Here is a 43008-nt window from a genome sequence, read left to right as displayed (position 1 = left end):
GACTTTTACGAAATTCTGGGCGTTCCGAAAAACGCGTCGGACGAGGAAATCAAGAAGGCCTATCGCAAGCTGGCGATGAAGCACCACCCTGACCGCAACCAGGGTGAAACATCCAAGGCGGCCGAGGTCAAGTTCAAGGAGGCCAAAGAGGCCTACGAGATGCTGAGCGACCCGCAGAAGCGCGCGGCCTACGACCAGCACGGCCACGCCGGCGTCGACCCCAACATGCGCGGCGGCCCCGGCGCAGAAGGCTTCGGCGGCTTTGCCGAGGCTTTTGGTGACATCTTCGGCGACGTCTTCGGGGGCGGGCGCCGCGGCCACGGCGGCGGACGTCAGGTGTATCGCGGCTCCGACCTGTCGTACGCGATGGAAGTCACGTTGGAGGAAGCGGCCAACGGCAAGGATGCGCAGATCCGCATCCCCAGCTGGGACGACTGCGAGACCTGCCACGGCACCGGCGCCAAGCCCGGTACCAAGCCCATCACCTGCACCACCTGCCACGGCGCAGGTGCGGTGCAGATGCGCCAGGGCTTCTTCAGCGTGCAGCAGACCTGCCCGCAATGCCAGGGCAAGGGCAAGATCATCCCCGAGCCCTGCACCAGCTGCCACGGCCAGGGCAAGATCAAGAAGCAGAAGACGCTGGAAGTGAAGATCCCCGCCGGCATCGACGACGGCATGCGCATCCGCAGCACCGGCAATGGCGAACCCGGCACCAACGGCGGCCCGCCCGGCGACCTCTACATCGAGATCCGCCTGAAGAAGCACGACATCTTCGAGCGTGACGGCGACGACCTGCACTGCCAGGTGCCGCTGAGCTTCACCACCGCCGCGCTTGGCGGCGAGATCGAGGTGCCGACGCTGGCCGGCAAGGCCGCCATCGACATCCCCGAAGGCACGCAGGCCGGCAAGCAGTTTCGCCTGCGCGGCAAGGGCATCAAGGGTGTGCGCTCCAGCTACCCCGGCGATCTGTACTGCCACGTCTCGATCGAGACCCCGGTCAAGCTCACCGAGCACCAGCGCAAACTGCTGAAGGACCTGGAAGAGTCGCTGAAAAAAGGTGGCGCCAAGCATTCACCCACGGGCAGCAGCTGGACCGACCGGCTCAAGAGCTTCTTCAGCGGCTGATCAGGAAGAAACGCTCATGGGTATCATGAATCCATGAGCGTCAACATCACTTTTCTGGGCGGCGCGGACACCGTCACCGGCTCGCGTTTTCTGGTCCGGCACGACGGGCACAGCCTCCTAGTCGACTGCGGGCTGTTCCAGGGCTACAAGCAGCTGCGCCTGCGCAACTGGCGACCCCTGCCGGTGGTGCCCGGCCAGATCCACGCCGTCATCCTGACCCACGCCCACCTGGACCACAGCGGCTACCTGCCGGTGCTGGTGCGCGAAGGCTTTCACGGACGGGTGCACGCCACCGCCGGCACGCGCGACCTCTGCGGCATCCTTCTGCCCGACAGCGGCCACATCCAGGAAGAAGACGCCGCCTTCGCCAACCGGCACGGCTTTTCGAAACACACACCGGCGCTGCCGCTGTACACACGCCGCGATGCGCTGGACTGCCTGGGCCGGATCCACGCGGAGCCTTTCGGCCAGACCTTCCAGCCCATTCGCGGCTGGAGGGCCACCTTCACGCCCGCCGGCCACATCCTGGGCGCGGCCAGCCTGCTTCTGGAAGTGGCCGGGCACCGCATCCTGTTCTCGGGCGACCTCGGTCGCCCCGATGACCTGCTGATGAACCCGCCGGCCGACCCGCCGGCCGCCGACACGGTGCTGATCGAGTCCACCTACGGCGACCGCCTGCACCCCCAGGAAGACCTGCTGGCCGAATTCGGCCCCGCGCTGCAGCGGCTGGCTGCGCGCGGGGGCGTGGCGGTCGTGCCGGTGTTCGCCGTGGGGCGAGCGCAGGCCGTGCTGCATGCCATCGCGCAGCTCAAGGCCAAAGGCGCCATCCCGCGCGGCCTGCCGGTGTTCCTGGACAGCCCGATGGCCGTCCACACTACAAACCTGTTCAACCAGCACCCGGACGACCACCGGCTGAGCGCGCGCGCGGCGCAGGCCATGGCGCATGCCGCCACCATGATCGAAACGCCGGAGCAATCCAAGGCCCTTGCCAACCGGCACGGGCCCATGGTGATCCTGGCCGCGAGCGGCATGGCCACCGGCGGCCGGGTGCTGCACCATCTGGCGCTGTACGCCGGCAACCGGCGCAACATGGTCATCCTGACCGGCTACCAGAGCCCGGGCACTCGCGGCGCCCGCCTTGCCGCCGGCGAAAGTCCGGTGCGCATCCACGGCAAAGAGGTTGAGGTGGCCGCCGAAGTGGTGCAACTCCAGTCGGCCTCAGCCCACGCCGACGCCAACCAGCTGCTCGACTGGCTACGCAAGATGCGAGGCGCCCCAGACCAGGTCTATGTGGTGCACGGCGACATGGCCGCCTCCGATGCGTTGCGCCAGCGCATTGAGCACGAGCTGAAATGGCGCGCCATCGTGCCCGAGCACGGCGCGACCTGGCCGGTGTGAGGTTGTGAGGGTGTGAAGTGACCCGCCGGGTCCGCAGGCCGGATTGAATTCGGATGCCCCTGCGCACGCCGCCACAACATGCGCTGCCGGCTGGTTAAAACAAGCCCGAAATCCGCCCCTCGTCGTCGATGTCGATACGCGAGGACGCCGGCTCTCTGGGCAGGCCCGGCATGGTCAGGATGTCGCCGCAGATCATCACCACGAATTCCGCCCCCGCGGCAAGGCGGACGTCGCGAATATTCACCATGTGGCCGCTGGGCGCGCCGCGCCGTTTAGGGTCGGTCGAGAACGAATACTGCGTCTTGGCCACACAGACCGGGTAGTGGCCGTAGCCCTCCTGCTGCAGGCGGGCAATCCGGGCCCGCACCGCCGAGTCGGCCGAAATGTCGGATGCGCCATAGATCTGCGTGGCAATCGCCTTCATCTTGTTCCACAGGCTGTCGGCGTCCTCGTAGACAAATCGCATCTGGGCCGTGCCGGACTCGGCCAGCCTGACCACCGCATGCGCCAGTTCCTCGGCACCGGCAGAGCCTTCGGCCCAATGGCGGGCCATCACCACCGGCACGCCCTGGCGCTCCATGTGCCTGCGCAACACCGCGAGTTCGGTCTTGGTGTCACTGGTGAAGTGATTCAACGCCACGACACAGGGCAGACCATGCCGATGGCGGATGTTCTCGATGTGCCGCTCCAGATTGGGCAGGCCCTTCTCCACCGCGGCCGGGTCGGGCGCCGCGAGGTCCTTCAGGTCCACGCCGCCGTGGTACTTGAGCGCGCGCAGCGTCGCCACGATCACCACGGCATCAGGCCGCAGCCCTGACTTGCGGCACTTGATGTCGATGAATTTCTCGGCCCCCAGGTCGGCACCGAAGCCCGCCTCGGTCACCACGTAGTCGCCCAGCTTCAGGGCCGCCTGGGTTGCGATGACGGGGTTGCAGCCATGCGCAATGTTGGCAAACGGTCCGCCGTGAATGATGGCCGGGTTGTTCTCCAGCGTCTGCACCAGGTTCGGCTTGATGGCATCCTTCAGCAGTGCCGCCATGGCCCCCTGGGCCTGCAGGTCGCTGGCGCGAATCGGGTCCAGATCGCGCGTGTAGCCGACGATGATCCGGGCCAGCCGCTCCTTCAGGTCGCGCCGCGAGGTGGCCAGGCAGAAGATCGCCATGACCTCGGACGCGACGACGATGTCGAAGCCGTCCTCGCGCGGAAAGCCATTGCCCGAGCCGCCAAGCGAGATCACGGTGGAGCGCAGCGCACGGTCGTTCATGTCGATGACGCGACGCCACACGATGCGCCGCAGGTCGAAGCCCAACGCATTGCCATGGTGGATGTGGTTGTCGATCAGCGCCGCCAGCAGGTTGTGGGCGAGCGCGATGGCGTTGAAATCACCTGTGAAGTGCAGGTTGATGTCTTCCATCGGGACCACCTGCGCATGGCCGCCGCCCGCGGCTCCACCTTTCATGCCGAACACTGGCCCCAGTGATGGCTCGCGCAGCGCGATCACGCAGCGCTTGCCGATGCGGTTCAGCGCGTCGCCCAGGCCCACCACGGTGGTGGTCTTGCCCTCGCCGGCCGGCGTCGGGCTGATCGCTGTCACGAGCACGAGCTTGCCGCTCGGCCCGCTATGCCGGTCCAGCCAGGCGAGGTCGATCTTGGCCTTGTAGTGCCCGTAAGGCTCCAGCGCCGAAGCGGGAATCCCGAGACGCTCCTGCGCCAAGGGCAAGACGGGTTTGAGCGTTGCCGCCTGGGCGATCTGGATATCGGAAAGAGCCATCCGGGGGTCCGTTGGGTAGCTTGTCGAGGACGCCATTGTCATCCGGCTGGCGCTTGTTGCCTCAGAACAACCGGCCCTGCCCCCCAAGGGCCGCGGGCCGGAACTGGCTCATGTCCAGCACCGTCGGCTGATCGCCGTAGCCCAGGCGGGCGCAGGTTTTCTCGAAGCGCTGGCGCAGCAGGTCGGCCCAGACGCCATGGCCTTTCATGCGCGTGGAAAAGTCGGCCTCGTAGGCGCGTCCGTCGCGCATCTCACGCACCCGGGCCAGCACGCGCTGCGCGCGCTCGGGGGCGTGCAGGGCCAGCCACTGGCGAAACAGCGGCTCCACCTCCCACGGAAGGCGCAGCACGGTGTAGAAAGCGCGGCGCGCGCCGGCCTCCCAGGCGGCTTCGAGCACCTGCTCCATGTCGGTGTTGAGAAACGGAATCTGCGGCGCCACGCTCACGCCCACGGGCACACCCGCATCCGCCAGCGCGCGGATCGTGCGCAGGCGGCGCCAGGGCGCCGCGGCGCGCGGCTCCAGGCGGCGCGAAAGCTGCGCATCCAGCGTGGTGACGGTCACGTACACCGCGGCCAGGCCCATCGCGGCCATGGGGGCAATGAGGTCCAGGTCGCGTTCCACGCCGCTGCCCTTGGTGATCAGCGAAAACGGGTGGCGGGTCTCCTGCAGCACCGCGATCACGGCGCGGGTCAGGCGCAGCTCGCGCTCCGCCGGCTGGTAGCAGTCGGTGGCGGAGCCCAGGTTGAGCCGGCGCGGACGGTAGCGCGGTGCGGCCAGCTCGCACCGAAGTACCTCGGCGAGGTTGCGCTTGGCAATGATCTTCGTCTCGAAGTCCAACCCGGGCGACAGGTTCAGGTAGCTGTGCGTGGGCCGGGCGTAGCAATAGCTGCAGCCATTCTCGCAGCCGCGGTAGGGGTTGATGGAGAAGTCGAAGTCGATGTCGGGTGAGTCGTTGCGGGCGATGGCGGATTTCACGTCTTCGAAGATCACCTGCGTGGGCACGGCGGAAGCGGCGCCATTGTCGGCGTCGGTCGTCGGCCAGTCGTCGTCGAAGGCCTCGCGCACGTCCCTGGCAAATCGGTGCGCCAGCCGCGTGGCAGCACCGCGGCCTTTGATGGCGTTGAGCGGGAGCTTGAACTCGGACATGGCGCGGCTTGAACAACTGTTTATTTATCCAGTGTATCGGGAATTGGTGCCGGGCGCGTGGGTGGGACAATCCGCCGCATGCCGACCGCCCCGTCCTCCCCCCTCCTGCTTTGGGACCTCTTCTGCCAGGTGATCGATAACCACGGCGACCTCGGTGTGTGCTGGCGTCTGGCCGCGCAGCTGGCGGCGCGCGGCCAGCGCGTGCGGCTGTGGGTGGACGATGCCCGTGCCCTGGCCTGGATGGCGCCGGGCGCAGTGGAAGGCCACCTCGCGGGCATTCAGGTGCTGCCGTGGACGCGGCCGTTTCACGCGGGTATGCCACCCGAAGCCATGGCGCAGCTGCCGCGCGCCGACGTGTGGATCGAGGCCTTCGGTTGTGAAATTGCATCTGAATTCATAGCATTCCAACGCCATTCGACGCTGGGAAATGGCCAGAATCGTTCAACAGACCCCGTCTGGATCAACCTGGAGTACCTCTCGGCCGAGCCCTACGTGGAACGCTGCCACGGCCTGCCCTCGCCGGTGATGCACGGCCCTGGACAGGGACTGACGCGCCATTTCTTCTACCCTGGCTTCACGCCGCGCACCGGCGGGCTGCTGCGCGAGAGGGACCTGGCCGCGCGCCAGGCCGCGTTCGACCGGGCCGGCTGGCTGGCCGCGCTCGGCGTGCAGGCTGGCGGCGAGCGCCTGTTGTCGCTGTTCTGCTACGAACCGCCGGCGCTGGCGCCCTGGCTGGCCCATCTGGCGGCCGATGCGACCCCCACCCGGCTGCTGGTGACCCATGGACGGGCTGCGGAGGCGGTCAATTCCATTTTCAAGAACGAAAATGGCCACATCCCATCGTCAATGGGTCATTCTTCGCTATCGATTTCATACCTCCCGGCGCTCACCCAGGTCGACTACGACCACCTGCTGTGGGCCTGCGACCTCAATTTCGTGCGCGGCGAGGACTCGTTGGTGCGCGCCCTGTGGGCGGGCCGGCCCTTGATCTGGCAGATCTACCCGCAGGATGACGGCGCGCACCATGCCAAGCTCGAAGCCTTCCTGGACTGGCTCGATGCACCCGCCTCTTTGCGGCAGTTTCACAGGACCTGGAACGGCATCGCCGACACCGCAGGCGCCCGCTCGCCGAGCACGCCGGAACTGAACGCCTGGGACGCTTGCGCGCGCGCGGCGCGCGAGCGGCTGTTCACGCAGGACGACCTGGCCACCCAGTTGCTGGGCTTTGTTGGAAAAAAACGTTAAAATCCAAGGCTTTGCAGAATTTCGGCGGGCTGGGCCCGACGCCTGCCGCCACCGCCGCATCCGCCGTGTAGATTTTCCTACCGGGGCAGCGACCCAACCCTCTGGAACCACTATGAAAATCGCTCAAGAAATCCGCGCCGGCAACGTGATCATGCACGGCAAGGACCCGATGGTCGTCCTCAAGACCGAATACAGCCGCGGCGGCCGCAACTCCGCCACGGTGCGCATGAAGCTCAAGAGCCTGATCGCCAACTTCGGCACGGAAGTCGTGTTCAAGGCGGACGACAAGATGGACCAGGTCATCCTGGACAAGAAGGAGTGCACCTACTCCTACTTCGCCGACCCGATGTACGTCTGCATGGACGCCGACTACAACCAGTACGAAGTCGAGGCCGAGAACATGGGCGACGCCCTGAACTACCTCGAAGACGGCATGGCCGTGGAAGTGGTGTTCTACGACGGCAAAGCCATCTCGGTCGAACTGCCCACCAGCGTCGAGCGCGAAATCACCTGGACCGAGCCCGCCGTCAAAGGCGACACCTCCGGCAAGGTGCTCAAGCCCGCCAAGATCGCCACTGGTTTCGAAGTGCCGGTGCCGCTGTTCGTCTCTCAGGGCGACAAGATCGAAATCGACACCCGCACCGGCGAATATCGCAAGCGCGTCTGAGCCTGGCGCCGGCCCGCCCCGAAAAAGGCTCCGCAGGGAGCCTTTTTCATTGGCAAGACGCTTGCCCTATGCTCCCCGTCAATCCTTTCCTCTCCGAGACACACGCCATGGAAACCAATCAGGACATCCAAGTCAGCCGCCTGGCCGAGGCCTGGGCCGAACTGCAGGCGCACGCCGCCACCGGCCAGCCGCTGGAGCCCGATGCGTACCGGCTCGCCTTTGCAGACCCCGAATTCCTGCTGCGCCGCGAAACCCGCGGCCTGCGCATCCAGCTGGAGATGCTCAAACCCGACCTGGACCAGGCCGCGGCGGGCATCGAGAACACCATCGTCGTCTTCGGCAGCGCGCGTTTTCCTGCCCCCGACGACGCCGAAGCGGCGCTGACCGCCGCGCTGGCCAGCGGCGACCCGAAGGACCTTGAAAAGGCCCGCCGGGGCCAACGCAATGCCCGCCACTACGCACTGGCGCGCGAATTTGCCCGGCTGGTGGCCACCGACAGCCTGAACCTGCCACCCGAGGAGCGCCTGTACATCTGCACCGGCGGTGGCCCCGGCATCATGGAAGCCGCCACACGCGGCGCGCGCGACGTGGGCGCGCCGTCAGTGGCGCTGAACATCGCGCTGCCGCACGAGCAGTCGGCCAACCCTTACGTCACGCCGCACCTGAGCTTCAAGTTCCACTACTTCGCGATGCGCAAGATGCACTTCATGATGCGCGCCAAGGCGCTGGTGGCCTTCCCCGGTGGCTTCGGCACGCTGGACGAGCTGTTCGAGGTGGTGACCCTGGTACAGACCAAGAAAGCCAAGCCGGTGCCGATCATCCTGTTCGGCTCCGACTACTGGAAGCGGCTGATCAACATGGACGTGCTGGTGGAGGAAGGCGCCATCTCGCCGGAAGACCTGAACCTCTTCCAGTACGTCGACGATCCTCAGGAAGCCTGGGACATCATCCGCGACTTCTACGCGCTGGCAGCGCGGGCGGGATAGGACTTCCTGGCACCAGGGGCTGCGGTTATTGTGGAATTTGAGCCGGAAACATGCGCGAACGCCTTTGCGGGCTACGTTGCCATCCACCGGTTGAGCTCATCTGGCGATGCGAAGCTCAGCGTCTGATTCCGTACGACTGGGCGGCACGGGCAGCAGGGCAGCCAGTTCGAAGTACATGGACCGGGTCACCAGGCGGGCCACGCCACTGGCCAACAGGGCACAGGCCATCAGGCTCAGAACCATGGCGTTTCCGGCCACCATTTCCATCACGATGATGAAGGCGGTGATCGGCCCCTGGGTGGTTGCGGCAAGAAAACCCGCCATGCCCAGCGCAATCAGGGGGATGGCCGCTTCCGGCCCTACACCGGTCAGCAAGGCGACGTCCTGACCGATGCCCGCGCCAATCGCGAGTGAGGGCGCAAACACGCCGGCCGGCACACCGGTCCAGCTGGACAGCCAGGTGGCGCAGAACTTCAGCACCGTATAGACACCCGGCAGGTCCGCATGCCCTTCGAGCAAAGCCCGGGTCGGCGCATAGCCGGCGCCTGCCGTGGCGCCCTGCGTCACGATGCCAATGATGGCCACGCCCAAGGCACAGGCTGCAGCGAAGCGCAGTGGATAGAGGCTGCGCCAGCGACTGAATCGATCCGGAAGCCCCTGCGCGCAAACGATCATCAGACGGGAAAACAACCCGCCGGCCAGGCCCGCAACCAGCGCCACCAGCAAGCCCGGCCCCAGCAAACTCCAGGAGAGCGCCTGCACCCGCAGGCGGCCAAAGTAGGTCTCGTTGCCGAACACGGACACGGCCACAAGGCCGGCCAGCACAATGCTGACGATCACCAGCGAGCTTTGAGACATGCTGCGCCGTCGGGACAGTTGCTCCAGCGCGAAGATGACGCCACCCAGCGGGGTGTTGAAGGCGGCCGCAATTCCCGCTGCAGCCCCAGCCACCATCAGATCGTGTGAGTCCAGACCGGATTGCGGCGACAGCCAGCGCCGGGCATGCCCCATGACACCCGCACCGACCTGGACCGTCGGGCCTTCGCGGCCAATCGACAAACCGGCCAGCAGGCCGCCCGAGACCAGCCCGATCTTGTGCAGGGACAGCCGCAGCGAGACCAGCCAGCTTCGCTGGGCGTGATCAAGGTTGTCGTCGAGCGCGCGCACCACCTGCGGAATGCCCGAACCCATGGCGCCCGGAACAAACCGGCGGGTCCACCACAGCAGCACGACGGTCAGCGCCGGTGTCCACAAAAGCGAAATGTATTTCGCGTAAACGCTCGCTTGCGTCAGCGCGGCAAAGCCATGGGTGGCCGCTTCAGCCAGCAATGTGAAGCCGACCACGATCAATCCGGTCAGCGCCGCATAGGCAAGGACGATGCCCCGATCGATCCAAGGGCGGACGGACGAAAGTTCCGCGCCCAGCTTTCGCCAGAACTCCGGGTCCATGTCGCGCACCGGCCGCCAGGATCGCTGTAAACGCAGCCACGCGGCGCGCATCGTTCTGACGGTATTGCGAGGCGACAGGCGGCCGGATCCTCTTTGGGGTAGCGACATCAAGACGGCTGCGGGTTCATTGTTCGTCGAGAGGGGCTCAAGGGTGGCCTGCTCATCTGAATCCTGCAAGTGTTCGGTTCAGAGCTCGGCCAATGGAATTCCGCCGGCTTCTTCATCGGCTTTCAGCAGGCCGATGAGTTGCCCCAGGTCTTGATCCAGACGCTGCAAGGTTCGCTGTGGCAACTTGCCCAGTGCCATGGGTAGAACGCCTTCAAAGGGACCGGAGACTTGTCCCAGCACGGCCAGACCAGCCGGCAGGATTTCCAGGTGCACGTTGCGCCGGTCACCCGAGGAGCGGCTCAGGCTGATCAGCTCCTTGCGCAGCAAGGTCTTGATGAGGTTGCTGGCGGTGGACTGGTGGATGTCCATGCTCTTCGCGACCCCCCCCATGCCGATGCCCGGGTGGTCCTTGACCACACTCAGCGCCCAGACCTGCGCACCACCCAGGCCGACCTGTTTTTCAACTTGCTGGAAGTGGGTGCGAACAGCGTTGAAAACCACCCGGAAGCGGCGCAGCACCTGCGCCGTGTTGGCGGGATCGACGGGATTTGGGTCAACTGGTTTCATGATGGGATGGATCGAAAAAAAGGAGCCCCGAAGGGCTCCGAACTCGAGTAGCTGACCTCGATCCCCACAACCCGGTCAACCTGATTATTATATTTGCACAAATGCACATGGCGATCAGGTATTACCCTTGATTCACGAAGCGTCGATCCGTGCCAGCAGCACCAGCATGCGCTCCAGCAGCATGGCCATCTCGGCAGGACTGTCGAGAAAGTATCGGGCCCGTGAAGCCGGATGGTCCCGCCCGATGCGCACCGTCAGCCAGTCTGGTGGCGCCGAGACAAACACGGGTTCGTCATTCACGTCGTCGCCGGCGAATATCGCACTGGCGGCGCCGCACCGCGCCACCAGCGCATGCACGGCGTCTGCCTTGTCTGGCGCGTCCGGCGCCATGACGTTGACCACCATTTTTCCTGCAAAGACCTGCACCGACAGGCCCGGCTGCGCGAGGACTTCCAGGATGAGCATGGGCGCGCGCGCCTGCTCGCGCGCCAGGCGGTAGTGCAACGCGATGGACTGCCCTTTGTCTTCAATGCCGACACCCGCTGCCGCCAGGTCAGCGCCGCGCGTGCGCAGCAGGTCACGCACGGGATTCAACGCCCCTGCGCGCGCGGCGGCAGCGCTGGCATCCAGCCCGTCTTCTGCCCCGTGGCTGCCGACAATGAAGCGCGGCTCAAATCCGAGCCGGCCCCGCACATCCGCCACGGCCCGGCCCGTCACGATCGCCACGGGCAATTGTGCCGCCAGGCTCTTGAGTCGCGCCGAAACGGCCTGCGAGATTCGGGCGTCGTCGGGCCGGGCCACGATGGGTGCCAGGGTGCCGTCGAAATCGAAGGCGAGCAGCGGCCGGCGCAGCAGGGTTGCCGCCAGTGCAACTTCTCCCGCCGGCGTGAAAAGATGCTGCATCCCGCCAGGCGCCTTTCTCAGGGGCATCTCAGTCTGCGCCCGAGCGCCGCACCCGCGCCTCGATGCGCGCCCGCAGGCGCCAGCGCCCGGCGTCGGCCAGCATGCGACCTGCCCAGCGGAACACATTGAACTCGCGCACCGTGCTGCGCAGGCTGGCCATGCGTTCGCGCTGCTCCCCCACCGGCATGGTGGCCGCCCGGTGCAGGGCATCGGCGGTCTCTTCCACGTGATAAGGATTCACGATCAACGCTTCTGAGAGTTCACGCGCCGCGCCGGCAAAGCGGCTGAGCAGCAGGACCCCCTGCAGGTCGTCGCGGGCGGCGACGAATTCCTTGCAGACGAGGTTCATGCCGTCATGCAGGCTGGTCACCACGCAGATGTTGGCAGCGCGAAAGAGCTCGAACACGGCGTCGTGCTCATGGTGTTGTGCCAGCAGGTGCACCGGCTGGTAACCGGGCCGGCCAAAGCGCTCGTTGATGCGCTCAGACGTCCGCTGCACACGCTCCTGGAAGCTACGGTACTCGTCCAGCGCGCCCCGGGTCGGCGCGGCCACCTGCACGAACACAAAGCGGCCGATCCACGACGGCCATTTCTCCAGCAGCCGCTCCACCGCGTTCAGTCGCTCCAGAATCCCTTTGGTGTAGTCGAAGCGGTCCACGCCCACCGCCAGACAGACGTCGACCGGCAACTCCAGCCACTCGATCACGCGGCGGCGGCATGCCTCCACTGGCGCCCAGCCCGCCACCTCGGCCTCGTCCGGCCATTCAATCGAGATCGGATAGCTCTCGACCAGGGTTTCCTTTTCCTGGAAGGCGATGGTCGAATGTTCGTGCTCGATCCTCGCCTCCAGGTAGCGGTCCACGGTCTCGATGAAATTCTTGCAGTGGAAACGGGTATGAAACCCGAGGATCGTGCTGCCCAGCATGCCCTGCAGGATTTCGCGGCGCCAAGGGCAGATGCCGAACGACTCCGGGTTGGGCCAGGGAATGTGCCAGAAGGTCAGGATGGTGGCCTGGGGCAACTTCTCGCGGATCATCGCGGGCAGCAGCGCAAAGTGGTAGTCCTGCACCAGCACCACCGGGTCTTCGCCGCGCGCCTCGGCGATCACCGCGTCGGCAAAGCGCTGGTTGACCGCGCGGTAGGCCTCCCAGTCCGACTCCCGGAACACCGGCCGCACATGCGCCACATGGCACAGCGGCCACAGGCCTTCGTTGGCGAAGCCGTAGTAATAGCCCTGCTCTTCCTCCGGCGTCAGCCAGACCCGGCGCAACCAGTAGTCGTCCTGCCCGGGCGGCACCAGCACGCGGTCGCGCGCGTCCACCACGTCCCGGTCGGCGCTGCCGCTGCCATGGGCGATCCAGGTGCCCGAGCACGCCCGCATGACCGGCTCCACGGCGGTGACCAGCCCGCTGGCCGGCCGCTTGACGACCACACCGCTTTCGGAACGCTCGTGGATGTACGGCTCCCGGTTCGACACCACGATGACCTGGTCGCCGCTGAGCTGCGTGCGCAACAGCGCGCGCAGGCGATCCGCCGTCCACTCGGCCTCGGGGCCCTGGGAACGCCGGTATTCGTCCTCGAGGTCGCGCAGCCGGGCGCGCAGGTCAGCGGCAAACGGTGCCAGTTCCGGGGCGGGCATCAAAGGGCTGAGCAGGCCCTCGCCGCGCATGATGGCGCGCGCCCCATTGACCCAGCCGCGCCAGCTGAGCTGGGCGACAACCACCGTGATCACCGCGATGACGAATCCGAGTGCCGCAATCAGGCCGATCAGGTAGCGCCGCGTGTCCTGGCTGCGCCGGTCGATGAAGCTCAGATCGTGCAGCAGCACGAGTCGCCCGAGCAGCACCGGCGGCGCCTGAACCAGCTCTGCCGGCTGCTGTGCCTCGAGGGCGATGATGGCTTCGTCGGGCAGCACGCCGGGCGCTGGATCAACGGCCTGCGGGGCCACGGCCCGATGGCCCATCACATCATGTACACCGACCAGCACCTGCCCGCCGGTCAGCGCCAGGGTCGACTCGGCATGGCGGGACAGCTCCAGAGCCGCCACACAGGACAAACTGGATGGGAATCGGTCGGTCTTCTGCAGCAACTTGCCCTCGGGGCTGCACAGACCAATGGCAAAAAGCCGCTCGTCCTGCGACGTGCGGTCGAACAGGGACTGCAATCGGGCGACCTTGTTCGACAGCAAAGCCTCGGCCAGGGAATCCGAAAGCGCATTGGCTACGAGGGCGCCGCGGCTGTTCAGGTCGCGGCTGAACCAGCGCAGCGTGACCTGGTCCATCAGGGGTGCGGCCAAGTAAGCGGCCGCGATCAGCGTCGCCGCCAGCGGCAGCAGAAACCTCAGTTGCAGGCGGACCGTCTTCAAATTCATGGACGACGCGCCACCCCGAGGTCATGATGTGACGGTTTTGAAAGGTGCATCCGCTTTCCTTGTATATTTGTACAAATGTAACTCAACCCTCATTTTGCGCCTTGACGCTCCATCCCGGAAGGTTTCCTTCATGACCAACGCGCCCCCTCTACCCCGCCAGCCCGCGACACTGGAACTGGCACCCATCGGCAACTGCACGGTGAGCGCGTTGGTGGATCAGAGCGGCAGCATCGTCTGGTGCTGCATGCCGCGCTTCGACAGTTCGCCGGTGTTCGACGCCTTGCTGCAAAGTGCCCAAGGCCTGCCGCTGGATGGCGCCATGACCGTCGAACTGGAAAGTCTGGCCCGGATCGAACAAGCCTACGACCCCGGAACCGCCATCGTGCGCACCCGGTTGTGGGACGACAGCGGCAACGGGATCGAGACGGTGGACTTCGTGCCACGGTTCTTGACCCGTGACCGCGTCTTTCGTCCAGCGCAGCTGGTGCGGCGCGTGCGGCCGCTGGCCGGGCACCCGCGGGTGCGCTTCGTGGTGCGGCCCAATGGGGACTGGGGCGCCACCCTGCCGACACTGACCCGGGGCAGCCACCACCTGCGCTACAACCTGCCGGGGCTCACATTGCGCTTGAATACCAGCGTCCCGCTGACCTACCTGATCGACGGCACCTGGTTCACCCTGCAGGCGCCCGTCAGCCTGCTGCTTGGGCCCGACGAAACGCTGGCCGGAGGCATCGACGAGACGGCGCGCGAGTTCGAGGAGCAGACCGCGCTGTACTGGCGGCATTGGTCGCGCCGCCTGGCGGTGCCACTGGAGTGGCAGGACGCCGTGATCCGCGCGGCCATCACGCTCAAGCTCTGCCAATACGAGGAGACGGGCGCCATCGTCGCGGCCATGACGACCAGCATTCCCGAAGCGCCACACAGCGGGCGCAACTGGGACTACCGCTACTGCTGGCTGCGCGACGCTTTCTTTGTGGTGCGTGCGCTCAACAGCCTGGCCGAGGTCGGGACGATGGAGAGCTATCTGCAATGGCTGTACAACGTGGTGCGCGGGGCCGCAAGCGGGCACGTGCAGCCGCTCTACGGCATCGGGCTGGAACGCTCGCTGCCGGAATCGATCGTTGCGCACGCCAAGGGCTATCGCGGCATGGGCCCGGTGCGCGTGGGCAACCAGGCGCAGGAGCATTTTCAGCATGACGTCTATGGCAGCGTTGTACTCGGTGCCACCCAGGCCTTCCACGACCACCGGCTGCTGGTGCGCGGCGACAGGGCCGACTTTGCCGCCCTCGAGATGATGGGCGAGCAGGCCTGGCGCCTGCACGACCAGCCCGACGCCGGCATCTGGGAACTGCGTACCCGCGCGCGGGTGCACACCTCGTCGGCGCTGATGTGCTGGGCCGCCTGTGACCGGCTGGCTCGCATCGCCGTGGTGCTGGGCCTGCCGGTGCGCGCCAGCCTGTGGCACCAGCGGGCGGAAATCATTCGCGGCAACATCCTGCAGCACGCCTGGAGCCATGAACGCCAGGCCTTCGTCGAAAGCCTGGGCGGGCGCGACCTCGACGCCAGCGTGTTGCTGATGGCCGAGGTGGGTTTCCTGCCGCCGCAGGACCCGCGCTTCGTGAGCACGGTGCAGGCGCTGGAACATTCGCTGTGCGACGGCGCGTTCATGCGCCGCTACGAGGCCGAGGATGACTTTGGCCGGCCCCAGACCGCTTTCAACGTCTGCTCTTTCTGGCGCGTGGACGCGTTGGCCCGCATTGGCCGGCGCGAGCAGGCGCGCGAAGCCTTCGAGGCGCTGCTGGCGCGGCGCAACAAAATGGGCCTGCTCAGCGAAGACCTCGATCCCGCCACCGGTGAACTCTGGGGTAACTTTCCGCAGACCTATTCGATGGTCGGCATCATCAACGGCGCAGTACGCCTCTCGGCGCCCTGGGACACCGCGGTGTAAGTCGGGATTCAGCCAGCCGGTCTCGCCGTCTTCGGACGCAGCCGCCATGCCGGGCGCGTACCCGCACCGACCGCCGCACCGACCACCCAGAACACCCCGCTGACCCCGATCAGCGCGCCGGCCGCGCCGAACAGCAGCGGCATCATCACGCTGGAGGCATTGATCGTCATCAGCCGCAGACCCAGCGCTTCGCCCTGCCGATGCGGCGGTGTAATCTGGTGCAGGGTGCTCATGATCATGGGCTGCACCGAGCCCAGCGTCAGCCCGAGCAGCACCGAGCACAAGCCCATGGTCAGGGCCGAAGGCATCAGCGGGTAGACGGCAAAGATCAGCGCCGTGATCCCCATGGCCATTGAGACCACGACCCACTCCTTCAGGTGCGCCGCCAGCATCGGCAGAAACAGGCGGATCACTGCGGCGGCGATGGCAAAAGCGCCCAGGATCGTTCCGATCACCGACGCGCTGTAGCCGCGCTCATGGCCCAGGATCGGCACGACAAAGGTGTGCACGTCCCAGCAGGATGCGAGCAGCCAGTTCACCACCAGCAGGCGGCCCATCATGGGCTCGCGCAGAAGGTCGCGCACGCGCGATCTGGCGACCCCGGTCTTCGGCGCGACCGCAGGGAGCTCGCGGGTGTGACGCACCCAGAACCAGGTGGCCAGCGACAACACGGCCATCAGGGCAAACGCGGTCCGGTAGCCGGGCAATGAGCCGGCGCTCGGGCCCGCATGGTCGATCAGCAAGCCTGCAGCAAACGGCCCGATGAAGTTCGACACCGCCGGCCCGATCGACAGCCAGCCAAACACCTGCTTGAGCTGCGTCGGGTTGTCCGCCGCCCGCCCGACGTGGCGCTGCAGGGCGATCACGGCCACGCCGGCGGCACCGCCCGTCATCAGCGCGCTCAGGCACAGCACGGGATACACCGGAAAGGCCACCGCGAGCGCCGCACCCGAAAAGGCCATGCCCACGCTCCAGCGCACCGGCCGTCGCAGCCCATGGCGGTCGGCAAACCTCCCCGCCGGAAGCGCGAGGAACACCTGGGTCAGGGCAAAAAGGGCCAGCAACACCCCCACGGCCGCGGCACTGTAGCCCTGCTGCAGGGCCAGCAACGGTGCCGCCATGCGCATGCCGGCCATGCAGGCGTGCAGGCAGATCTGGCCGGCGATCAACCGGGCCAGCGGCGCGTTCAGGCTATTCGTCATCCATCAGGGGTTGCATCGGCAGGGCGGGAAGATCGCCCGCAGCAGGCGCCGGCAAGTCCTGCACGTCGCGCAGCTTGCGCTGGATGGCCCGGGTGCGCGTGCCGACCTCGTCGAATTTCTTCGCGGCGGCGTCGATGGACTTCTTCGTGGCTTCGACCACGTCGCCGAACTTGGCGAACTCGTTCTTGACCTGGCCGAGCAAACTCCAGACTTCGGACGAGCGTTTTTCGATGGCCAGCGTCTTGAAGCCCATCTGCAGGCTGTTGAGCATGGCCGCCAGGTTGGCCGGGCCGGTGATCATCACGCGGCAGTCGTTCTGTAGCGCCTCCATGAGGCCGGGGCGGCGCAAGGTTTCGGCGAACAGGCCTTCGGTGGGCAGATACAGGATGGCGAAGTCAGTGGTGTGCGGCGGCGAGACGTATTTACTGAAGATCTTCTTCGCCTCGAAGCGGATCGAGGCTTCGAACGCATTGCCCGCCGACGCGATGGCAGCCTTGTCGGCGCTGTCCTGTGCGTCCATCAGGCGCTGGTAGTGTTCCACCGGGTACTTGGAGTCGATCGGCAGCCACACCGGGTGCTCGTCCTGCCGGCCCGGCAGGCGGATGGCGAACTCCACCAGTTCGTCGCTGCCCGGCACGACCTTGACGTTCTTCGCGTACTGGTCGGGCGTGAGCACGTTGTCGATGATGGCGCCGAGCTGCACCTCGCCCCAGGTGCCGCGCGATTTCACGTTGGTCATCACGCGTTTCAGGTCGCCCACGCTGCTGGCCAGCGTCTGCATCTCGCCCAGGCCCTTGTGCACCTGCTCCAGCCGGTCGCTGACCAGCTTGAACGACTCGCCCAGGCGCTGCTCCAGCGTCGCGTGCAGCTTTTCATCGACGGTGCGGCGCATTTCCTCCAGCTTGGCCGTGTTGTCGGCCTGGATCGCGGCGAGCCGCTCGTTGAGTGCCGTGCGCAGCTGCTCGGCGTTCTGCTGGGTGCCCTGCACCAGCGAAGCGAGTTGCTGAGACAAAGACTCCTGCAGCACCGTGAACTGGTTGCGGATCTGGTTGCCGTTGCCGTCGAGCTGGTCGCGCAGCGCACCGGACATCGTGCCCAGTGTGCCGGTGAGCTCGGTGCGAAAGCTGCTCAGCGCCAGACTCTGGGCCGCGTCCAGCGCCGTCAGCCGCTGCGCCAGCTGCGCCTCAAACGCGGCAAAGGCGGCGAGCAGCTCGGTGCGGCCGGTGCGCGACTCGGCCACCGCCTGCGCCAGCTTCTCGTCCACAGCCTGACGCACCGCCTCCAGGCTGTGGCTGGTCGCCTGGGTGAAACCCTGCAGCTGGTTCGCCATGCCGTCGAGCGCGCCGTCGTTCTTGGCCACTTCCATGCGGGTCGACTGCGTCTGCTGCTCCAGCCGCTGGAGCTGCGCGAGCAGCTCGGGCGGCAGCTCGATGCGCGGCTTGCGCAGCAGCACGACGAGTTGAAGCAGCGCGATGAGGATCGCAGCGCCAAGGAGGATCAGGAAATGGGTGTCAGACATGGGGCTTGGTTGAAATCACGGCGCGATCAAAGCCACCGGCATGAATGCATGATACTTCAATATTTATAGCAACAAATGACGATTCTACGCTGGGATATTGGCATTTTGATTCCAAATTCCTGGCCAAATGGATCTTCTGGCTTACCTGCCGCCTGAAGCGCCAGACCAGCCGGTCGCCAGTTCCCGCCGGCACGTCAACGCGTCAGCACCTCGGGGTTCAGCGGCGTCAGCGGCTTGCCTTGCGTCAGGAAGCCGATCAGGTTGTCCGCCGCCAGGTTCGCCATGGCCATTCGGGTCGGAATCGTGGCGCTGGCGATGTGCGGTGTCAGCACCACGTTGGGCACGGTCAGCAGGTCCGGGTGCACCTTCGGCTCGCCCTCGAACACATCCAGGCCCGCCGCCGCAATGCGTTTCTCGCGCAGGGCCACGGCCAGCGCCGCATCGTCCACGATGCCGCCGCGTGCAATGTTCACCAGGCAGGCGGTGCGCTTCATCAACGCCAGTTCGGCGGCGCCGATCGCGTGATGCGAGGCGGCGGAGTACGGCACCACCAGCACGAGGTGGTCGGCGGTGCGAAGCAACTCCTCCTTGTCCACGTAGCGCGCTTTGCACTCGGCTTCCAGCTCGGGTGAAAGCCTTGAGCGGTTGTGATAGATCACCTTCATGCCGAAGCCGCGCGTGCCGCGCCGGGCGATGCCCTGGCCGATGCGACCCATGCCCAGGATCCCCAGCGTGCTGCCATGCACCTCGGCACCGGCAAACATGTCGTAGCTCCACTTGGTCCATTTGCCCGCGCGCAGGAAATGCTCGCTCTCGGTCACGCGCCGCGCCGTGGCCATGAGCAGCGCAAAGCCGAAGTCGGCCGTGGTCTCGGTCAGCACGTCGGGCGCGTTGGTGCCCAGCACGCCGGCGGCGGTCATGGCATCCACGTCGAAATTGTTGTAGCCCACGGCCATGTTGGCGACGATCCTGAGTTGGGGGCAGGCCGCCAGCACCTCGGTATCGACGCGCTCGCTGCCGGTGGTGAAGGCACCCACCTTGCCCTGCAGGCGCTCGATCAGTTGCGCCTTGGTCCAGATGGCGTCGTCGGGGTTGGCTTCGACCTCGAACTGCTGTGCCAGTCGGGCGAGGGTTTCAGGGAAGATGGCGCGGGCAACCAGGATGTGGGGTTTGGTCATGGTGTGAAGGACTGCGGCAATGGGTCAGCGAAACCAGATCAGTGTCATGATGAGGAACAGCGGAACCAGAATGCCGCACGACCAGGCCATGTAGCCGAAGAAGCTGGGCATCTTGACACCCCGGTCTTCGGCGATGGCTTTGACCATCAGGTTGGGCGCATTGCCGATGTAGCTGTTGGCCCCCATGAACACCGAGCCCGCCGAGATGGCGGCGAGCGTGGTGGCCATCGTGGTCATGAGCACCTGCGGATCGCCGCCTGCGGTATTGAAGAACACCAGGTAAGTCGGCGCATTGTCGAGGAAGGAGCTCAGGATGCCCGAAGCCCAGAAGTACATGGCCGGGTCGGGCGTTCCGTCGGGCCGCGTCACGGCGGCCACCACCGCGCCAAACGGCCCGTTCACGCCGGCCTTGAGCATGGCAATGACCGGAATGATGGTCAGGAAGATGCCGGCAAACAGCTTGGCCACCTCCTGCATCGGACCCCAGGCGAACTGGTTGTCCTCATGCACTTTCCGGGGCGTGATGTTCAGGGAGATCAGGGTGACGATGATGAGTCCGATATCGCGCACGATGCCGGGAAGTCCGCGCTCGGTGCCGAACGCGTCGAAGACCACGGCAGATTTCCACATGCCGCTGAGCAGCACCAGTCCCATGATGACGCCCAGCAGCAAGAAATTCATCTTCCCGTCAAAACCGATGCGCCGGGTGTCGGGGGTCGGGTCGACGGGCCGGACTTCCCTGTTGCGATGGTAGTACCAGGAATCCAGCAGAAAGAACAAGGCCAGCAGGGATCCGATCAGGAACAGCGTCTCCGGGAAGATGTGCTTCACGGTCCAGAAAAAATCCACGCCCTTCAGGAAACCCAGGAACAGCGGCGGATCGCCCAGCGGCGTGAGCGAGCCGCCGGCGTTGGACACGATGAAGATGAAGAACACCACCACGTGCACCTGGTGCTTGCGGTTGTCGTTGGCCCGGATCAGCGGCCGGATCATGAGCATCGAGGCGCCTGTGGTGCCCATGACGCTGGCCAGCACGGCACCAATCGCCAGGATGGCCGTATTGAGCACCGGCGCGCCATGCAGATTGCCGCGGATGTAGATGCCGCCAGCCACGGTAAACAGGGCGGTCAGCAGGATCATGAACGGGATGTACTCGGCCAGCAGCGCATGCACCAGATTCACGCCAGCCATCGCAGGACCAAAGACCAGCGCGAACGGCAACAGGAAGGCCAACGACCAGCCAGCGGCCACCTTGCCGAAATGGTGATGCCAGAAAAACGGCGCGGCCAACGGCATCACCGCAATCGACAAAAGCAGGCTGGCAAAAGGCACCGCCCACAGCGCGGACAACTGGCTGCCGTCCAGTTCGGCGGCCGCGGCCAGGCCTGGCCACAAACCCGCAAGCACCAGCGCCAACACCCAACGATTCCATTTCATGTCGTGTCTCCTGATCTTGTTCTGGCTCGCCTGGCAGGCCAGGCCCCTCACGCGCTGTCGCTGATCTCGAACACCTGCCGCAGGTAGGCCAGGTATTTCTCGTCGTCGCACATGCCCTTGCCCGGTGAATCGGACAGTTTGGCCACCGGTTGGCCATTGCAGCGCACCATCTTGATGACGATCTGCAGCGGCACATGCTCCGGCGGATCACCCAGGTCGTTGGTCAGGTTGGTGCCGATACCGAAGGCCAGCAGACAGCGGCCCTTGAAGCGCTGGTAAAGCTCGATGGTGCGCGGCACGGTCAGGCTGTCGCTGAAGATCAAGGTCTTGGTCAGGGGGTCGACCCGGTTCTTGCGGTAGTGTTCGATCAGGCGTTCGCCCCAGGCAAAAGGGTCGCCGCTGTCGTGGCGCGCGCCGTCGAACAGCTTGCAGAAGTACATGTCGAAGTCGCGCAGGAAGGCGTTGAAGCCGTACACGTCGGACAGGGCGATGCCCAGGTCGCCGCGGTATTCCCTGGCCCACGACTCGAACGCGAACACCTGGCTGTCGCGCAGGCGCGGGCCCAGCGCCTGGCAGGCCTGAAGGTATTCGTGCGCCATGGTTCCCAAGGGGGTCAGGCCCAGCTTCATGGCGAACAGCACGTTGCTGGTGCCGGCGAACTGTCCGGCTGCGCCCGCGCCCAGGCGCGCAATCAGCACGCGCAGCACCTCCTCGTGCCAGGCCTTGGAAAAACGCCGGCGGGTGCCGTAGTCGGCGATCTTGAGCTCGCGCAGGCCGTCGGCGTGCAGCAGCGCGATCTTGTGGTCGAGCCGCTTGCGGCCTTCGACGAAATCCGGCACCGGCGTGGTGTTGCGGAAATAGACCTCGTTGACGATCGCCAGCACCGGGATCTCGAACAGGATGGTGTGCAGCCAGGGCCCGTGGATCGTGATGTCGATCTCGCCAGAGGGCAGCGCGGTGACGGTGATGTATTTCTCGTTGAGCCGGAACAGGCCGAGGAAATCGACGAAATCGCTCTTGATGAAACGCAGCGTGCGCAGGTAGGCCAGCTCCGCGTCCTGGAAGTGCAGGCTGCACAGCGAGCGGATCTCGTCGCGAATCTCGCTGACGTGCGCGGCCAGGTTGACGCCCGGGTTGCGGCAGCGGAACCGGTACTCCACCTGCGCACCCGGAAACTGGTGCAGCACCACCTGCATCATGGTGAACTTGTAGAGGTCGGTGTCGAGTAGGCTGGTGATGATCATCGCTGCGGTCCTGACGGGGCGGCGCGCGCCGTCATCATGCTGAGCCCCCAGTGTACGGGAAGGACTTCGGCGCCGGCACCCTCCGGGGGCCCTTTCACCCCCGGCAAAACCCGCGCCCGCCTGTGCTGAAATCGGGGTCTGATGACCGCGCCCATGCCATCCCCCAAGCCCGCCACCAACCTGCCTGCGCCTGCTCTGGCCCCGGTGTTGATCGCCCAGCTGGAAGCCATCGCCGCGCGCTTCCCGCCGCCGCGCGTGGCGCGCCTGCACATCCCGGCCGATGCGCCCGGGGATGAGGCGCCGAAAGACGCGAAGTTCTGCGCCATCGAGCTGCAGAACGGCGCGTTCGGCCTGTCCTACGTGCTGCTGGGCGACACGCTGGACGCGCTGACCGGTGCCCGGAGTGGACACAGCGGCGAGCGCCTGGCCGGAGCCGACCCCCTGCAATTGGCGCGCCGGCTCGACGGCGGCACCCCGGTGGAGCGAGCCCTGGCTCTGGCCGCCATCAACGCGATGACCGACGCCGTCTGGCGCCAGGTGGGCTACCAGCCGCCGCCGGCGGGCAACTCCCTGGGCGATGTGCGGCTGACCGGCCACGACCATCTGGGCATGATCGGCTTCTTCCCCCCACTGGTGCACCAGGTGCAGGCGGTGGGCGGGCGGCTCTCGGTGCTGGAACTGGACGAGGCCATGGTGCGGCGCCAGCAGCAGCGCTTTCCGCAGGTGCACGTCACACTGGAACGCTCGGCGCTCGCCGCCTGCAACAAGGTGGTCGGCACCTCGACCATGCTGCTCAATGACACGCTGGACGCGATGCTCGCCGCCGCCCCACAGGCCGACACCTTCGCTGTCATCGGCCCCTCGGCCGGGCTCTGGCCGGATGCGCTGTTCGCCCGCGGCGTCACGCTGCTGGGCGGCACCCGTGTGAGTGATGGCGCCGCGTTCGCCGACGCGATGGCGCGCGGGGTGTCCTGGAGCGCGGCCTCGCGCAAGTTTGCGATCGACCGCGCAAGCTGGCCGGGATGGGAGCGCCTGCTGGCCTGAGGTGCGGCGGGTGCGAGGACATCAGCCGGCCAGACGGCCGCTGGCCAGCGTCAGCACCCGGTCGGCACGATCGGCCAGGATGCGGTTCTGCTCGGCCACCAGCATCGGCATGCCTTCGGCGCGCAGCGCCAGCAGCGCATCGCGGATCGACTCCACCAGCAGCGGGGCGATGCCTTCGCAGGGCTCGTCGAGCAGCAGCAGTTTCGGGCTGGTCATAAGCGTGCGGGCGATGGCCAGCATCTGCTGCTCGCCGCCGCTCATCTGGCTGGCGCGGCGCTGCAGCATCCGCTCCAGGGCCGGAAACAAGGCCAGCACCCGGGCCGTGTTGCCCGCCACATCGCCGCGCGCGGCGATCAGAAGGTTCTCCTGCACCGTCAACGCACCAAACAGGCGGCGATCTTCGGCCACAAAACCGAGCCCGGCGTGCGCGCGCCGGTGCGGCGCCCAGTCGGAGACGTCTTGATTTTGATAGCGGATGACGCCCGTCTGACGCTGGGAAAGGCCCAAGATGGATTGCAAAAGCGTCGATTTGCCGGCCCCGTTGAGCCCTTCCAGCACGACCAGCTCTCCCGCACCTACGGTGAGCGACACATCGAACAGCGCCTGTGCCGCGCCATACCAGACCTTGAGATCACGGACCTGCAGTTCAGACATGGACATCCCCTGCCTGAAAACCGCGCCCCAGGTAGCGGCTGCGCACGGTGGCGTCTAGCGCCACCTCCTGCGGGGTGCCCGATGCGGCCAGCAGGCCGTCGATCAGCACCAGCACCCGATCCGCCACGCCGAAGACGGCATCCATGTTGTGTTCGGTGTAGAGCACGGCCACGCCCTCTCGGGCCAGCGCAGTGACCCGTGCCATCAGTTCGGCACGCTCGGGCCCGGCCAGCCCGGCAGCGGGCTCGTCGAGCAGCAGCAGACGCGGGCCCTGCGCCGGGAGGCCGGCCAGTGCGATGGCCAGCTCCAGCCGCTTCTTGGCACCGTAGGGCAGGTCCTTCGCGTCGGCCTGTGCCAGATCCCGCAGGCCGACTTGTTCGAGCCGCGCCAGCGCGGCATCCACCTCGGCGCGTTCCAGCACGTTCCAGGCCCGCAGCCCGCGCGGCGCTGTCATCAGCAGCTGCAGGTTCTGCAGCACGGTGAGGGCTTCGAAGGTCTGCGCGACCTGGAAGGTGCGTGCCACCCCGAGCTTCTGGCGCTGCGCCGGCCGCAGCCGATCGACGCGCTGGCCGGCCCAGCGGACTTCGCCCTGGGTCAGCCTGTGCTGGCCGGCGATGCACGCAAACGTGGTGGACTTGCCCGCCCCGTTGGGGCCGATCAGCGCCACGCATTCACCGGGGTTGACCTCGAAGCTCACGCCCTTGACGGCCTGCACCCCGCCGAAATGCTTGACGAGCTGGCGCACGTACAGCGTCATCTCGAGCCCCCCGGGTCCGCGGGACTGGCAGCCCGACGAGCGCCTTTCATGCGCTGCAGCAACCCGAGCAGCCCCGAGGGCGACAGCACCATGATCGCCATCACGAACACACCGAGCGCACCGCGCCAGTAGTCGCGCAACACCGCCACACTGCTGCCCAGCTCGGCGCTGGCCCAGGTCAGCACCGCGCTGCCCACCGCTGCGCCCCAGAGCTGGTGCACGCCGCCGAGCAGCACCACCAGCAGCGCATCCACCGAGGTGGCGACACTGGCCGCCGAGGGAAACACCGCGCCCTTGTGCGCGGCGGCCAGGCCGCCCGCCAGGCCTGCGAGCACGGCGCTTTCGACAAAGATGCGGTACTTGATTCCGTTCACCGGCAGGCCGCTGGCCGCCGCGCGTTGCGGGGTATCGCGCACCGCCTGCAGCGCCGCACCGAAGGTCGAGCCGGCCAGCCGACTCAACGCCGCCACGCTGAGGCTGGCAATGAACACCAGCAGCACGAAGAACAGCGGCCGGGTGTCGTCGCTAACCAGGCGCAGGCCGATCACCCCGTTGTCGCCGCCCGTCAGGGCCACCCACTGCGTGGCCGTGGCCCAGATCACCTGTGCCAGCGCCAGGCTCAGCATGGCCAGGTACACGCCAGCGCTGCGCACCACTGCCGCGCCAAACACCGCGGCCACCGCCAGCGCCAGGGCGCAGCCTGCCGCCAGCGCCACCGGCAGCGACGCCCCCCATTGCGTGTGCGACAGCGCCGCGCCATAGGCACCCAGCCCGAAAAACGCCGCATGCCCGAAGCTCACCAGCCCCCCCAGCGCCATCATGGATTGCAGGCTGACTCCGAAGATCAGCAGGATCAGCGCGTCGGACGCCAGCGAACGGGTGTATTCGCCGCCGGTCCACGCCAGCGCGCACAACCCGAAGAACGCTGCGAAATAAAGAGCGCCCAACGACCTCTTGACGCTGGGCTGATGGAATTTCTGGATGATTTCCCGCGGTCCCGCGTCCAGCGGCTGGCCCATCAGGCCCTGTGGACGCACCGCCAGCACCACGGCCATGGTCAGGAACACCAGCACCAGGGTGGCCTGCGGAAACAGGCTCACGCCCAGCGCGTGGATCAGGCCGATCAGCAGCGCCGCGAAGAACGCGCCGCCGATGCTGCCCAAGCCGCCTGTGACCACCACCACGAAGGTCTCGACGATCACGTTCACGTCCATCTGCAGGTTGGCCGGCTCGCGCGGCAGTTGCAACGCGCCACCCAGCCCGGCCAGGGCGCAGCCCAGCATCACCGCACCCAGCATCAGCGGCTTGGGGTTGACGCCCAGCGCATCCAGCATGGCGCGGTCCATGGTGGCGGCGCGCAGACGCTGACCGAAACGCGTGCGGGTGAGAAGGAGGTGCAAACCCAGCCACACCAGCGGCCCGAGCGTCATCGTCACCAGCTGCCAGACCGGAAAGAACTCGCCCCACAGTTCAACCGCCCCCTTGAGCCCAGGGAATCGCGGCGCGAAGACTTCGCCGGGCCCGAAGCCCCAGCGCATGGCATCGCTCATCGCCAGCGTCAGGCCGAACGTGGCCACCAGCTGGTACAGCTCGGGCACCCCATACAGCCGGCGAAGCAAGACAAACTCGGCCAGCGCGCCGGCCACACCGGCCGCCAACGCGCCCAGCAACATCGCCAGCGCATACAGGCCCGCGCTCTCGCCCCAGGCCGGGAACCAGTTCGTGACCCAGTGCGCCGTCAGAAGCGCACCCAGCATGAAGAAGCTGCCGTGCGCGAAATTGACGATGCGCGTGACGCCGAAGATCAGCGTCAGGCCGGCGGCCATCAGGAACAGCGTGGTGGCGTAGCTCAGGCCGTTGAGGACCTGGATGGCGAAGAAAGTCATGCGCAGCGGGGCTACATGAGCGCCATCGAGCCGCCGCCGGGCCGCCCCAAGGCGGCGAGCACCCCCTCGGGGCTGAGTGCCGCGGCTCGCGATGTGCCTGCGCACATCGGGACGGCACGAAGGGCCTGCGCTTGTAGCGCTGGCACGTCCAGCGAACCACGCGCAACGGGGAGCGTGGAGGCCATCAGTTCACTCGATCCAGTGCGTGAACGACTCGGCGGGTACCCGCGTGGTCTGGAAGGTGTTCACCAGCGCCGACTCATCCGCATAGCCCAGCGCCATGCCGCAGACCAGCATCTCGTTGTCCCGGGCCCCGATGTACGGCAGGATGATCTTCGAGAAACCGTTCCAGGCCGCCTGCGGGCAGGTGTGCAGCCCGCGCGCGCGCGCCGCGAGCATGATGCTTTGCAAAAACATGCCGTAGTCGAGCAGGCTGCCGCGGCCCATGATGCGGTCGATGGTGAACATCAGGCCGACGGGCGCATCGAAGAAGCGGAAGTTGCGCTGGTGCTGCGCGTGCATCTTGTCGCGGTCGCCCTTGCCAATGCCCAGCACGCCATACAGGCCGAAGCCGCATTCGCGGCGCCGGTCGATGTAGGGGCTGATCCACTTTTCCGGGTAGTAGTCGTATTCCTCGCGGTACTCGGTGGCGAGTTGCGGATCGACCGAGATCGCGTCGTGCGCCTCGCAGATCGTCCTGACCAGTTCGTCCTTGCGCGCGCCCTGCAGGACATAGACCTGCCAGGGCTGGGTGTTGGTACCGCTGGGCGCGCGGCTGGCCACGCGCAGCAGGTCGGCCAGCACCTCGCGCTCGACCGGGCGCGGCAGGAAGGCGCGCGCAGAAAAGCGGCTCTCGATGGCGGCGTCGACGCTGGCCGGATCGCTGATCACGGTGCTGACTTGGGACGTGGGCAAAGAAGTCACTTGAGCTGCTCCAGAACGGTTTTGAGGGATACGGGCAGCGGCACCGGCCGGCGCGTGGCGCTGTCCACGTACACGTGAATGAAATGGCCTTTGGCGGCAGTCATGGGCTCGCCCTGCGCAAACAGGCCGACTTCATAGCGCACGCTGGAGGTGCCGAGCTTGGCCACCCGGATCCCGGCCTCGACCGCCTGGGGAAAGGCCAGCGGGGCGAAATAGTTGCATTGGGTCTCGATCACCAGGCCGATGGTCTCGCCCTGGTGGATATCAAGCACGCCCTGCTCGATCAGGTGGGCGTTGACCGCCGTGTCGAACCAGCTGTAATAGATGACGTTGTTGACATGGCCGTAGGCGTCGTTGTCCATCCAGCGCGTGGTGATGGTGCGAAAGACTCTGTAGGCGCTGCGCGGCTCGGCCTGGGGTTTGGTGGGACTCATCCAGGCAGATTCTGCCAGCGACACCAGTAGGCCGCTGCCACCCGCCAGGTATTGAACTGGACCTGCACCGTGTCGTCGATGTTCGTGCCGTAGCCACCGGCCATCGTCAGCGCCAGCGGCAGGCGGCGCTGCCAGGCCCAGTCGAACACTTTGCGGTCGCGCGCTTCCAGTCCGTCCTGGGTCAACTTCAGGCGCCCCAGCCGGTCGCCTTCATGCGGGTCGGCGCCGGCGAGGTAGATGGCCAGACCCGGCTCGAAGCGCAGCGCCAGTTCGTCGAGCGCCAAGTCCAGCGCGTGGAGATAGTCATCATCGCCGCAACCGTCGGGCAGGGCCACGTCCAGGTCACCCGCCACCTTGCGGAACGGAAAGTTCTTCTCTCCATGCAGCGACAGGGTGAACACGCTGGGGTCGCCGGCGAAGATGGACGCCGTGCCGTTGCCCTGGTGCACGTCCAGATCGATGATCGCCACCCGCAAGGGCTGGCGCTGGCGGCGCCCCTGCTCGGCCTGCATCAGCCGGGCAGCCACGGCCGCATCATTGAAGACGCAGAACCCGCCGCCGCGCTGGGCGCTCGCATGGTGCGTGCCGCCGGCCAGGTTGGCGCCTACACCTTCCTGCATCGCGGCACGACACGCCTCGATGGTGGCGCCCACAGACCGCCGCGCGCGCGCGGCCATCGCCTCGCTCCAGGGAAATCCGATCTCACGCACGATCTGCGGATCGATCTGCCCCGAAGCGATGCCCTCGACATAGGCGGGCGCATGCACCAGCGCCAGTTCACCATCACTGGCCGCTGGCGCCTGGGCGAACCGGACCTGCGGCAACCCGGCGGCGACGCGATCGCGCAGCAGGCGGTACTTGGCCATCGGAAACCGGTGCCCCGGTGGCAGCGGAAGCACGAACTGGTCGGAATAGAACGCCTTCATGGCCGGGTCAGGCTCTCTTTCTCAGGGGCGAAACAGGCAAGCTTGCATTGTGGCGGAGGGTGCGCCGCAAACGCTTTCTGGAGGTTCGCCTCTAATTTTTTGTTGCGACGCAACATTTTCTATTGCAATTTCCGCCGCCCGCCCTAAAATCCGATCCATGCTGCACTGCACCATTCACGGAGCGATCCAGGTTTCAGCGCAGTTCGGATTCACTTAACTCCTGGAGATTGACCCATGCTGACCCCTGAACAAATCCTGGCCTCCCACAAAGCCAACGTCGAAACCCTGTTCGGCCTGACCAACAAAGCCTTCGAAGGCGTCGAGAAGCTCGTCGAACTGAACGTCGGCGCCGCCAAGGCCGCCCTGAACGAGTCCGCCACCCAGACGCAAGCCGCCCTGAGCGTCAAGGACGCCCAGGAACTGCTCGCCCTGCAGGCCAGCCTGTTCCAGCCGCTCGCTGAAAAGGCCGCCGCCTACAGCCGTCACCTTTATGAAATCGCCTCGGGCACCAGCGCCGAATTCAGCAAGGCCTTCGAAGGCCAGGCCGCCGATGCGCAGAAGCAGTTCGCCCAGTTGGTCGAAGGCGCCGCGCAGAACGCACCCGCCGGCTCCGAGACCGCTGTCGCCGTGATGAAGAGCGCCGTGGCCGCTGCCAACAACGCGTTCGAATCCGTCCAGAAGGCGGTCAAGCAGGCCACTGAAATGGCTGAAGCCAACTTCAACGCCGTGGCTTCCACCGCCACGACCGCCGCCAAGCCGGCCGCCAAGAAGCGCTGATCCACCCGGCCTCCTGAAAACGGGGGCCTTGGCCCCCGTTTCTTCTGGAGCCGACTCTCTACAAAGTCCGGCCTATATCGGCCAGACTTGCACCATTGAAGGCCGGCTTTTGAACGCCGGTTGATTGCAGGTTGTCTCCTCGGGTCCTTTCGAAACCTCCAGGGTTCAGGGATCCCTTAAGGGCTGGTCGCAAGACCAGCCCTTTTTTTTGTCTTCCTCGATCATCCCGGAGCCGACATCGGCACTCCAAAGACAAAGGGCTGCGCCATTGGCGCAACCCTTGCAAGTGAAAGCGAGAAGGGCCGCTTACGGGGGGCAGGCAACCAGCGACGACGGCGCCGATGTCAGTTGCCGGATCCAGTCGGCCAGCATCGAAGTGGCTTCCGTGTGAATCGTCTGGCGACCCACCACCGGCATGATGTCTCCGGTGAGCGTCGTGTTCAGGCGGAACAACAGGATCGACGTCTGCGGGCTGCCCGGATTGACGTCATACCGATAGCCGGGGGCGGTGTTGGAGTAGGCCAAGGGCTTCTTGCACACGCCCCACAGGCTGGTGGCCGCGGAACCGATGTCCTCATGGGTCAGCTTCAGGCCCGACTGGGAGGCGTTGCCCTTGCCGTTGTGGCAGTGCGCGCAATTCACGTCCAGGTAGGCCTTGGCCCGGTCACCGATGGGCTTGGAGGCATCGGTCCAGTCGACATTGCTGGGGGCGCCTGCCAGACCCGTGAATCCAGCCAGCAGTTTCAGATCGTTCAGGTGGGTGATCTGGTTCGCCTTCACGCCACCGCCGTAGTCGTAGTCCTTGTTCATGTTGCGAACCTTCGGTCCGATCGGGAGGACTTCACCGCCGCCACCCGTCTCGGTGGCATGGCATTTCTGGCAGGTCTGCTGATTGGGCACGACATAGGTGAACGGCTCAGGTGCGCCGGTCGCCGAGATCAACTCCATCTCGACATACTTGCCGCTGATGTTCAGCGAAGCATCCTTCTGGTCGGCATCCCAGACGTAGGTCGTGCCGGTCCACTTGCCGCTGGCCTCGCGCACGATGATCCGGGTTTCAATCAGACGATGCTTCGTCAGGTCGATGGTGCTGCCCTGCGGATGGGTGGTGGACTTGCCCACGGGAATCAGTTTGGGGTCGGTTCCAGTGGCCTTGGGGTAATAGAAGGTCTTGTAGATCGCCGTGCCCACCGGGAAATCGAGCGTTCCGGTCGTGGTGTAGGTGATCTGCTTGCCAGCAGGCACATAGACAGCACGCATCTTGAGCGCGTAGTCGGTGAACAAGGCCGACGACAGGTCGTACGGAACGACTGCGGCATTGAGCGACATCGTGCTGCCATCGCTGCGAACGGCATTCCAGGACGACAGCTTGGCAGGCGCTTCGGCAACCGGGAAGACGACCGGAACAGCGGGCGCGGCGGGCGTCGCTGGCGCATCGTCGCCGCCGCCACCGCAGGCCGCCAGGACGAGGGCGCACAGCGCGGTGCTGAGCCCCAGTTTGAGATTTCGAATCAATAGCATGGGATTTCTTTCGGTTCGTTGCCGGGATCGGTCATCGACCCTCCCGGCACACATATCAGATGAAGGCCATCAGGACGGGTAGCCCGTCACCGGAGGCAGGGTGATGGTGCAGGCGTTCGCCCCGCTCTTTTCCAGTCGGGGGGGATTCGGGAAGGCAAAACTCGACGTTTGGGTCATCAGGCCGAACAGATTCAGGTCCAGATTCTGGTAGCTCACGCCGACGCTGGTGACTGGCGGGGTCACGCCGTTGGCCGTGGAGCAGACCTTGTAGTTGCCGGTGTAGTTGCCGCCCAGCGGGTACCCGGTCGACACATCGACGCCGGCACTCACCGCCGGGTTCGGATCCATGACGCCGTCCCACATCACAGCCGGGAAGTTCTTGTAGCCCGCCATGAATGCGTCGGTGAAATCTTTCAGCCCGCCTTCACTGCCCGGCTTGGCAAAGGCGCCACCCGGCGCGTAGCCAAAGTCCTTGATGGTGTTGTTGTGCACATAGTTGCCCTTGCCGAAGTTGTCGTACACCTTGCCCTGGCTGTCCTTGATGCCGCTGTTGTCTTCCTCCCCGGCCGCGTAGGCGGAGATCAGCAGAACGCCGGTCGTCTTGTGCTTCGTGATCGTGTTGTTGTAGACCTCCACGTTCTGCGAAGCCAGCACCATCACGCCCGTGCCCGGCGGAATGGTCAGCACCAGGCCGCTGGCGTTGACAAAGGGCGGCGTGTTGTTGTCGGTGATCCGGTTGTTGCGCACCACGACGTTTTCGGTGGTCTTGAAACGCGGGGGTGCCTTCAGCGCAAAAACCAGGATGCCGCCGGTGTTGTCGTACACATCGTTGTCTTCGACGATGGCGTTGTAGGAGTTCTCGATCTCGATCCCCGCCACGTTGTTGACCACCGTGTTCTTCGCCACCAGGATGTTGGTCGACTGACCGACATACACACCGGCGTCGCGCGTGCCGACCGCCTTGCTGTTGACGATCTTGACGTTGTCGCTGCTGACCGGGTAAAGGCCGTAGACCATTTTGGACGTGCCGAAAGGATTGATCATCCATTCCGTGCGCAACGTGTCCATGACGACGTTCTTCGACTGATTCACGAAGACACCGTTGCCCGAAGCGTCTTCGATGGCGAACTTCTTGAACGTGACCGTGTCCAGACCCGCGGCGTCGATGCCGTTCTGCGCCAGAGCCTTCGCAAAGGACAGGATGGTGTTGGACGTCGGGTCCGTGCCATTGCCGGCGCCGAGAACCGTGATCTTCTTCTTGTTGGTGATCTGCAGCGGGCCCTTGAAGCTGTACTTGCCGGGCGGCAGTGTGACGGTATCGCCTTCCTTGGCGGCCGCAAAGATCGCGTTCAGGTCGGTGTCGTTCATCTGGGCGGCCGTGACGACGGTGCCCTGCACCACCGGGGCGGTCGGTTCCGTGGGCACATAGACGACGGTGTCACCACCGCCGCAAGCAGCCAGAATCATTGCAGCGAGCAATGCCGAGGGTAGGGTCCGATTGAATCGCATGAGAAATCTCCAGATAAATGTCGTGATTGAGCCGCCATGGCCATTCGCCTCAGCCGTTGTTCCAGGTCGTCGATGGCGAGTTGGCATGACACCGGCATATCCCATGAGGCGGGTGCGGTGATGCTCCGCGATTTGCGCAAATGACCCTTGACTCCACCGGACAATCATTTAACCTTTGAGGACATCAGGGAAAATCCTTACCAAAACTTACAGACCATGACATCGCTCGTGCGCAGCTCCAACCTGGACGCCTATGAGGCGCTGACGCGCTCGATCGGCGTGGACCCGGTCATGGAACTGATGCGGTTCGGCCTTCCCGTCGATACCCTGCAGAATCCGGACACCTTCATCCCGTTCATCGGCTTCATCCGGCTGCTGGAGCACACAGCGCTTGCGGGCAGCTGTCCGGATTTCGGCCTGCGCCTGGCCCAGCGTCAGGGCGCCGGCAGCGCGGGCCCGCTCCTGATCCTGATGCGACATGCCGCCACGCTGGAGGAGGCCCTGCTGACCGGAGCCCGGCATCTCTTCGTGCTCAGCCCGAACTATCTCTTTTCGATCGTTCCCGTGAAGGCGAATGGCGCCCTGGTGGATCTGACCATCGATATCGACGTGCCCCAGGTCCGGCTTCGACCGCAGACCATCGAGCACTCGCTGGGCTACATGGTGCAACTTGTGAAACTGGTCACCCAGGGGCAGGCCCAGCCCTTGCTGGCAATGCTGCCGCATCGACGCATGGGGCCGTTGCAGAGCTATGCCGAGGTTCTCGGCTGCGCCTGCCGGTTCGATGCGCCGGTCGCCGCGGTCCGCATGGCCGCAAAAGACCTTTCCCTGCCCCTGCCGGACCGAAACCCCTTGCTGCAACAGATGGCGCTCAGCTACATCGAGGAGCATTTCGGTGCACCCGACAAGCTGGTCTCCGAACAGGTTCGCCTGCTCGCGCGACGGTTTCTTGACACCGGGGACGTTTCCCAGCGCGACATCGCCAATGCCCTGGCCGTTCATCCCAAGACCTTGCAGCGGCGCCTTCTTGCCGAGGGTCAGGTGTTCAACGACATCGTTGACGAGGTCCGGCGCGACCGCTTCCTCGAATTGATCGCGCAACCCACCGCACCCAGCGTAGCCCAACTGGCACAGCTGCTGGGCTATTCCGAACAAGCCGCGTTGACCCGCAGTTGCAGGCGCTGGTTTGGCCAGACACCGACCGCGCTGCGTCGTCAGCGGGCGCCCGAGAGTTCGTCGCCTGGCGTGCGCTGAAGGAGGCGACCGTGGCCGCCGTCACGCGATGAAACGCGAGCTACAGAGCGTGTGCCGCCAGCAATTTCCGTAGCTGCGGCAACGCCTGCTGCATCGCCAGCCGCCCGGCGGCAATCGAACGCCTGCGCGCACCGAAGTCCGCGCTGCCGATGCCATTGAGCACCGGGCGCAACACCACGTCGGCATCGCGCAATTCAAAGCTGTTGATGGTCTTGCCCATGATGGCAAAAGTCTGCAGCAGGATCTGCAGGGAGCCGTCGGCCGCGTTGCCTTCCGGCGGGCTGGAGATGTCGACCGCCAGCACCAGTTCGGCCCCCATCTCACGCGCGTAGCGCACCGGGACCGGCGCGACCAAGCCTCCGTCCACATAATCACGGCCCGAAATCCGCACCGGCTGGAATACCGAGGGCACCGCGCTTGACGCACGCACCGCGGTGCCGGTATCGCCTTGGCGAAACAGCACGCCCTGACCGCTCTGCAGGTCGGTGGCGACGATGCCCAGGGGCAAGGCCATGTCCTGGATCGGACGTCCGCCGACCTGGCCGCCCACATAGCGCGCCAGCGCCTCGCCACGCAGCATGCCGCGGCTGAAGATGGGCAAGGTCCAGTCGGTGAAGGTGGCCTCGTCCATGGTCTCGGCCATCTGCTGCAACTGCACGCCGTTCTTGCCGCTGGCATAGAACGCCGCGACCAGGCTGCCCGCGGACGTTCCCACCACCAGATCGGGCCTTATACCCGCCTCCTCCAGCACCTGGATCACGCCCACGTGGGCAAAGCCGCGCGCCGCGCCCCCGCCCAGAGCCAGACCCAGCCGTGGCGGCTTCTTCTGCACCAAGGGCACCGGCGCCGGCGGGGGCTCGGGCGTTCGCGGCGGCGACCCGGCGCAACCCGCCAAAACGAGGCCCAGAGCGACCGATGGGATCCAGATCAAGCATCGGCTCAAGATCCCGCCATTCGACCAAATACTATTGAGAATGATTCGCGTTTGATTTATCATCGCTGCATTCCCGCCCATTTTTCTCTATCACCCAAGGAAATCCTGCATGTTCAAGAAGTTCGTTTTCGTCGCCACCGCGGTCGTGCTGGCCAGCGCCGGCGCATCGGCCCAGGAACAGGTCCTGAACCTGTATTCGGCCCGGCACTACAGCACGGACGAGGCTTTGTATACCAACTTCACCAAGGCCACCGGCATCAAGATCAACCGGGTGGACGCCGATGATGCCGGAATTCTGGCGCGTCTGAAGGCCGAGGGCACGGCCTCGCCGGCCGACGTGATCCTGCTGGTGGACGCGTCGCGCCTGTGGAAGGGCGAGATCGACGGCCTGTTCCAGCCGGTCAAGTCCAAGGTGCTCGATGCAGCGATCCCGGCCCAGTTCAGCGCCAAGCGTGCTGCCGACGGCGGCGTCGCCTGGTTTGGCTTTTCCACCCGCGCCCGTGTCATCGTCTACGACAAGGTCAAGGTCAAGCGCGAAGACGTGGACACTTACGAAAAACTCGCCGATCCGGTCAACAAGGGCAAGCTGTGCATCCGCTCCGGCTCCCATCCCTACAACCTGAGCCTCTTCGGCGCCATGGTCGAGCATCTCGGCCCGGCCAAGACCGAAGCCTGGCTGCAAGGACTGGTGAACAACATGGCCCGCCCGCCCAAAGGCGGCGACACCGACCAGATCAAGGGCGTGGCCTCCGGGGAATGCGGCATCGGCGTGACCAACACCTACTATCTGGCCCGCATGATGCGTTCGTCGAACCCCGAGGAACGGGCCGTCGCCGAAAAGGTCGGCGTGGTGTTTCCGAACCAGGCCAGCTGGGGAACGCACATCAACATCGCCGGTGGCGCCATGGCGCGCCATGCCAAGAACCCGGCCAACGCGGTCAAGTTCCTGGAATACCTGGCCAGCCCCGAGGCGCAGAACTACTTCGCCAATGGCAACAATGAATGGCCGACCGCCAAAGGCGTGACGGTGGAGAACGCCGCACTCAAAGCCATGAGCGGCGGCACCTTCAAGAGCGAGACCATCCCGGTCAGCGCGGTCGGCATGAACCAGATCAAGGTGCAGCAGATGCTCGACCGGGTGGGATTCAAATAGGGGCGGCCTAAGCATCGCCGCCCAAAGCCCGGCCCGGCGCCCTGCCCGGCCGGGTTTTTTATCATCGATAATTGACGTTTACGTCAACGTCAACGCATCAGGAGATATCCATGGACATTCAAGGCAAGGTTTTCATCGTCACCGGCGGCGCTTCGGGCCTGGGTGAAGGCACGGCGCGCATGCTGGCGGCCAACGGGGCCACCGTGGTGATTGCCGACATGCAGGTGGAAAAGGGTGAGGCTGTCGCCAAGGCGATCGGCGGCGCGTTCCTGAAGTGCGACGTCAGCAATGAAGCCGATGGCCAGGCCGTGGTGGCCAAGGCGGTATCCCTGGGCAAGCTCATGGGCCTGGTCAACTGTGCCGGCATCGCGCCGGCCGAGAAGACCGTGGGCAAGAACGGGGCGCACAGCCTGGCGGTCTATACCAAGACCATCATGGTCAACCTGGTGGGCAGCTTCAACATGATCCGGTTGGCGGCTGACGCCATGTGCAAGAACGCGCCCGAAGCCACTGGCGAGCGCGGCGTGATGATCTCCACCGCCTCGGTCGCAGCCTATGACGGCCAGATCGGCCAGGCCGCGTACAGCGCATCCAAGGGCGGCATCGTCGGCATGACGCTGCCGATCGCGCGCGACCTGGCGCGCAACGGCATCCGCAACATGACGATTGCGCCCGGCATCTTCGGCACCCCCATGATGTTCGGCATGCCCAAGGAAGTGCAGGACTCCCTGGCCGCCAGCGTCCCCTTCCCCAGCCGCCTGGGCACCCCCGAGGACTACGCCAAGCTGGCCAAACACATCATCGAGAACGACATGCTCAACGGCGAAGTGATCCGCCTGGACGGCGCGATCCGCCTGGCGCCGCGCTGATCGCTTCGAGCAGGCTTGGGGACGCTATCGTTGTCATAGCTAACCATGACCATTCGACGCTGGGCGAGGGTCTTTTTTTCCTGAAGTAACGTCTGGAGCCTGCGGCCGGGCTCCGGACGCACTTCGCGGGACGGCTCTGCGGCCTTGGCAGCGCTTGTGCCGGGCGATTACGATGGCGCTCCACACCCTGGAGACGCCATGCCCAGATTATTCTTTCCCGCGCTGAGCGCAATCGCCCTGGCCGCGCTGCTGGCCGGCTGCGCCAGCGCCCCTGGACTCAGCTACACCGTCCCGATTCAGCCCGAGGGCTCGTCCGGCTATACCGAAAAGCCCGGCTGGACGAACGCGAAGTTCGCGGTCGCTGCCGCCAACCCGCTGGCCACGGACGCGGGCTTCCAGGTGCTCAAGGCCGGCGGCTCGGCGGTGGATGCCGCCATTGCCGTGCAGATGGTGCTGACCTTGGTGGAGCCGCAGTCCAGTGGCATCGGCGGCGGCGCCTTCCTGCTGCACTACAACGGGCGCGAGGTCGAGGCCTTCGACGGCCGGGAAACGGCCCCTGCGGCCGCCGATGAAAAGCTGTTCCTCGGCGCCGACGGCAAACCGATGCCGTTCTACGATGGCGTGGTCGGCGGCCGGTCCGTGGGCGTGCCGGGCACGGTGCGCATGCTGGAGATGGCGCATCGGCAGCACGGCAAGCTGGCCTGGGCGGAGCTGTTCAAGCCGGCGATCACGCTGGCCGATGGCGGCTTCAAGGTCAGCGCGCGACTGAACACCTTGCTGGCGAGCGAGAAATACCTCGCCAAAGACCCTGTGGCGGCCGCCTATTTCTACGATCCGGACGGCAAGCCCTGGCCGGTCGGCCATGTGCTGAAGAACCCGGAACTCGCGGCCGTGCTGAGGGCCATCGCTGCCAATGGCTCGCGCGCCCTGCTTGAAGGCGAGGTGGCCCAGGCCATCGTGGACAAGGTGCGGAAACACCCGACCAACCCGGGCAAGCTGAGCCTGTCCGACCTCGCCGGCTACCAGCCCCGCAAGCGCACGCCGATCTGCCACGACTACTCGGCCACCGGCCGTGACTACCGTATCTGCGGCTTCCCGCCCCCGAGTTCCGGCGCGATCGCCGTGGGGCAGATCCTCGGCATCCTGTCGAACACCCAGGCGGCGTCGCTGCCGCTGCAGGCCGGTGTGCCAACACCCGCTGGCCCCGCCCCGTCGGCCGACTGGCTCTACCTGTACACCGAAGCGGCCCGCCTGGCCTTCGCCGACCGCGCGCTGTACCTGGGCGATCCTGACTTCGTGCAGCCGCCCGCCGGCAACTGGATGAGCCTGCTCGACCCCGCCTATCTCGCCGGCCGCGCGAAGCTGATCGGCCAGGCGCCCGGCGCGCCGTCGATGAAGGTCGCCCAGCCCGGCAACCCCGGTGCCGTCAAGACCAGCTACGCCCCGATGGCGCCCCAACCCGAATACGGCACCAGCCATATCAGCATCGTGGACGCGCAGGGCAATGCCCTGGCCATGACCACCACCATCGAGGACGTCTTCGGCGCGCGCCAGATGGTGAAGGGCTTCCTGCTGAACAACGAACTGACCGATTTCAGCTTCGCACCCACCGACGCAGACGGCAAGCCGGTGGCCAACCGGGTGCAGCCCGGCAAACGGCCACGCTCCTCCATGGCGCCGACGCTGGTGTTCGACAAGGCCAGCGGCCAGTTCCTCCTGAGCGGCGGCAGCCCGGGCGGCGCGGTGATCATCCACTACGTGGCCAAGACCTTGTACGGGACGCTCAACTGGGGACTGAACCCGCAGCGGGCGATCGACCTGCCGAACTTCGGCTCCCTCAACGGACCCAGCCTGCTGGAAGAAAAGCGCTTCCCGACCCCGACGGTGGACGTGCTGCGCACGCGCGGTGCCGAGGTGCGCGAGCAGAACATGACCAGCGGCCTGCAGGCCATCATGCGCGGCACGGTGAACGGGCAGCCCGTGCTGCTCGGCGGGGCCGACCCGCGGCGCGAAGGCGTGGTGATGGGCGACTGAAGCTTCGCCGGGCCCATTTTTCCGCGCTATTCAAGAGAAAACCCGACCTTCCCAGCGTAGGATGGTCGTTTCCTGCTATGGAGTCAGGAGCGATTCTGCCCGCTCCCGGCCTCAGACATCGATCGCCTGGGCGGAGCCAGCGCGCTTGCGCAGCTCGAATTTCTGGATCTTGCCGGTGCTCGTCTTGGGCAGCTCGCCGAACACCACGAAGCGCGGCACCTTGAAGCCCGCCAGGTGCTTCTTGCAATGCGCCACGATCTCCTCGGGCGTGGTCTGTGCGCCGAGCTTGAGCTCCACGAAGGCGCAAGGCGTCTCGCCCCACTTCGGGTCAGGCCGCGCCACCACGGCGGCGGCCAGCACGTCGGGGTGGCGGTAGAGCACGTCTTCCACCTCGATGGACGAGATGTTCTCGCCGCCGGAGATGATGATGTCCTTGCTGCGGTCCTTGATCTTGAAGTAGCCGTCGGGGTATTGCACCGCCAGGTCGCCGCTGTGGAACCAGCCACCGGCGAAGGCCTCTTGCGTCGCGTCGGGATTCTTCAGGTAACCCTTCATGGTGATGTTGCCCTTGAACATGATCTCGCCCATGGTCTCGCCGTCCTGCGGCACCGGCTGCATCGTCTCGGGGTTCAGCACGCGCACGTCTCGCTGCAGGTGGTAGCGCACGCCCTGGCGGGCGTTGAGGCGCGCGCGCTCGCCAATATCAAGCTGATCCCAGGCTTCGTGCTTGGCGCAGACCGTCGCCGGACCGTAGACCTCGGTCAGGCCGTAGACATGCGTCAGGTCGAAGCCCATGGCTTCCATGCCCTCGATCATCGAGGCCGGAGGCGCGGCGCCCGCCACCATGGCCTTGACCCCGGCAGGGATGCCGGCTTTCATCGCCGCTGGCGCATTGACCAGCAGGCCGTGCACGATCGGCGCGCCGCAGTAGTGCGTGACGCCGTGCTGGCGGATCGCATCGAAGATAGCCTGCGCCTCGACGCGGCGAAGGCACACGTTGACGCCCGCGCGGGCCGCCACCGTCCACGGGAAGCACCAGCCATTGCAGTGGAACATCGGCAGCGTCCACAGGTAGACCGCGTGCTTGGGCATGTCCCACTCCAGCACGTTGGAGATCGCATTGATCGCCGCGCCGCGATGGTGGTAGACCACGCCCTTGGGGTTGCCGGTGGTGCCGCTGGTGTAGTTCAGGCAGATGGCGTCCCACTCGTCGGCCGGCAGCTTCCAGGCGAAAGCGGCGTCGCCACCGGCCAGGAAAGCTTCGTAGGTGGTGCTGCCGATGGGCGAGGCATCGCCGGTGAACAAACCGTCCTCCACATCGATGACGAGCACCGACGATGTGGACTGGCGCAGCGCGAGCGCCTTCTTCATCGTCGGGGCGAATTCGGGGTCGACAATCACCGCCTTGGCCTCGCCGTGGTCCAGCATGAAAGCAATCGCCTCCGGGTCCAGTCGGGTATTGAGGGTGTTGAGCACGGCGCCGGACATCGGCACGCCGAAATGCGCCTCCACCATGGGCGGCGTGTTGGGCAGCATCACCGCCACGGTGTCGTTCTTGCCGATGCCAGCGCGCTGCAGCGCGCTGGCCAGGCGGCGTGCCCGCGCATAGGTCTGGCCCCAGTTCTGGCGCAATGCGCCGTGCACGATGGCCAGGCGATCGGGGTAGACCTCGGCCGTGCGCTCGATGAAGCCCAAGGGCGAGATCGGCGCGAAATTGGCCTCGTTGCGGGCGAGGTCCTGTTCGTAGATGCTGGTCATGTCGGGGCTCCGGTCGAGGAATGGCGACCCCGATTTAACCAAAAGCGCCGCCGGCCCGCCTGCGCACGATCGGTCAGAATAGCCTTGTGGCCATTCCCCAGTCTTTCATCACCGAACTGCTCTCGCGCGTCGACGTGGTCGAAGTGGTCGGCCGCTACGTGCAGCTCAAGAAGGGCGGCGCCAATTTCATGGGGCTGTGCCCGTTTCATGGCGAGAAGTCGCCCAGCTTCAGCGTCAGCCCGACCAAGCAGTTCTATCACTGCTTCGGCTGCGGAAAGAACGGCAACGCGATCAGCTTTCTGATGGACCATGCCGGCATGAATTTCGTCGAGGCGGTGAAGGAGCTGGCCGGCCAGATCGGCCTGCAGGTGCCCGAGGAAGAACGCTCGCCACAGGAGCGCGAGCGCGCCGCCGCCGAGCGCCAGAAGCAGGCCACGCTGACCGATGTGCTGGAGAAGGCCGGCGAGGCCTGGCGCAAACAGCTCAAGGGCTCGCCGCGCGCGGTCGCCTACCTCAAGGGCCGCGGCCTCTCCGGCGAGATCGCACGCCGGTTCGGCCTGGGCTATGCACCAGATGGCTGGCACGGGCTGGCCAGCGTGTTCCCGGCTTACGACGACCCCCTGCTGCTGGAAAGTGGGCTGGTCATCGTCGCCACCGAGGACGGAAGCGAAGCCCGCCGTTACGACCGCTTCCGCGACCGCATCATGTTCCCGATCCGCAACGTCAAGGGCGAGTGCATCGGCTTTGGCGGACGCGTGCTGGGCGACGAGAAGCCCAAATACCTGAATTCGCCCGAAACCCCGGTCTTCCACAAGGGCCGCGAACTCTACGGCCTGTACGAGGCACGCCAGGCGCTGCGCGAAGCCGGCTACGTGCTGGTGACCGAGGGCTACATGGATGTGGTGGCGCTGGCGCAGCTGGGATTCCCCAACGCGGTGGCCACGCTGGGCACGGCCTGCACGCCCGAGCATGTGCAAAAGCTGTTCCGCTTCACCGACAGCGTGGTGTTCAGCTTCGACGGCGACGCCGCCGGTCGGCGCGCGGCGCGAAAGGCCCTGGACGGCGCACTGCCCCACGCCACCGACGTGCGCACCGTGAAGTTCCTGTTCCTGCCCGCCGAGCACGACCCCGACAGCTTCATCCGCGAGTTCGGCAACGACGCCTTTGCCCGTTGCGTCAGCGAGGCCGTTCCGTTGTCGCGCTTCCTGATCGAGGCCGCCAGTGAAGGCTGCGACCTTGCCACAGCCGAAGGCCGGGCCCACCTGGCGAGTAACGCCAAGCCCCTGTGGAATGCGCTGCCCGAGGGGGCCCTGAAGCGCCAGTTGCTCGGCGACATCGCCGAGCAGGTGCAGCTGCACGCGCGCGAACTGTCGGACGTCTGGAGTGACAAGCCGGCGCGCGCACCCGGCGCCGTGAGGCCCGGCAAGAAATATCAAAATGATAGCTACCAAGGACCAGCTGACGCTGGGGATTGGCCAAAGTCATTCAAGAGTAACGCCCCAAGGTCAAACCTGGGCGCTCGCCTGCGACCCGCCAGCCGCGCCGATCATGCGGCGCGGCTGTTGCTGTCGCGCATGGACCTGTGGGATGCTCTGACCGCTGAGGATCACTCGATGCTGTGCGAACTCCCGCCCCCTCACGGCACGCTTTTTGTCTGGCTCGATCACCAGTTCCATGACCAGGGCGCCCTGCCCTGGGGACAGCTGCGCGACCAGTTGGCCGGGCGGGATTTCGAGGCCAAGGCACAGGAGCTCATGGGCGACTATCTGGGCGCGGGGTTTGCCGGCACGGCCGGGGGCGAACCGGGCGAGGCCCTGCGCGAATTGCGTGGCCTGATGAACCTGTTGCTGATCGATCGCATCGCCCGGCTGGAAAAAGAAGCCGTGGCCCAGGCGAGCACCGATCCGGCCGCGCTGGACCGGCTGCGCGCGCTGCACGAGCGCCGCCGCATCCTCTCCACCGTGCGCCAGCCGGACTGATCGCCGCCAACCGGCGTCGATCGCACCGCCAGGGTCTTGAAATGCCCCATGGGCGCTATAATGTACGGTTAGCCCAGGCAAGAGCGACAGCAGCACCTCCGGACCCGGCCGACCGATGCCACACAGCGCACAACCGGCCACTTCACCGCAAGGACTGCATCCCAAATGTTCGCCCACCCCCTTGCCTTTGAGCTCAGGCCCGAATCGGCCTGAGCTCTGTCACCCGCGCCGGGAGTTTGCGGCGCCGATCGTCCACTTGTCCGTTTTGATGTCCTGAGGTTGTTGCATGCCCACTCAAAAGACCAAGAAGCCCGTCACGCCCGCACCCGT

General features: G+C 66.0%; 35 protein-coding genes. 13 read left to right on the top strand and 22 right to left on the bottom strand.

All coding sequences use genetic code 11. The annotated features are described in order from the left end of the window. Together dnaJ and ACMUOY_RS16015 are read left to right on the top strand one after the other, a co-directional pair. Nucleotides 1-1125: molecular chaperone DnaJ (gene dnaJ / locus ACMUOY_RS16020; protein ID WP_413893737.1), on the top strand; the 1125-nt coding region annotated here is incomplete at its 5' end. Nucleotides 1126-1158: 33 nt separating this feature from the next. Beyond that, complete coding sequence (locus tag ACMUOY_RS16015) at nt 1159-2523, top strand: MBL fold metallo-hydrolase RNA specificity domain-containing protein (protein WP_413893736.1); 1365 nt, start codon at nt 1159-1161, stop codon at nt 2521-2523. Nucleotides 2524-2617: 94 nt separating this feature from the next. On the opposite strand, the gene ACMUOY_RS16010 is transcribed toward ACMUOY_RS16015, so the two are convergent. Next, on the bottom strand, nt 2618-4294 hold the full coding sequence (locus ACMUOY_RS16010; protein ID WP_413893735.1) for a formate--tetrahydrofolate ligase: 1677 nt from the start codon (nt 4292-4294) through the stop codon (nt 2618-2620). Between the two features lie 61 nt (nt 4295-4355). Continuing rightward, nucleotides 4356-5441 (bottom strand): PA0069 family radical SAM protein, encoded by a 1086-nt coding sequence (locus ACMUOY_RS16005; RefSeq protein WP_413893734.1) that lies wholly within the window; start codon nt 5439-5441, stop codon nt 4356-4358. A 78-nt stretch (nt 5442-5519) separates the two neighbouring features. Between ACMUOY_RS16005 and earP the strand changes: the two genes are divergently transcribed. The 3 genes from earP (at nt 5520) to ACMUOY_RS15990 (ending at nt 8339) form a co-directional block, all read left to right on the top strand. Continuing rightward, nucleotides 5520-6686: an elongation factor P maturation arginine rhamnosyltransferase EarP gene (gene earP / locus ACMUOY_RS16000; protein ID WP_413893733.1), complete on the top strand. Its 1167-nt coding sequence runs from the start codon at nt 5520-5522 to the stop codon at nt 6684-6686. Nucleotides 6687-6798: 112 nt separating this feature from the next. Further along, nucleotides 6799-7353 (top strand): elongation factor P, encoded by a 555-nt coding sequence (efp, locus tag ACMUOY_RS15995; protein ID WP_413893732.1) that lies wholly within the window; start codon nt 6799-6801, stop codon nt 7351-7353. A gap of 107 nt (nt 7354-7460) precedes the next feature. Then, nucleotides 7461-8339, top strand: a complete 879-nt coding sequence (locus ACMUOY_RS15990) for a TIGR00730 family Rossman fold protein (RefSeq protein WP_413893731.1) — start codon at nt 7461-7463, stop codon at nt 8337-8339. Between the two features lie 96 nt (nt 8340-8435). Here the strand turns inward: ACMUOY_RS15990 and ACMUOY_RS15985 are convergent, their stop codons facing one another. The 4 genes from ACMUOY_RS15985 to ACMUOY_RS15970 all read right to left on the bottom strand — a co-directional run bounded on the left by ACMUOY_RS15985 (nt 8436) and on the right by ACMUOY_RS15970 (nt 13737). After that, nucleotides 8436-9788 (bottom strand): chloride channel protein, encoded by a 1353-nt coding sequence (locus ACMUOY_RS15985; RefSeq protein ID WP_413893730.1) that lies wholly within the window; start codon nt 9786-9788, stop codon nt 8436-8438. A gap of 186 nt (nt 9789-9974) precedes the next feature. Next, entirely contained in the window at nt 9975-10463 is a 489-nt protein-coding gene (locus ACMUOY_RS15980) for a MarR family winged helix-turn-helix transcriptional regulator (RefSeq protein ID WP_413893729.1), read from the bottom strand. A 132-nt stretch (nt 10464-10595) separates the two neighbouring features. Further along, a complete protein-coding gene (otsB, locus tag ACMUOY_RS15975; RefSeq protein ID WP_413893728.1) occupies nt 10596-11393 on the bottom strand; it encodes a trehalose-phosphatase in 798 nt (265 codons plus the stop codon). Nucleotide 11394: 1 nt separating this feature from the next. Continuing rightward, a complete protein-coding gene (locus ACMUOY_RS15970) occupies nt 11395-13737 on the bottom strand; it encodes an alpha,alpha-trehalose-phosphate synthase (UDP-forming) (protein WP_413893727.1) in 2343 nt (780 codons plus the stop codon). Between the two features lie 130 nt (nt 13738-13867). Here ACMUOY_RS15970 and ACMUOY_RS15965 point away from each other — a divergent pair, with 130 nt between their 5' ends. Further along, nucleotides 13868-15685 carry a glycoside hydrolase family 15 protein gene (locus tag ACMUOY_RS15965; RefSeq protein ID WP_413893726.1) on the top strand — a complete coding sequence of 606 codons (1818 nt, stop codon included), beginning with the start codon at nt 13868-13870 and terminating at the stop codon, nt 15683-15685. Between the two features lie 8 nt (nt 15686-15693). Here ACMUOY_RS15965 and ACMUOY_RS15960 read toward each other — a convergent pair whose 3' ends face one another. The 5 genes from ACMUOY_RS15960 to pncB all read right to left on the bottom strand — a co-directional run bounded on the left by ACMUOY_RS15960 (nt 15694) and on the right by pncB (nt 22265). Further along, a complete protein-coding gene (locus tag ACMUOY_RS15960; protein ID WP_413893739.1) occupies nt 15694-16875 on the bottom strand; it encodes an MFS transporter in 1182 nt (393 codons plus the stop codon). A gap of 1 nt (nt 16876) precedes the next feature. Further along, nucleotides 16877-18406, bottom strand: coding sequence for a DNA recombination protein RmuC (locus ACMUOY_RS15955; RefSeq protein ID WP_413893725.1), 1530 nt, complete (start codon nt 18404-18406; stop codon nt 16877-16879). Nucleotides 18407-18600: 194 nt separating this feature from the next. Continuing rightward, a complete protein-coding gene (locus ACMUOY_RS15950) occupies nt 18601-19584 on the bottom strand; it encodes a 2-hydroxyacid dehydrogenase (protein WP_413893724.1) in 984 nt (327 codons plus the stop codon). A gap of 24 nt (nt 19585-19608) precedes the next feature. Then, a complete protein-coding gene (locus ACMUOY_RS15945; protein WP_413893723.1) occupies nt 19609-21021 on the bottom strand; it encodes a sodium:proton antiporter in 1413 nt (470 codons plus the stop codon). A 47-nt stretch (nt 21022-21068) separates the two neighbouring features. Next, nucleotides 21069-22265: a nicotinate phosphoribosyltransferase gene (pncB, locus tag ACMUOY_RS15940; protein WP_413893722.1), complete on the bottom strand. Its 1197-nt coding sequence runs from the start codon at nt 22263-22265 to the stop codon at nt 21069-21071. A gap of 153 nt (nt 22266-22418) precedes the next feature. On the opposite strand from pncB, the gene ACMUOY_RS15935 reads away from it, so the two are divergent. Further along, nucleotides 22419-23309, top strand: coding sequence for a Rossmann-like domain-containing protein (locus ACMUOY_RS15935; RefSeq protein WP_413893721.1), 891 nt, complete (start codon nt 22419-22421; stop codon nt 23307-23309). 21 nt (nt 23310-23330) lie between these two features. Here the strand turns inward: ACMUOY_RS15935 and ACMUOY_RS15930 are convergent, their stop codons facing one another. From ACMUOY_RS15930 to ACMUOY_RS15900, 7 genes are read right to left on the bottom strand one after another with little or no spacing between them, the layout of a single operon-like run. After that, nucleotides 23331-23963, bottom strand: a complete 633-nt coding sequence (locus ACMUOY_RS15930; RefSeq protein ID WP_413893720.1) for an ABC transporter ATP-binding protein — start codon at nt 23961-23963, stop codon at nt 23331-23333. After that, the gene (locus ACMUOY_RS15925) at nt 23956-24720 is read right to left on the bottom strand and encodes an ABC transporter ATP-binding protein (protein WP_413893719.1); all 765 of its coding nucleotides are present in this window, start codon (nt 24718-24720) and stop codon (nt 23956-23958) included. The genes ACMUOY_RS15930 and ACMUOY_RS15925 overlap by 8 nt, the downstream gene beginning before the upstream one ends. Beyond that, complete coding sequence (locus ACMUOY_RS15920; protein ID WP_413893718.1) at nt 24717-26606, bottom strand: ABC transporter permease; 1890 nt, start codon at nt 26604-26606, stop codon at nt 24717-24719. Before ACMUOY_RS15920 ends, ACMUOY_RS15925 begins: the two co-directional genes overlap by 4 nt. 11 nt (nt 26607-26617) lie before the next feature. Beyond that, nucleotides 26618-26791: a hypothetical protein gene (locus tag ACMUOY_RS15915; RefSeq protein WP_413893717.1), complete on the bottom strand. Its 174-nt coding sequence runs from the start codon at nt 26789-26791 to the stop codon at nt 26618-26620. 4 nt (nt 26792-26795) lie between these two features. Continuing rightward, the gene (locus tag ACMUOY_RS15910; RefSeq protein WP_413893716.1) at nt 26796-27530 is read right to left on the bottom strand and encodes a nitroreductase; all 735 of its coding nucleotides are present in this window, start codon (nt 27528-27530) and stop codon (nt 26796-26798) included. Beyond that, on the bottom strand, nt 27527-27964 hold the full coding sequence (locus tag ACMUOY_RS15905) for an acyl-CoA thioesterase (protein ID WP_413893715.1): 438 nt from the start codon (nt 27962-27964) through the stop codon (nt 27527-27529). The genes ACMUOY_RS15910 and ACMUOY_RS15905 overlap by 4 nt, the downstream gene beginning before the upstream one ends. Further along, nucleotides 27961-28890: a histone deacetylase gene (locus tag ACMUOY_RS15900; protein WP_413893714.1), complete on the bottom strand. Its 930-nt coding sequence runs from the start codon at nt 28888-28890 to the stop codon at nt 27961-27963. Before ACMUOY_RS15900 ends, ACMUOY_RS15905 begins: the two co-directional genes overlap by 4 nt. Before the next feature lie 234 nt (nt 28891-29124). Between ACMUOY_RS15900 and phaP the strand changes: the two genes are divergently transcribed. Next, nucleotides 29125-29667: a TIGR01841 family phasin gene (phaP, locus tag ACMUOY_RS15895; protein ID WP_413893713.1), complete on the top strand. Its 543-nt coding sequence runs from the start codon at nt 29125-29127 to the stop codon at nt 29665-29667. A gap of 306 nt (nt 29668-29973) precedes the next feature. Here phaP and ACMUOY_RS15890 read toward each other — a convergent pair whose 3' ends face one another. Together ACMUOY_RS15890 and ACMUOY_RS15885 are read right to left on the bottom strand one after the other, a co-directional pair. Continuing rightward, entirely contained in the window at nt 29974-31188 is a 1215-nt protein-coding gene (locus ACMUOY_RS15890) for an SO2930 family diheme c-type cytochrome (protein ID WP_413893712.1), read from the bottom strand. A 69-nt stretch (nt 31189-31257) separates the two neighbouring features. Then, complete coding sequence (locus ACMUOY_RS15885) at nt 31258-32697, bottom strand: parallel beta-helix domain-containing protein (RefSeq protein ID WP_413893711.1); 1440 nt, start codon at nt 32695-32697, stop codon at nt 31258-31260. 216 nt (nt 32698-32913) lie between these two features. On the opposite strand from ACMUOY_RS15885, the gene ACMUOY_RS15880 reads away from it, so the two are divergent. Next, nucleotides 32914-33951: an AraC family transcriptional regulator gene (locus tag ACMUOY_RS15880; RefSeq protein ID WP_413893710.1), complete on the top strand. Its 1038-nt coding sequence runs from the start codon at nt 32914-32916 to the stop codon at nt 33949-33951. A gap of 40 nt (nt 33952-33991) precedes the next feature. Here ACMUOY_RS15880 and ACMUOY_RS15875 read toward each other — a convergent pair whose 3' ends face one another. Next, complete coding sequence (locus ACMUOY_RS15875; protein WP_413893738.1) at nt 33992-34873, bottom strand: patatin-like phospholipase family protein; 882 nt, start codon at nt 34871-34873, stop codon at nt 33992-33994. Between the two features lie 121 nt (nt 34874-34994). On the opposite strand from ACMUOY_RS15875, the gene ACMUOY_RS15870 reads away from it, so the two are divergent. The 3 genes from ACMUOY_RS15870 to ACMUOY_RS15860 all read left to right on the top strand — a co-directional run bounded on the left by ACMUOY_RS15870 (nt 34995) and on the right by ACMUOY_RS15860 (nt 38941). Then, nucleotides 34995-36038, top strand: coding sequence for an extracellular solute-binding protein (locus ACMUOY_RS15870; protein WP_413893709.1), 1044 nt, complete (start codon nt 34995-34997; stop codon nt 36036-36038). Nucleotides 36039-36148: 110 nt separating this feature from the next. Next, nucleotides 36149-36907, top strand: a complete 759-nt coding sequence (locus ACMUOY_RS15865; protein ID WP_413893708.1) for a 3-hydroxyacyl-CoA dehydrogenase — start codon at nt 36149-36151, stop codon at nt 36905-36907. Nucleotides 36908-37105: 198 nt separating this feature from the next. Then, entirely contained in the window at nt 37106-38941 is a 1836-nt protein-coding gene (locus ACMUOY_RS15860) for a gamma-glutamyltransferase family protein (protein ID WP_413893707.1), read from the top strand. A gap of 111 nt (nt 38942-39052) precedes the next feature. Here the strand turns inward: ACMUOY_RS15860 and ACMUOY_RS15855 are convergent, their stop codons facing one another. Further along, on the bottom strand, nt 39053-40699 hold the full coding sequence (locus tag ACMUOY_RS15855; RefSeq protein ID WP_413893706.1) for an acyl-CoA synthetase: 1647 nt from the start codon (nt 40697-40699) through the stop codon (nt 39053-39055). An 86-nt stretch (nt 40700-40785) separates the two neighbouring features. Between ACMUOY_RS15855 and dnaG the strand changes: the two genes are divergently transcribed. Continuing rightward, a complete protein-coding gene (gene dnaG / locus ACMUOY_RS15850) occupies nt 40786-42678 on the top strand; it encodes a DNA primase (protein WP_324516078.1) in 1893 nt (630 codons plus the stop codon). The last annotated feature ends 330 nt before the right edge of the window (nt 42679-43008 follow it).

Source organism: Candidatus Skiveiella danica, from assembly GCF_022705245.1.
Lineage (GTDB): Bacteria > Pseudomonadota > Gammaproteobacteria > Burkholderiales > Burkholderiaceae_C > Skiveiella > Skiveiella danica.
The sequence above is the reverse complement of the archived record's forward strand: the minus strand, read 5'-3'. Positions and strand labels throughout refer to the sequence as shown.

What these genes read in the sequence shown, in the direction of transcription:
- ACMUOY_RS16015 (WP_413893736.1), top strand. Translation starts at nt 1,159, where the DNA reads ATGAGCGTCAACATCACTTTTCTGGGCGGCGCGGACACCGTCACCGGC.
- ACMUOY_RS16010 (WP_413893735.1), bottom strand. Translation starts at nt 4,294, where the DNA reads ATGGCTCTTTCCGATATCCAGATCGCCCAGGCGGCAACGCTCAAACCC.
- ACMUOY_RS16005 (WP_413893734.1), bottom strand. Translation starts at nt 5,441, where the DNA reads ATGTCCGAGTTCAAGCTCCCGCTCAACGCCATCAAAGGCCGCGGTGCT.
- earP (WP_413893733.1), top strand. Translation starts at nt 5,520, where the DNA reads ATGCCGACCGCCCCGTCCTCCCCCCTCCTGCTTTGGGACCTCTTCTGC.
- efp (WP_413893732.1), top strand. Translation starts at nt 6,799, where the DNA reads ATGAAAATCGCTCAAGAAATCCGCGCCGGCAACGTGATCATGCACGGC.
- ACMUOY_RS15990 (WP_413893731.1), top strand. Translation starts at nt 7,461, where the DNA reads ATGGAAACCAATCAGGACATCCAAGTCAGCCGCCTGGCCGAGGCCTGG.
- ACMUOY_RS15985 (WP_413893730.1), bottom strand. Translation starts at nt 9,788, where the DNA reads ATGGACCCGGAGTTCTGGCGAAAGCTGGGCGCGGAACTTTCGTCCGTC.
- ACMUOY_RS15980 (WP_413893729.1), bottom strand. Translation starts at nt 10,463, where the DNA reads ATGAAACCAGTTGACCCAAATCCCGTCGATCCCGCCAACACGGCGCAG.
- otsB (WP_413893728.1), bottom strand. Translation starts at nt 11,393, where the DNA reads ATGCCCCTGAGAAAGGCGCCTGGCGGGATGCAGCATCTTTTCACGCCG.
- ACMUOY_RS15970 (WP_413893727.1), bottom strand. Translation starts at nt 13,737, where the DNA reads ATGAATTTGAAGACGGTCCGCCTGCAACTGAGGTTTCTGCTGCCGCTG.
- ACMUOY_RS15965 (WP_413893726.1), top strand. Translation starts at nt 13,868, where the DNA reads ATGACCAACGCGCCCCCTCTACCCCGCCAGCCCGCGACACTGGAACTG.
- ACMUOY_RS15955 (WP_413893725.1), bottom strand. Translation starts at nt 18,406, where the DNA reads ATGTCTGACACCCATTTCCTGATCCTCCTTGGCGCTGCGATCCTCATC.
- ACMUOY_RS15950 (WP_413893724.1), bottom strand. Translation starts at nt 19,584, where the DNA reads ATGACCAAACCCCACATCCTGGTTGCCCGCGCCATCTTCCCTGAAACC.
- ACMUOY_RS15945 (WP_413893723.1), bottom strand. Translation starts at nt 21,021, where the DNA reads ATGAAATGGAATCGTTGGGTGTTGGCGCTGGTGCTTGCGGGTTTGTGG.
- pncB (WP_413893722.1), bottom strand. Translation starts at nt 22,265, where the DNA reads ATGATCATCACCAGCCTACTCGACACCGACCTCTACAAGTTCACCATG.
- ACMUOY_RS15935 (WP_413893721.1), top strand. Translation starts at nt 22,419, where the DNA reads ATGCCATCCCCCAAGCCCGCCACCAACCTGCCTGCGCCTGCTCTGGCC.
- ACMUOY_RS15930 (WP_413893720.1), bottom strand. Translation starts at nt 23,963, where the DNA reads ATGTCTGAACTGCAGGTCCGTGATCTCAAGGTCTGGTATGGCGCGGCA.
- ACMUOY_RS15925 (WP_413893719.1), bottom strand. Translation starts at nt 24,720, where the DNA reads ATGACGCTGTACGTGCGCCAGCTCGTCAAGCATTTCGGCGGGGTGCAG.
- ACMUOY_RS15920 (WP_413893718.1), bottom strand. Translation starts at nt 26,606, where the DNA reads ATGACTTTCTTCGCCATCCAGGTCCTCAACGGCCTGAGCTACGCCACC.
- ACMUOY_RS15915 (WP_413893717.1), bottom strand. Translation starts at nt 26,791, where the DNA reads ATGGCCTCCACGCTCCCCGTTGCGCGTGGTTCGCTGGACGTGCCAGCG.
- ACMUOY_RS15905 (WP_413893715.1), bottom strand. Translation starts at nt 27,964, where the DNA reads ATGAGTCCCACCAAACCCCAGGCCGAGCCGCGCAGCGCCTACAGAGTC.
- ACMUOY_RS15900 (WP_413893714.1), bottom strand. Translation starts at nt 28,890, where the DNA reads ATGAAGGCGTTCTATTCCGACCAGTTCGTGCTTCCGCTGCCACCGGGG.
- phaP (WP_413893713.1), top strand. Translation starts at nt 29,125, where the DNA reads ATGCTGACCCCTGAACAAATCCTGGCCTCCCACAAAGCCAACGTCGAA.
- ACMUOY_RS15890 (WP_413893712.1), bottom strand. Translation starts at nt 31,188, where the DNA reads ATGCTATTGATTCGAAATCTCAAACTGGGGCTCAGCACCGCGCTGTGC.
- ACMUOY_RS15885 (WP_413893711.1), bottom strand. Translation starts at nt 32,697, where the DNA reads ATGCGATTCAATCGGACCCTACCCTCGGCATTGCTCGCTGCAATGATT.
- ACMUOY_RS15880 (WP_413893710.1), top strand. Translation starts at nt 32,914, where the DNA reads ATGACATCGCTCGTGCGCAGCTCCAACCTGGACGCCTATGAGGCGCTG.
- ACMUOY_RS15870 (WP_413893709.1), top strand. Translation starts at nt 34,995, where the DNA reads ATGTTCAAGAAGTTCGTTTTCGTCGCCACCGCGGTCGTGCTGGCCAGC.
- ACMUOY_RS15865 (WP_413893708.1), top strand. Translation starts at nt 36,149, where the DNA reads ATGGACATTCAAGGCAAGGTTTTCATCGTCACCGGCGGCGCTTCGGGC.
- ACMUOY_RS15860 (WP_413893707.1), top strand. Translation starts at nt 37,106, where the DNA reads ATGCCCAGATTATTCTTTCCCGCGCTGAGCGCAATCGCCCTGGCCGCG.
- ACMUOY_RS15855 (WP_413893706.1), bottom strand. Translation starts at nt 40,699, where the DNA reads ATGACCAGCATCTACGAACAGGACCTCGCCCGCAACGAGGCCAATTTC.